Raw genomic sequence first — 41,391 nt, 5'->3', positions numbered from 1 at the left:
CGACAATTCATCGCGGTAATACGGCCTTAATTTTTCAGCACGCGAAATTATACGAGACATTTTGTACTTGTTCATCAAAGTTTTTGGCAGCTTTATCGTTCTGTAACACGATCTCATTAACGGAAATAAACAATCAGGACAATTTGCCTTAACAATATTATATATAAATCCCATTAATAACAGACCTCCATATTTGAATGTGAAAATTTATTTATCAGCAATAAGGCAGCAATATATTCACAGCAAAAAATTACTCCTCCGCAAACTACACGAAGAAGCAAAAAAATTTTTCCTGCTAGAAATTTATTTAATCTTGTGCGTAAATTATTCTTGTGATATGCTAAAAGGATAGACTCTTGGCCGTGATGCCGTGAAGCCGTGAAGCCGTGAAGCCGTGAAGCCGTGAAGCCGTGAAGCCGTGAAGCCGATTATGTCAGAAAATTTAATCACTGTCAATGCTCCTATTACTGAATTTTGTAAATTATAGCACATAAATTAAATACTTCTCCATAACTGCGCTAAGAAATCCATAAAACTTTTCACAGTGAAGAATCTCATAAAGAACGCAACCAACGATATTATAACCGTAATCAAGACAAAATTTATTTCTCCGCGACTCATTTGGCCGATCTTCTTCGACATATGAAATACATGAATCCCGACCGAACGTTTCCAAGGCAGCAAAAACGGCACTGTCCCGCACCAAGCGTCTTCTAAAACATGCAGCAAACATCCCATAAACCAAAATCCCGCGCACGACCATACATCAAAATGCGCCTGCCTCCCGTCAACTAATGCAGAGAGCCTCGGCACAATCCACCCCGCACGCAGAAAACACGTGTAACTAAGCAAGAGCCATATCACAAACCAATGTGTATAACGTCTGTGATAACGATTCCTCCTGCGCCCAAAAATAATATATTCTGACGAGTCCGGAAATGTACTCCCAAATAAACTTATAACTGCCGCTAATGGCGAACCCGTCGCACCCAGCACAAATGAAAATGTAGAAATTCTATGTCCCTTGCCAGTCATTTTTTTACGCACGCTTTCACGAGAATTAATATAATTGTGTTCGTCAATATTACACCGGCACCCGCAGGAAGATTCATTACAAACGAGAGAATTAATCCCGCTATAAATGCCGTAAATGAAATTATTGCAGAAATTATAACTAAACTTTTGAAGCCTGACGCTAAACTCTTTGCACTCACTGCCGGCAAAATTATTACTCCCGAAATTAAAAGCGTTCCCATTATACGCATACCGGTAACAACTATTAACGCCGTCAAAATCGAGATTAAAGCCTGATAGAACGTGATATTTATTCCAAGTGAGCGCGCGTAATCTTCATTATATGTAATCAGGAATAAGCGGTTATAAAATATTATGAACGAAAAAATTACTATCACAGCAAGAATTACAGCGAAAATTAAATCACTCTCACTCAAAGCTAACACGCTCCCAAATAAATATGATGACATGTTAGACGCTGACCCGGACAACGACGAAATTATTACCCCCATCGCAAGAGCAGCAGACGAGGCTACAGCAATCGCAATATCTCCGGCAGTCTTAAATTTTTCGCTCACAAACATAATAACGAACGCAGCAATTATCACAGACGGTGCAGTTATGTAAATCGCAGAAATTTCCAGTGCAGCAGCAATCGACAATGACGCAAAACCAATTTCCGACAATCCGTGCCCAATGAGTGAATAATGCTTCAAAACTAGAATAACTCCCAGAACAGACGCACAGACAGAAATTAACGAGCCCGCAATTAATGCACGCTGTACAAATGAGTAATGCAATAAATTAATTATTTCGCTCATTTATATAATTCTCCCGTGTGAAAGTTTTATGACTCTTGCGTTAGTAATACCGGCCAAATCTGAGTCATCATGAGTTACCATTAAAATTGTACAGCCTTCAGAAATTTTTTTGCGCAGGAGTGAAAATAAAATCTCGTGTGAGTCAGCATCCAAGCCCGCGCAAGGTTCATCAAGCAGCAAAATATCAGGTTCACCGCACAAAGCACGCGCAAGAAATACCCGCCTCAACTGCCCGCCCGAAAGAGTCTTTATTTCACGTTCGGCCAAGTCAGAAATAAATAATTCCTGCATAGAAATTTTTGCAAGCTCCCTATCTCTGCGCGAATAAAAAATTTTTCCCGGTCTTTGTGTGCCGGTTATGACTATTTCTTTCACGCACGCGGGGAAATCTCTATCAGCTTCTTCTATTTGCGGGACGTATGAAATTTTGCCGAGAGTCTCAATTTTTCCGGAATCTAATTTTATCAATCCTGCAATAGCGCGAGTCAGTGTACTTTTTCCCGAACCGTTTGCGCCCGTGATAAATATAAATTCGCCTGAGTCAGCCTTCAACGAGATATTATTTATCGCTGTATTGTCGCCGTATTTGATTATTACGTTGTCGAGCTTGATTCTTTCAGTCATTTAATGCGAGCCGGAGTGATTCAAGATTTTGTCTCATTATCGCTATGAACGAGTCATTTTCTGATGAAGCATGAGCCGTGCTGAATGTCAAAATTTGCGTGCCGGTCTCGTTTGCTATTGAGCGCGTTATTTGTGAGCCTCCGAAATCGTCAGCAAGAATATATTTTGTCCCGTTCTCACGAATGAAATCAATTATTTCTGTAATGCGCTTGATTCCTGGTTCGTTCTCGCCGTCGTAAGCTGAGATATATTTAAATCCGTAACGGGCGATAAAATAATTTGCTGCAAATTCTCCCGCAAAAACGAGCGTTTTATTTCGTGGAAGGCTCATAAAATCTCCGTCAAGTTCTGCAAGTTCGTGCAAAAATTTTTGTGCGTTGTCCATATAAGACTCTGAATTTTGCGAGTCAGCCATTATCAAACCGGTTAAAATATTTGCGGCCATGTGAGAAGCCATTTGCATGTCCATCCAAATATGAGGGTCATTATTGACGAGTTCTATATTTTCAGAAGCGTTTATTATGCGTGTATTCTCTAGTGAGTGAGAAATTTTTTCTGCCCAGTGTTCAAGCTCCGGCCCTGTATAAATGAAAACGTCGGAGTCATTAAGAGTTACAATGTCCATAGGGGAAGGCTCAAATTCGTGAGGTTCCATTCCGGGACGCAATAATAATTTTATTTCTGCATCATTTCCGGCGATATTTCTTGCAAAGTCAAACACTGGGAAAGAGCTGCAAGTGATTACAATTTTTGCATAAGCTGTCGATGTGATTAGCAGCAAAAAACTTGTGATTAATAATAAACGCTTGAATCTCATATAATAAATACTCCTGAATAAATAATTTTACGCTATTATATCAGAGAAATATTTATAAGCTGTTCCCGTTGACAAAAAGTTTGATATAATGTGTGCATACTAAAATTTTTCACTTCACAAAATTATATTGCATACGAGAAATATTTTACTAATACTTTTACCAATACAAAAATATTAATTTTCTGCTTTAATGGCAAAGACTCACAGAGAAAAAATAATTTATTGACACAAAATTTTTAATCAATGCGATTAATTATGTAAAACACTTTCGGAAAATAAATTTTTATGCATGACATTGTAAAATATATAATCCACATATCAAAGAAAATGTAATTATAAAATTTTGCTGTTTACTCGCTCTATGACAAATCTTAAGCGGGAGACTTCTGATTATCAGTGAGCGGAATTTTTCGGGTTTGTCCAAAATTTTGTGTAATTAGAAATTTGAAGCCTTATAATCTGGCATTGGCTCATAATTGTAACGCCGTTGATTTTATTGATTCAGCTTCGTTATAATATAGCAAATAAACTTGAATCTCTATAAAAATTTTTGTCTGTTCGCGCTGCTGGTGAGTAAATGATTAGTAGTGCACATAGCTGAAATTAATAAATTAAATGCGTTAACTCAATAAATTATCAAGTTCGGAGGATTAAAATTTTTCATGACGCGCAAAAAAGTTATCATAATCGGAGCAGGCCCGGCAGGTCTTACAGCAGGCTATGAAATTTTACGCAAGGCCGGAGACTCTTACGATGTAACAATACTTGAAGAAAGCTCTTACATGGGCGGCATCTCAAAAACTGTCAATCACAACGGGAATTTAATGGACACTGGCCCGCATAGATTTTTCTCGAAGGTTCCGGAGGTTAATTCATGGTGGGAACACGTAATGCCAAATCAAGGCGCACTCCCATTTGATTATAAAACTTTAGGCCAGACATCAAGACTCACCCCCGGCGGCCCTGACCCTGAAAAAGTCGATAGAGTCATGTTAAGGCGCAACAGACTCACGCGAATATTCTTCAAGCGCAAATTTTTTGATTACCCTATATCGCTAAAGTTCAGCACAATAAAAAATATGGGATTCTTCACGACAATAGCAGCCGGTTTAAGTTATATGAAGAGTGCAATTTTCAAGCGCAGGGAAAAATCACTTGAAGACTTCTATATAAACCGTTTCGGCAAAAAATTATATTCGATGTTCTTCGAGTACTACACCGAAAATTTATGGGGCCGTCATCCGTCAAATATTTCACCTGACTGGGGCGCACAACGAGTCAAAGGTCTGTCAATAATTGCAATTTTACGCGACATTTTCGGGAAAATCTTTCACAGCAAAAATCGCAAAGTAGAGACATCATTAATTGAAGAGTTCTCATATCCAAAGCTCGGAGCCGGTCAAATCTGGGAAATCACAGCAGACGAAATTATGAAAATGGGCGGAAAAATTATTACAGGTGCGCGCGCAAAAGGTTTCAATAAATCCGGAAATCTAATCGAGTCAGTTATTTACGAGAAAGATAATCAAGAACTCACAGAGTCATGCGATATAGTAATTTCTTCAATGCCGATAAAAGATTTAGTTGCGGGCTTAAATGATGTCCCGGAACGAATTAATTTCATCGCGTCAGGACTCCCCTACAGAGATTATAAGATTGCCGGAATGCTTGTAAAAAATTTCGAGCTTCACAACGACACAAACGCAAAAACTTTCGGAAATATTATCCCTGACGAATGGATTTATATTCAAGATAGAGAGGTCAAAGTCGGACGAATCGTAATATTTAACAACTGGTCGCCGTACATGGTCAAAGATTTAAATAATACTGTGTGGCTTGGGCTTGAATATTTCTGCTCAGAAGGTGACTCTTACTGGACAATGAATGACGAAGATTTTACGAGACTCGCTGCTGACGAAATTATCAAAATCGGCATGATTAAATCTCGTTCTGACGTAATCGACTCGCACGTTGAACGCATAAAGAAGGCCTATCCCGCATATTTTGACACGTATGAGCATATTGACGAGCTGAGAAAATATTTAGACTCGATTCAAAATCTTTACTGTATCGGGCGCAACGGCCAGCACAGATATAATAATATAGATCACTCAATGTGTACGGCGTTCGAGGCGGTGAGAAATATTTTATCCGGCAATAATGACAAGTCCAACATTTGGAACGTCAACACAGAGAAAGAATATCACGAGAGCAAATAAAAAATTTTTCCCCTCCTGACTCACTCAATCGGGAGGGTTTATTTATCACAAGAAGAAATAACGAATTACAAGCAGCAGGCCAATTAACGCAACACCCAGAATCCCGAAGAAAAATATATCTTCAAGCATATGAGTCGCCCGTTCCTGACTGACATTTTGCCGGGGATCTTCTTTTGTCTTCATGCGAATATCTTTAGTTATGTTGATGAATCCGCGAATCTCGTCATTGATACGCACATAAATTAAAGATTTGCCCTCTGTGCGCTTGACTTCCTCGACCGGAAATAAAGGTTTCATGTCGTTTTCTTCAAGAAATTTGCGAACGAGTCCGCTTGCTCCGTCGCCTTCAATTACTACTTCTATAATATCTCCCGGCACTATTTCAGATGAAGGCTTGCCCTTGACCGGATCTACTACTGCCGAACATTTTATTAGCGTTCCTTCAAATTCGCCGTCTTTCTTAGTAGATTTATTTGCTTCGTCGTAGGCTTCCTGAGCTTTATTTTCTTCTTCCCGTTTCTGTCTTGCTATTTCGTCAGGACTCGGCCCTAAAGGCTTTAACACTTTTGCGCGTTCGAGATCTGCTCTTGTTATGGGTTCTGCATCAATTGAGGCACTGAATACACATTGTGAGGCGGTCTCGAAGCTCCTTCGCAAAATACTTTCAACTTGACGCAATTTAACTTTTGTATAATTCTCGAATAATTTGCGTTTTTCTGCTGCTGGTAGTAACTCTTTGAGCTGTTCCTGTAATTTTGCGCCCCAGTCCTTGTCGAGCGGCCCTAACTGCGTGAATTTCTTGACAAAGCTGCGCCAATCTTTTGCGGGTTCGATTAAAACATTGCTTGCGTAGGGTCTTGCGAGCCAGAAGACTTGAAAAACTGTTTTCCCTGTCTGACCGTCAAAAATAGTGCAGAAAGCTCCGCCCATATCCCCGCGGCTGGGTGCAAACGTGAATTTTAGCGCGAGATAGCCCGGAACATTTTTCGCGGCTTGTTCGGACTGTGAGTTATCGGCAAAAGGCGTTGCGGTCTCTTCTGCGAGTCCCTGAAAATCTGTGAGTAAATTATTATCTGCAGGCATGATATTTTAGCGGGCTGAATAACTTTTTGCGCTCCAGGATTTGCCGCGCTGTATTTCTCCTGAAACAAGCTCAAGATAACGGCTCATACATTCTGGGCAGCGTCTGCTGGTTGATGATGAGTCAAGTTCAAATTCTTTCTTGCATTCGAGGCACTTAAATTTTGCCATAATATTTATGCGTCCTCCGTTAAACAAATTTTTTCATAAGCTGATTAAGATTTTAGCAGATTCGTAATAATATATTCACGTGATATTTACATAATTTTATTAGCTGCTTGAATGGGCGTGAAAGAAATTTTTGCTGACACGATAACTGCCAAGTCTGACTCACACAAAAAATTTTTGCGAGATTTACTGTATAATTTTTGCGGACTTCATTATAATATATTCATCAAATCACAAGATTATCTACAATATTCAAATTATGGAATCCCGCGCATTAAATTGCGTTGGAAATAAAAATTTTTATCAGGAGGCTTTTATCGTGAAAAAAGTTGTAATTTTAGCAGCACTTTGTCTCGCAGTTTTTGCAGTATCAGCATATGCAGCCACAGACGCACTTGTCGGAGCTTGTATCTACAAATTTGATGATACTTTCATGACCGGCGTAAGAAATGCAATGCGCGCAGAAATGGATCGTCAGGGCGGAGAGCTCGAAATCGTTGACTCACAGAACAGGCAGCCCACACAAAATGACCAGGTCGACGCGTATATTTCCAAAGGCGCAAATGCTTTAATCGTCAATCCCGTTGACAGAACAGCAGCTCAGCCCCTCATGGAGAAAGCAAAAGCAGAAGGACTACCGATCGTATTCGTAAACCGCGAACCTTACGAAGAAGTTATGAAGGCTTATGATAAAATTTGGTACGTCGGCGCAAAAGCAGAAGAGTCCGGCACTCAGTCAGGTCAAATCATCGTAGACTACTTCAAAGCACATCCCGAAGCAGACAAGAACAAAGACGGCAAAATCCAGTACATTATGATTCGCGGCGAACAGGGACATCAGGACGCTACACTCCGCACAGAATATTCGCTCAAAGCAATTAAAGACGGCGGATTTGCAGTTGTAGAGCTCGGCAATGACACAGCAAACTGGGATAAAGTTCAGGCAACAGACAAAATGAAGGGCTTTATTTCAGCAGTCGGCGTTGAAAATATCGAGGCAGTTCTCGCAAATAATGATGATATGGCACTCGGCGCAATTGAAGCTCTCAAAGCTGAAGGCTACAACACGGGCGACCCCGCAAAATATGTTCCTGTAGTAGGCGTTGACGCAACAGCACCCGCACTCGAAGCAATGAGCAAAGGCGAGCTTCTCGGCACAGTTCTTAATGACGCAGATAATCAGGGCTTCGCAGCAGTAAGAGTCGCAGTTGTCGCAGCAGATGACAAACCCGTAACTGAAGAGTCAATCGGCTACAAGATCACCGACGGAAAATATATTTGGATTCCTTATCGTCCTGTAACTGTTGACAATTACAAAGAGTTCATGAAATAAAATGTGAAATTTTCAGCCCCCGTTGAATTAGCGCGGGGGTTATTTTCTTTATTAGTGAAAGAGGTGATTTTCCTTGCGTAAAAGTTTTGTATTAGCATTTATCTTGATTCTTGCAGTAGTCTCATGTTCTCACGCACAAGAAATAAAAATAGGCGCGTGCATTTACAGATTTAATGATGCCTTCATGCTTAGATTCCGTAACGCAATGGCCGAACAATCACAGAAAGAAGGCGCAATAATTAATTTCTCCGACGGCCAAGACGACCAGAACACGCAAAATGCCCAGATTGATGAATTTATTGCAAACGGCGTAAATGTCTTGATAGTTAATCCCGTCGATAGAATGACATCACAAACAATCGTCGATAAAGCTAAAGCCGCAAATATTCCGGTAGTGTTTATTAATCGCGAGCCTGAATTATCCGTGTTAAATTCCTACGATAAAGCATATTATATCGGCGCAAAAGCAGAAGAGTCCGGCACTCAGTCAGGACAGTTAATCGCAGAATACTTTAAATCACACCCCGACGCAGACAAGAACAAAGACGGGAAATTACAATTTATTTTATTGCGCGGTCAGAACGGCCATCAAGATATGATCTTGCGTTCAAAATATTCAATCGAGGCAATAAAAGCAGCTGGAATCGAACCTGTAGAACTCGCTAACGCCATAGCAAACTGGGACAAATTACAGGCCATGACCATAGCAAACGCTTTCATAATGTCAATCGGCGCAGAAAATATCGAGGCAATTATCGCAAACAATGACGAAATGGCATTAGGCGCAGTCGAAGCCCTCAAAGCAAATAATTACAACAAAGGCGACCCGGCGTTATATATTCCTGTAGTAGGAGTTGACGCGAACGCCTCAGCACTTGAAGCAATGAACAAAGGCGAACTGCTCGGAACTGTCTTAAACGATGCCGATAATCAGGGATTCGCAGCTGCTAAATTAGCTGTTGCCCTTGCGTCAAATAAAGATTTAAGCTCGATAGGCTACCCAATTACTGATAATAAATATATTTGGATCCCATATCAGAAAGTTACTAGAGGTGATGACAAGTGAGTGAGTTTTTGCTCGAAATGAAGAATATCACGAAAGTTTTTCCCGGCGTTAAAGCTCTCGACAACGTTCAATTAAACGTAAGGGCGGGGACTGTTCACGCTCTCATGGGTGAAAACGGCGCAGGAAAATCAACCCTGATGAAATGTCTATTCGGAATTTACGAACCTAACGGCGGAGAAATTTATTTAGACGGTCAGAAAGCGGACATTCATTCAGCACGTCAGGCAATGGACAAAGGAATCGCAATGGTACATCAGGAATTACACCCGATTAGATTCAGGTCAGTAATGGAAAATGTTTATCTCGGCAGATTCCCCGGTCATATGGGCGTAGTTGATCATAAAGCAATGTACGACAAGACTAAGGCACTATTTGAAGATTTAGAGCTTGACGTTGACCCCTTAGCACTTGCAGGAGATCAAAGCGCAGCAATACTTCAAATGATGGAAATAGCCAGGGCCGTCGACATGAAAGCAAAAATTATAATCCTTGACGAGCCTACAAGCTCATTATCTGACAGAGAAGTTGATCACCTCTTCAAGATTATTAATCGCTTAAGGGCGCAGGGAGTCGCGTTTATTTATATCTCGCACAAAATGAAGGAAATATTAGAGATTTCTGACGAGGTTACTATTATGCGCGATGGTCAGTATGTCGGAACTTGGCCGGTTGTGAATAAGGAAACTGGCGAGAAATTAACGAACGATTTTATCATTAAGCAGATGGTCGGACGCGAAATGACGAATCAATTCCCGCCTCGTGAAGGCAAGCCAAGTGATGAAGTTGTGCTTAAAGTTGAACACGTCTGCTCGCCCCTGAAAAAGTCATTCCAAGATGTCAGCTTTGAGTTGCACAAACAGGAAATTTTAGGGATTGGCGGTCTTGTAGGTGCTCAGAGAACAGAATTTGTTGAGGCTTTATTTGGACTCAGGAGCATTGCATCGGGTGAAATTTTCCTAAACGGTGCAAAATATACGTCAAAGAATCCCGGTTTTGCAAAGTCGCGCGGTCTTGCATTACTCACAGAAGAAAGGCGCGCAACCGGTATATTTGGAATCCTGCCCATACTTGAGAATACTGTTATAGCGAATCAGAGAAAATACGCGAATTTAGGCATTCTTAACGATCACAAACGCAGAGTCGAAGCTGATAGAGAGTGCAAAAAATTGAATGTCAAGACTCCTTCACTTGAGACTCTCATACAAAATTTAAGCGGAGGAAATCAGCAGAAAGTTTTAATTGCACGCTGGCTGTTGACAAATTCTGATATATTGATTCTCGATGAACCTACACGCGGAATCGATGTCGGTGCAAAATATGAAATTTATAATATTATGCTCGAACAAATTGCGCAGGGACGTTCTATTATAATGATCTCGTCTGAAATGCCGGAATTAATGGGAATGTCTGACAGAATTATGGTAATGTGCGAGGGAAGAGTTACAGGTTTCCTCAACAAGGGCGAATACAGCCAAGAAAAAATTATGGCACTCGCTACACAGTTTGCAGGCCGTAAAGAAAATACAGCTGCATAAATCTTTATAGAAGGAGAAATTTTTATCATGGCAGAAAATCGTTCAAAGCGTCTAATCACTACAGCCGGGATTGTTTTTCTTGCGCTGGGAGTAATACTTTATTTCGCAAAAGCACCGCTCGGACTTAACCGCAAAATTTATGACCTGCCTATATTCTTGATTATAATCGGAGTCTGTTTTGCGTTGAAGGGCTTTCTCTCAAGAAATCAGGAAGTCAACGAGCTTAATAAACAAACTTTCGGGGAATTTCTGACAAACAATGCGATTTTACTTGCAATGTTAGTGCTTGTTATAGTAATTTGCATATTACAGCCGAGATTTATGCAGATAAGAGTCGCACTTGATATTTTGACTCAGTCGTCTACAAAATTAATTATGGCACTGGGAATCTGTTTCACGCTTTTAATAGCAGGTACGGACTTAAGCGCGGGGCGTATGGTTGGTCTTGCTGCTGTAATTTCGGCTTCAATGCTTCAGACTGCTACATATGCAAATAGATTTTTCCCGGACTTACCGCAGGTTCAATTATGGATGCCGATATTAATTGCAATAGTCGCGTGTATGATATTCGGTGCGTTAAATGGATTCTTAGTTGCGAAATATGACATGCACCCGTTTATAGCTACGTTGGCCGTGCAAGTTATTATTTACGGTACCTGCTCGCTTTATTTCGACATGCCTCCGAACAACTCGCAGCCCATCGGAGGGATCAGACCTGATTTCGCGCAGATAGGTCAAATGCGTTTATTCTCAATGGGACGAGATTTCCCGGGAATTTCGATATTAATTCCTATCGCAGTAGTAATTTGCTTAATTATATGGTTTGTCCTGAATAAGACAGTTTTCGGCAAAAATGTTTATGCGATCGGCGGAAATCGTGAAGCGGCAGTTGTTGCAGGTATTAACGTTTTCCGTAATATAATGGGAATATTTATTTTAGCGTCGTGCTTGTACGGAATCGCAGGAGTCCTAGAGGCAGCAAGAACGGCAGGAGCTACGAACAATTACGGCAACGGTTATGAACTTGATGCAATAGCAGCGTGCGTTGTCGGCGGTGTTTCACTTAATGGAGGCATAGGCAGAGTCGGCGGGATAATAATGGGCGTGTTGATATTCACGATAATTCAATACGGTTTGCAGTTCATAAATGTTTCGCCGATGTGGCAGCAGGTTATCAAGGGTGTAATTATTGCTGTTGCAGTTGCTATTGACTTGACGAAATACCGCAGGAAATAAATTTTTTGCGTGAGATTATATTTTTTCCTCTGTCTGATATTAGGGCGGAGGAAATTTTTTTGCGTGATATAGTGAAACATGCATTTATAATTATGGGTGGGGAAAAAGAGCGCGAGAAAAAAAACGGGTCGCACACATACAACAAATTTTTTGTAAATATTCAATAAAATATTTTGCCATAGTTTTCCGAAAATGTTTTATAAAGGCAAAACCTTTTTTGGCGTACACTTTTGAAATAATTTACTATGCGAATATTTCTGCTGTATAATATTTACATTCCATAAGTTAATTCAGAAATTTATAATTTTGCAACTACATTTACAACTACAAAAAGTTAATTTCATTCACGCCATGACAAAGACTCACGGAGAAAAAAATTTTATTAACACTATTATTTGCGCGCAAAAAAAATATATCTCACATGAATAAAAAATTTTATTGTTTACTATGGGGAGAGCTATTAAAACCTGTTCTCCCCGTCCGTAATGTTATTAGAGATTCGCTTTGATTTTCTCTATCATGTCAGAGTATTCCTGCGCAGATAAAAATTTTTTCTTAGGGTTCATCTCGAAGACTCCGCCCCACTCGTAAGCGTCTTTATATTTAGGGACTAAATGAACGTGCAAATGACAGCCTGTGTCGCCGTATGCGCCGTAATTTAATTTGTCGGGGTGAAATGCCGCGTGAATCGCCTTTGCTGCCCTGTTCACGTCTGCAAAAAACGCGTTTCTCTCATCGTCAGAGATATTTACAATTTCGCTGACATGATCTTTATACGCGACAATACATCGTCCCGGGTGGCTTTGTTCCTTGAAGAGAATCAGAGAGCTTACACTCAAATCGCAAATATAAATTCCGAACTGTTCGAGAAGTTCGCCCCTCATACAATAACCGCAATTATTATCTTTCATGAATTAATGCACCTCTTGTGATAATATTTTTGTTGAGATTAAGAGATTAAATTATTCGCAATTAATTTATACATAGTAATTTTACGTAATTTCTTGCGTGTATAATCACTTAATCGTATAATAAATCACATAAAATATTTGACAGGGGAGTACGGGGAGTCATGCTAAAAAAATTTTCGGCAATATTTATAATTATTATATTAATTCTTGCAGGAAGTGATATTTTGCTTGCTGCACGGAGAAAGCCCGAAAAAATTTCTGACTCATCGCTCACAAAATGCGCGGTCTATCAGCTCGGCACAGATGAATTTGTAGTGAAGTTCATCGGAAATAAACTCCCTGATCCCTTAGTGCAATTTAATAACGACATGGCTTATATCACGTTTTATAATTGCAATATACCCAAGCCGGATGAAATTAATAAAGAAGTTCAAGACGATCTCGAAATAGTCCCAATGATAGTAGATTTCAACGCAGAAAATTTATCTGATGACTTAGTAAATAAAGCTATGATAACAATCAGGGGCGCAAAATCTCTAAAGCTGCACAAAATTTCTGTAATCCGTGAAGGTTTCACAATAAGGCTTTCTGCGATTCAGGAGACAAATTTTAACAGCGTTCTAATCCCGCAAAAACGTGCAATAGCTCCGAGTCAGACTCTCCCGTTCAAGGTCAACACAAAAATTACCGTTGAGCTTCGAGAAGTTGATTTAATGGACGTTATAAGAATGTTCATGAATCAACTCGGCCGAAATGTAATAATAGATACGTCTTTCCCGAAAAATGTTTTAATCACTATGTCTCTTAATGACTTGAGAATCGACGATGTATTAAATTATTTGCTGCGTACTTATAATATCGCCTGCTACACTGCCGGAGCAAACACTACAGTTTTCGGGACTCGCGAAGGTTTATATAAACTTTCCGGCGATGATGAGACTAAAACATTTGATATTTCTTACTCGACTCCATCAGCAGTAAAAACAATGCTGGCAGCTCTTACGGGAGTCCCTGACGCAAATATAGTCGTCGATGAAAGATTAAACGCTGTTCATGTCCGCACAAATCCCGCAAAAATGCAGGAAGTAACAGAAACAGTCAAGAAAATAGATTTACCCGGCAAACAAGTAATGATTCGCGCAAATATTTTCGAGTTTGCTGACACTGCAACACGTGAAGTAGCTAATGCACTTGATATTGTCTATAATGAATACACTTTGCAATGGGCAGCAGGCGGAGGCACATTCACTTACGACAACGGCGCGGGAATGCAGCATGTAATCACAAACAGTTTTACGAATCTTGAGCGCAGGGGAAGCGGCAAAGTTATAGCAAATCCTTCTGTAATTGCTCTTGACGGCCACGAAGCCCAAATAAGTTTGACAGAAGATTATCCCTACATATCAGCAAGAGATCAAGCCGGAAATGTAACTTGGTCAACAGAAGAAGTCGGCCCCAAACTCACATTTACTCCCAGAATCGGCAGAGACGGATTTATAAATCTCAAGCTCGACATACAAACCGGAGAAGTTCTCGACACAATAACAAGCAGCACCGGTGAAGAAATGCCCCGTACATCAAGCCGCAGTGTCAAGACAGAAATTAGAGTCCGCGAAGGTATGCCCTTTGTTGTCGGCGGATTATTCCGTGAAAATATGAACCGTCAAGTATTGAAGATGCCGATATTAGGCGATATTCCGTTTTTGGGAGAATTATTCAAGACACGCACAAGAACGCGCAACAAGACTCAAGTTGTTATGGTTGTAACACCTTATATTCTTGACAGCAAATAGACGCAATATAATATAATAATCGCGAAAATTTTATTTGCACTTAGGGAGGAATATTTATAAATGGCACAAGTAGCAGATACTACTACTTTTTATGTCGGCTTAAAATTACGCTGGCAGGACGCTATTTGGGAAATCGTAGAATATGATCATCACAAAATGGGCCGAGGCGGTGCAGTTGTACGCACTAAATTACGCAATGTAGAGACAGGCTCAATCGTTGAGAATTCATTTAAACCTGGCGAAAAATTTGAGCGCATAATTTACGAGGATAAACCCGCGCAATATTCTTACAGAGACGGCGAAGATTATGTTTTCATGGATCTTGCTACATATGAAGAAATGAGATTATCGCCTCAAGTTCTCGGAGACGCAGCAAAATATTTAGTTGATGATTTAGAGATCCAGATCGAATTTTTTGAGGGCAAAGTCATGGGCATAGAATTGCCTAAAAGTGTAACAATGAAAGTTATCGAGACTCCCCCCAGCTTTAAAGGCGATACAGTAACGGGCGGCGGTAAACCTGCGACTCTTCAGACAGGACTCGTCGTAACTGTTCCCGTTTTCATTGAACCTGGCGAAGATATAGTCGTCGATACACGCACAGGACTTTATCTTGAACGCGCAAAGAAAAATTAATCACATTATGTCAGCTAGAGACGGAAAAAATAAAGCTGCTAACGGCGGATTAATCCATATTTCCGAAGACGTTATAATCGAGCTTGCAAGAAAAACGATTCAAGGCATACAAAATATAAAAGTTGCGTCGAAATTTGCAAGTAAATTCGGTCTTGGCCGCAAAAATACAGGTATTCGCGTTTCAGTGGATCACTCACAGGGAAATATAAACGTTGATGCATATGTTCTCGTGAAGTTCGGCCAGAGAATCCCGGATTTAGCGTGGGACATTCAGGAAAAAATAAAAGATAATCTCGAACGCTACACAGGTTATAACGTCAAAGCCGTGAATGTAAGTGTTCAGGGAATTTACGCAGGGCCGGGCGATAATTATCAAGTCAATATCGAACTACCCCCGCAGGATGAAGAGGCCGAATAAATGTATTTCTTATGGAAGAATACAGAACACGGGACTATCAGAATTTCAAGCGGCGGATTATATGAATTTGTCGAGAGCACTATAAAATCACGTCTCAGACTGTACAGCATAACACTATCACCTTCGGGCAGCGATAATAATGCAGATTTAAGCGTTGTTCTGTCCGAAGATGATTTAATCCCGGAAATCAAGCAAAAAGTTGAGTCGCATTTAAATTCTATATTCAAACCTATGGGCATTATCTCGTCGGTTGTGTGGGCTGCTCCTGAAAGCTGGCTTGCTTCACTTGTGCGCAGTTCATGGACGTGGGCTGGTGCTGCTTCGTGTTTAGCTGTGATAGTTACTGCAGGTTTTGAAGGATTTTTCTGGACTCTTTTCTGGGGTTCGGCGGCGTGGTTCATTGTGCGCGGCCTTTCACTTATTACACGCAGATTTTGGAGCGCATGACATGGCAAACAAAAAATTTATCGGCAAAAAATTTCAGGCAATTCACAGAGCTAGAGAGCTTGCAATACAATTTTTATTCTCACTTGAAGTAAATCAATACGAGGATTTGAACACTGCAATAGAATTATTTATGAACAACGAGGAATTAACAAGCGGCGACACTCCGGAAGTAAAAATGCATTCACGCGAGCTTATCGGCCAAGTTATTACGCGTAAAAATGAGATTGACTCGTTTTTGCTGAGAATCGTAACAGGCTGGAGACCCGAAAGAATGGTAATTGTAGACAGAATTATTTTGCGCTTAATGGTGCTTGAAGGCTTTATGTTGAAGTCTCTTCCCGTGAAATCCGCAATCAGTGAAGCAAACAAGCTCGCAAACTCATTCGGGACTAGGGACTCATCGCGTTTTATTAATGGAGTCATGGTCAAGGCAGCAAAATTTTTCGCACAGAGGGAAATTTTTAATTAATCATGGCCGATAAAATAATTATTTCAGCTCGTCAATAATTGAGTCGCATATAAATTTTAGATTACAGCGTTCAAGTGTTGCTTTGCGGCCTTCGAGTGCTGATTTTTCTGTCTCGTTTTCATGTGTGCAGGCGTATAGAAGATTTTTCGCGAGTCCGTCAATGTCGTCTACTTTGCTGGAGAGTGCGAATTTAAAATTTTCTGTTAGATTCCTGCTTGACTGAATATCGCTGACAACTGCAAAACAACCTTGCGACATTGCTTCAGTTAGTGCTATTCCGAAACTCTCGAATCTTGACGGGAATGCAAAAATTTTCGCGTCCCTGTAGAAATTTATTAATTGTTCGCGGTCTCTGATCTCGCCCGTGAAAATAACTCGTTCCCGTAAATCCGGATATTTTGCGTAAAAATCGTCTGCGATGTTCAAATTTTCTGCGATATAACCTGCAAGTTTTAGAGTCCAGTTTGGAATTTGCGCGCTGATTCTTGCGAATGACTCAAGCAAAATTTCTGTAGCTTTCTGATATGTGCCGAGCCTCCCGACGGTTAATATAATATTTTGACGTTGTGAAAAATTTTTAAAGTCTTGAATCTCATTCGGGTTAACGGGATTAGCAACGGGAATAATTTTTTTCTTCCATGAACGCGATAATATTTCTGTATTTTCTCGAAATTCTGTACTGACACAATCGCATAATTTTATTTCGAGCTGCATTAATTTGCGCATAAAGAACGACATTTCACGAGGAAGGGGCCAGCCGTCCAGCTTGAGATAAATTTTTCCGCGCGGATTAAATATTTTATAGATTAATGCTTGAGACAAAGTAACCCGCCTAAGGTGATAAATAAATAACACGTCGATTCTTTTCGCATTTTTCCGCAGCCATGAACACGAATCTTTTAACCAGTTGCCGGACTTTTTCGGGATAAATTCCATTTTTACGCCGGGAAGATATTTCAAATTTGGGTAATCGTCATTCTTGTACGTCGCAAAAAATGAGTTGTAATTATAATATTCGTGCATTCCCCATGTTAATAAACCGTGATCCTTTATGATGTGTTCATTTTTTATGTCAAATAATGCACAAAATATCTGGTGTTTGCTTTGTTCTGACATTAATTAATCACTCCTGTATAAAATAAATCCCCTAGTCTTAACATTATAAGCCTTAAACAATGATTGCGGTAAAATAAATTTAATTCACCGGCAGAGTGATTCTAAAGCAGCTCCCCTTATCTTTATGACTCGTAACTGTAATTTTTCCGCCGTGAGCCTCGACAGACGCTTTGACGATTGCAAGTCCGACACCGCTTCCGCCTGTTATTCTTGCGCGTGACTCATCAGTCCTGTAAAAACGCTCGAAAATGTTGGGCAAATCTTTATCTGATATTCCGATTCCTGTGTCGCTGACTTCGATAACTGCATTATTATTTTCGCGTGAAAGCCTGCATGTAACTTGGCCGCCTTTATTAGTATATCTATGAGCATTTGATAATAAATTGTCTATAACGTGCCTGAAGCTGTCTGTATCGATCTCGCAGAAAATTTTATTTGCAAGCTCACTCATTAAAATTATCCCGGACTTCTCGAAAAGCGGCGCAAAACTTTCTATGACGGGTTCAAGAAATTTTTTCATGTCAGTTAATTCCGTGTGAATCGCAAGAGTCTCGCCTTCAAGACGCGTTAAAGTCTCAACATTTCCGATCAAGCCGCTTAATCTCTGCATCTCGTTGACACAAAGATTTAATCTTTCGGGAGTAGGCTCTAATATTCCGTCGGAAATTGCTTCTATCTGAGTCATCACTACAGTTAAAGGCGTTTTCAGCTCGTGAGCTACATCGACCATTAATCGGCGGCGTAATTTTTCCTGACCTTCAAGAGACCGCGCTAAATCTCTGACTCCTTTTGTGAGTGCGTCAAGTTCCCTGATTCCTGAAGATTTTAAATTATCGTCTGAGTCATATTCTCCGCGTGAAATTTGTCTTGCACGTTCAATAGCTTTAATGACCGGCCTGCTTAACTTTCCCGCGACAAAATAACCAAGCCCGCAAGCAGCAATTATCATGATAAAAGCTCCTGCCAACGTATAACGCGTCAAATAATTTATAAACGGGTTGTCGTGATAGCTCCATTGAGGGACTCTGCGTTCGATTTCAAGAAGTCCGATAATTTTTCCGTTATTGTCGTCGAGATTTATATTAAAGTTTTCAATTTCCATATTTTGAGGCTCTCTGTGATTTCTGGGTCTTGGCCGTCTTGGCTGGAGTGTAAAAATTTCGTTTCCTTCTGAATCTTTTAACGCGATTGTCATTCCTCCCCATTGAGGTGCAGGCCGCAAAATGTCCATTACTCTGCGTCGTTCCCATTTTCCGCCTTCTTCGTGATAGAGTTCAACAAGGGACTCGCTTAAATTTTCAAGATCTGCTTGACGGCGGTTAATTAAATAATTTCTGAACGCATTGACGCTTAATCTAACTCCCAGTGAAGGCACAACGATACCGCTTAACACAGCAAGCAGCACATAAAGCAGCAATAAATGAAATCTCAGAGATCTATTTTTCATCGTCGAGCCTATATCCGAATCCGTAAATAGTTTTTATCCAGCCGTTTTCGTGGCCTGGTTCAGCTAATTTTTTGCGCAAATTTTTTATGTACGTGTCAATAGTCCTGTCAAAGCCGTCATAGTCATCACCGAGAGCAGATCTTATTATTTCTTCGCGCGACCATGTGCGAATCGGTTTTGACGCAAGAGTCGAGAAAATAAGAAATTCACTTTTTGTAACGGGAATAACAACGCCGTCTTTGCGAATTTCTACGCGTTCGGGGTCAATTTCGATTCTTCCGTCTGCGCATGAACCTGACGCTAAATTATCGCGGGTTAAACTCTCTCTCGGCCGTAACTGTGCGCGGATTCTTGCCATTAAGACTCGCGGGCTGAAGGGTTTAGCTACATAATCATTTGCGCCCAAGTCAAGACCTGACACAACGTCGGACTCGCTGCTTTTTGCTGTGAGCATGATAATAGGAACGTTAGATTTTTCGCGGATTCGTCTGCAAACTTCTTCACCGTTTAATTTCGGGAGCATTAAATCAAGCACGACCAAATCAGGACTCTCTGACTCGAATAAATTTAATGCTTCCAGGCCGTCAAACGCGCAAATTGTCTCGAGTCCCTCACGTTTTGCATATGCGCTGACGACTTCAGAAATAGAGATTTCGTCTTCAACTATCAATATTTTCATGTAAGTATTACTCCTTCACAAAATTTTCATTTATAATTCATATGACGCACATATTTTATTGTTATTCTATCAGCGTTGAAAGATTGAGAGAAATAAAGGAGGTTTAACAAAGATGAAGAAACGTACTCTAGCAATAGCCCTTACAGTGATTGCAGCAGGAAGTATTTTATTTACGGCTGAATCTGCAAAGGCTAAGGAACTTGACACGCTCGCGGTAAGATCAGACAACGGAAAAACGAATACAGCTAATCCGCCTCTGATAAACAGACATACTCCGCTTCCCGGACCTCGCCCGCATATGCCTCCGCCGCCCGGCCCAAGATTTGCACCGAGACCCGGCCCAGGACCTCGACCAATGCCGCCGAGACCGAGATTTAGACCCGGACCGCATGTACCGTCGCCTCCGCCATATTTTGATGATTATGATTATGGCCCGAGATATAGACGTTATGGCCCGACTCCTCCGCCGCCTGGCCCGCGCTTCAGACCTCGACCAGTGCCGCCGCCTCCTCCCGGACCGAGATTTGGCCCAAGACCAGGACCTGGCCCAAGATTTGCACCGAGACCCGGCCCAGGACCTCGACCAATGCCGCCGAGACCATTACCGCCAAGACCCGGCCCACGCCCAGGCCCAAGACCAGGACCCGGACCGCGACCGCCGAGAAGATAATTAGCGACAATAACGGGAAGGAGATTTTAAAGCATGAAGAAATTTGCGGCAGTATTATTAATCGTAATGCTATTTTCGGGGACAGCTTTAGCATTTCACGGCAGCAGACATCACGACTCAATGTTTGCGCCCGATATGCCTAAGGAAATCCGCGAGAAAGTTACGGAAATTGCAAAATTAAATATAGATCTCGACGAGGCTTTAACGAGTCATCCGCTCAATAAAGCAGAGGCCCGCGAGGTTTATGGGAAAATTATTAAGCTGCAACAGGAGTTAGACGTTTGGGAGTTCGAGAAATATTTAAACGATGTCGAGGACTTCAACAGACACCCAGAATCACCAGACGCAGAGGCAGAATAACGAAAATTTTTATCCCGGTCATACAAAAACGGCCGGGAATTTTTTTATCGCGTTATAGTGAATGCTTTGATACAGGCGTTAGAATTAAATTTTATTCCGTCAGTCCATTTTTGCCCGTCTCGTGAAAAATAGCTCTCCTTCGCGTGAATAACTGCATTCTCTGAAAAGTTTTTGACTCGAGTCTCTACAGGCATTAACTTATTTGAAAGTTTCAGCACTACAGAAAAATATTCCTCATGAGTCAAATTTATTCTTTCGGGCAAATTTACAGTGTGATAGCCTGCATACTTGATTTCGCCTGAAAAATTAGCAATTAACTTGCCTGATACAGGAGAGTCAGGAAATTTTTTATCGTGCAAATAAATAAATATTTCATAGCCCGCATTATTATGAGTCGTGTAGAATCCTGTTTCAATGAGAGACTCTTTGCGCCTCCGGACTCTAAAAATGTTTGCTGCCCACGAATATTTTAACGCGCTGCAACAGCCTAAATCATCATAACCGTAATGACTCAAGCGGGGATTATTTTTTTCTGCGATAAAAGCCGTCCCGCCTCTAGTAAATTGCTCGTACGACATCCAGAAATAACCCGTACTTGTCCCGAAAGAATTTTTTACCAGCCAAGCACCGTTTTTAGCAGGCTTAGGAGTGAAATTATTGCGCGAAAAATTATCGTCCCAACCGATTAATAATGCGTCATGATTAGTTTTCCGGCCGTTGTTGTTGAAATATGTATTGCCGTGAAATTTGTCGAGTTTGTGCCAGAAAGTTATAACTATTGCGCCGTAATTTATGATTAATTCTTTCTTGATAGTGTCTGAAGGATTCTCATAGCGCGACATAAAAAATGCGTCTCTTAACCTCATTGGCCGTCTGAAATCTTCGGGATTCTTGCGGGAAGCAAATTTTTTTACGTCATCAAGTTCTGTAGTTGAGTATCTAAGATCTTTCTCGTTTGCAGGCCCAGATAAACGCGACAAGAAAGCTGCTGCATTGAAAATATTGCCTTCAAGCCTTAGAGTCCCGTCTTTGAGTCTTGATGTGAAATTTCTTGCAGGATTAGAGTCTTTGTAGACGTAATAAGCTAAATGAATTTCTGATAAATCGGGGTTGCCGCCTAAATTTTGAGTCAGCCAGCTTGACTCCATTGCTCCCAGTGCCGCAAATGCCCAGCAAGGTCCGGGGATTCCCTGATGTTTTACGCTAGTGACTCTGTTAAAGCCGCGAAGGTCATAACGGCTCGGCAGCGCGTAAGATTCTCCCGCAATTAGTAACGCAAATATAATAATAAAAATTTTTCTCATTCTCGAATCACCGTAAATATTTTTATGCACGCGTTAGAGTTTAAATTTTTACCGTCAGTCCATTTTTGGCCGTCTAGTGAAAAATAGCTCTCGTTCGCGTTTATTACTGCATTGTCAGAATAATTTATAATCTGAGTCTCTACCGGCATTATTTTAGCTCCCAGCTTTAATATAACTGATAAATAAGTCCCCTGCCATAATGAAAATTTTTCGGGAATCTCTACAGTGTGATAGCCTGCTAAATCAAATTTTCCGGAAATATGACTCTTCAGAATGCCTGACACGGGTGAATCTGGAAAATTTTTCCCGCACTCATAAATATAAATGTCCCAGCTCATATTATTTCTGGGCGTGTAGAATGCTGCTTCATTGAGATATTCTAAATCTTCGCGGACTCTGAAAATATTTGCTGCCCACGAAAATTTTATAGAGCTGCAATAACCTAAATCATCATGCAAATAAATTCTCGCGTCAGGATTAAATTTTTCGGTGATAAATGCTGCTCCGCCTTTAATATTCTGCTCATAAGGAATCCAGTAATAACCGTTTTCGCTGTTTTCCGGTTTCCATGAGTCTTTAACGAGCCACGCGCCATTTTTTGACGGTCTCGGATTGAAGTAGAACAACGGAAAATTATCATCCCAGCCGGTAATCAAAATATCGTGATTTATTCTGCGTTCCTGCGAGTTGTTGAAGTAAGTTACAATTTTTCCGCGCCTCTCAAATAGTCTGTGATCTACAAAGATTCCCGCGTAAATTGCACCGTTAGCGAGAATTAAATTTTTTCTCGTCTCATCGCTGATAAAATCTTTGTCGAACGGCATATGACGCGACATAAAATATACGTCCCTGAGCCTAAGTCCGCAAAATTCCGGAAGTCTTGACAATATCGCCGCTGCTGTGAACTCGTCGCCAAGTTCTAATGCTGGAAATGTAAATAACTCTTCAGCGTAAGAAATTAAGAAATCCCCCGGCAAATTAATATTTGAGTCAGGATTATGAGTCATAAAATTTGCTTCACATGCTCCCATTGCTGCAAATGAATAACAGGTCTCCAAAACTTTTTGCGATTTCACAGGCAGAACGCGCGAGTCATGCTTTACCGGCAGGGCTTGAGCTTTTATCGCCGTAATTAATAATATCATTACAATAAACTTTTTCACGTAATAATTCACCTCGTATCGAAATATTATATAATTTGCAAATGAGAGAAATTTACGAGATTAATAATTTATGCGCTGATTACGGCAAAAATAGAGTCCTGAAAGATTTAAATTTTCGTGTTCCTTCAGGTGCGTTAATTTCGTTGATAGGCTCTAACGGCAGCGGAAAAAGTACACTCCTGCGAGTCTTGGCCGGGCTGAAAAATTATCTCGGCAGCGTTAAATTAAATTCTCGTGAAGTCCGCGATATTGCAAGAAAAAAATTTGCGCGTTCAGTAAGTTTTGTGATGAGTGATAAAAATTTTAAGCCGTCATATTGCTTTAGTGCTCGTGAAATTATTGCGCTAGGACGATTGCCCTATATGAATCTATTTTCGAGGCTGACAAGTTTTGACGAGGCTTTAATCACAAAAGCTGCTGAAACTTTGCGAATCACTCATTTATTAGAACGCGACATAACTTCATTATCAGACGGTGAGAGGCAATTAACTTTTTTAGCGGCGGCACTTGCTCAGGACACAGAAATTTTTTTGCTTGATGAACCTACGAGCGCATTAGATCCGGGAAGGTCAGCGGGAGTCTTCGAGATTTTGCGGGCTTTAACGCGTGAAGGCCGGACAATTATAACAGCAGTTCACGACATAAATTTATCGTTAGCTTACTCTGATTATTATTTAGGACTCAGAGACGGCGAATTAATTTCGTTCAATAAATGCGAGAGTCTGGACTCAAAAATTTTGAGTGATTTATATGATTCTGATTTTGTCGAGTCAAAAATGTGGCGTGCTTTACCGGGATAATTATTAAAAAATTTTATTTGTTCGCAAATTATCACGTTAAGAAAAAATTTTTATTCGCGAATAATTATCATTGCACAAACGAGTCAACATTTTTGTAGTTGTAAATGTAGTTGTAAAAAAATTGCAGCCCCCATAATCGAGAACTGCACAAAAATATTTTATCACAACTTAAATTTAACGCGAAAGAATCCCCCATAATTCTTCGTGAGTGCTGAAATTATTTTTTTCGCGCGGATCAAATTCACCGATTATGCTCGAATCTATGCCGGACGATTTTAATTTTTCCTGAGCTTCACAAACTTTTTCAGGAGCAATCACAGCTAATAACATGCCTGACGAGATTAAATTTAACGGGTTAAAATTTAATTTTTCCGCCGCACGTTTTGTAAAATCTGAAATCGGAATAGAGTCAGCAAAAAATTTTATTCCCATTTTACAGCCTTCTGAAGTCTCATATAATGCGCCATTGAGTCCGCCTTCTGTAGGGTCGTGCATGTAACGGGCAAACTCACGCAAAATTTTAGCAGGTCTCATAATTGATAATTCGCTGCTCCATGACTGAATAATATTTATCTCGCTGCGTGAAAAAATTTCCGAAAATAAATCTTCCCGATCCTGCGCAATAATGCTCATGCCCTCGAGTCCTGCGTGGCCGGTCAATAAAATTTTATCGCCTTCACGAATATTTTTCGCGCTCAAATTATATTTTGTCATTCCCAACATTGTAGCTGAAATAACCGGCTGTGAATATTTGTTCGTTAATTCCGTGTGTCCTCCTGCGATTGAAATATTTAATTCTTTGCAAGCCTCGTGAATTTCCTGCATGATTGAGCTTATAAATTTTACGCCCATTGAGTCCGGAACTATAAGCGTTACTATAAGCCACGAAGGGTCAGCACCTTTGCAGGCTAAATCATTTGCGTTTACGTGAACGAGCAATTTTCCGGCGTTTTTTTCTGCACCTGTTACGGGATCTGACGCAGCGACAAGAATCCCATCATTAACGCGGATTAATGCAGCGTCTTCACCAAGTCCGCCGCCGACTAATAAATCATTTCGTTTCGCTCCCGTAAAATCTAAGACATTTTTGCGCAAAATATCAGGATTTAATTTTCCCGGCAAAATTTATTTCCCCCTAAAAATTTTTATGAGAATCTCTCCGCCCTTTTCGAGTCCAAGCAAAGAAGGACGGCTTAAATATTTTTCCGGCACCTCGTAAACTTTCACGTGTTTAAGAGCTTTTGCCCAGTGCCTTGCGTTAAAATCTTGAAGTGTTGTGCTGTTCATTGCTCCGGTTTGAATTATATAGACATCAAGATTTTCGAGAGATTTTATCACACGTTCTAGGCCAAATGGAGCTATGACACTCCCGGCGCGCAGAGATTTTGCAGAATCAGCGATATTTATTCCCCCTGCAAGAGCTATTAAATTTGCTGCCCACGAGTCCGGCGCACATGTGTGAATTTCTCTTGACGTGGCTTCAACAAAGACTCTAGGCTTAAATTTTATATTTTGTGCTTGAGATATTATATTTTCGCGGATATTATTTAATTTCGTGATTGCTGAGTCAGGGTTTAAATTTAATTCTCGCGCAAGAGTCTTTAAATATTCCGGGAAATTTTCCCAGCTTGGAGGATCGAGACTCAAGACTTTAACGCCTGATAAGCGCAAAATTTCATATAAGTTCGGGTTGAGTCTTTCCGCAAAACTTCTTGTAACGACAATATCAGGACTCAGCGATAAAATTTTTTCAGCGTTCGACCTCATAGAGACTCTTGGCAAATCCGGCAATAAGTCCGAGTCATCGTTTTCTGAGAGTGCGATTAAAAGTTTTTCCCCTCCCAGCGCAAAAATATTATCAGAATGTCCCGGATATAATGAAATAATGCGCAAATTTTCAGCTTTAACGGGCGTGATAATGAATAACAGCAGAATTGCAGCGAAATATAAACGTCTAATAATAGATTCCTCCTATAAAATTTATTTACTCGACAATTATAAAACTTTTGGAATAAAAAATTTTTGACGCACACTTTTGCTAATAGTTTGCACTTTGTAAACATATCTGTGTTAAAATATTCGCACGCTTGAAAATTTATGTGAGCGGTAAGGGGTGAAATGAATTGTATTATAGGCTGAAGGATAATTTTATTCTGCGGGGTTACGAGAAATTACCATATGCAGTAATGAATCTCAAAACGGGCGGAGCAAATTTTATCGACGAAAAAATGATGAATGCTCTAGAATATTGTAACGGGAAAATTGATTTGTCGTTGCCGGTTATTAGTGATGACGTTCGTAAATATATCAACATCGCCGAGAATGCCGGAGTAATCGAACAATGCGAACCCGGACACGGCCTTAATGCAATTCAGGAGTATAAATTATATCCTGCACGTTATATCAGGCAGGCTCACTGGTCAATCACGGGAAAATGTAATTATCGCTGCAAACATTGTTACATGTCAGCACCTGACGCGAAATTAGGCGAATTAAATCACGACACAATCATGAATATAATTAATCAATTAGGCGACTGCGGAATAATGAACGTGAGTCTAACCGGCGGAGAACCTTTAATACGTGATGACTTTCTCGAAATTGTTGATTCACTCCTCGAACGCAATATAATTATCAAGCAGATTTACTCTAACGGCGCTCTTGTGAATGAAAAATTATTACGCGAACTCGATAAACGCAACATTCACCCGGAATTTAATATGAGCTATGACGGTGCGGGCTGGCATGACTGGCTTAGAGGCATTAACGGCGCAGAAAAAATTGTTGACCGTGCATTTGCTTTGTGTCGTGATATGGGATTTCCGACCGGTGCAGAAATGTGCTTACATCAACACAATAAACACACTCTGCGTGAAAGCATAAAACATTTGGGCGGTTTAGGCGTAAAGAGTCTCAAGACTAATCCTGTTGCTAATGTCGGTGAATGGAAGAAAAATAATTTTGGCGAGTCTATGTCAATCAAAGAACTTTTCGCGCTTTATCTCGATTATATTCCGCAATATTACTATGACAATATGCCGTTAGCTTTAATGCTCGGAGGTTTCTTCACTGCTAGGCCAAGTGAACCGGATAAATTTGATATTCCGTCGTTTATGCCCGATATTGACCCTAAAACTTTTTGTATCTGCGGTCATGCAAGAGTCATTATGTATATTTCTCCTGAAGGCCGGACTCTTCCGTGTATGTCCCTGTCAGGAATGAGCATTCAAAACGAGTTCCCGCTCATAACAGAAAAAAGTTTATCTCAGTGCATAACTGACTCGCGCTACATGAAATTAATCGAGACCAAAGCAAGCGAATATCTTGCACTCAATGAAATTTGCGAAAAATGCAAGTACGGTCATAACTGTTTTGGAGGGTGCCGGGCCGATGCTCTTAGCGCTGACGAAAATAATATAATGGGTAAGTCTCCGAGTTCATGCGAATTATTCAGGGGCGGCTGGGTAGAGAAAATTATTAGAACCGTGAAAAAAGTTAGGCCGAACGCTGACTCTATAGTTTTCGAGAGTCCGTTGTGGCAGGCTTTGAAATAAATTTTTAAGGAGGAATTATTAATCGTGAAGGAAGAAGCAAAAAAAATTCTTGCAACATCTTCAGAAGAAGAATTAACGGACAAAGAGCTTAAATCAGTTGCAGGCGGAATCGGAATTGGACTTAACGGCGAGTCTGCTGCTAAGCCTGAAATCATAAGTAAAGTTAACCCTGCCGAAGACAAGAAAACTGATGAGAGCGGTATCGTATATGCTGACAGCAAAGCAATCATTTAAGGAGGTATTATCATGAAGGAAAACGCAAGAAAATTTCTCGAATTAGCGTCAAAGGATGAGGCACTCAAGCAGGAATTAGCAAAGGCTTGCACAGAGGCCGCAAAAGGTAAAGACAGCAAAGAGGCAGCAACAGAAGCAGCACTTGAGGCCAGCGCAAAAATTGCAGCAGCTCACGGACATAATATCCCAGTTGAAGACTTCAAGACTCAAAAAATGTATCTGCTTTCAGAAGACGAGCTTAAATCAGTTGCAGGCGGTGTAAATTTCCAGCCTAACAAAGTTACGAGCTCATGTTACTGCAACAGAACAGGCGACGGAATCGGCTATCGTCCCAGCGACGGCGCATTAGAGTTAGACTGCTACTGCTCAGGACAAGGCGACGGCTATAACCCTACTAACGGCGGTTCTCGCTGCTCATGCAATAACGGCGGTATCGGTTTAGCGTAAAATTTTTTGCTCATTTGAGGTCTCTTTATGGTATTATTACAACAAATTACACTATATCAGGAGGCTTCAAATGAGTTTTTTATTGGTCGATAACAATTTATCGGATTTAAATAATTTATCAAATATTATTCACAAAGTCGTCCCCGGTATGGAGATTATCGCAAAACAATCTGCCGAAAGCGTTTTAACACTGCCCTCACTTGATTTTGACGCGGCATTTATTGAAATCGAGCTTGACCCCGGATATATGAGCGGTCTTGAACTCGCAGCAAAATTGAAATCTATCCGCAAAGATGTTCATATTATATTTGTAACTAACAGCACAGATTATTATCCAGAAGCATTTGCAGTACACGCAGACTCTTATTTGCTGAAAAAAGTTACTGAACGGGACATCAAACGCGAAATTAATTATATCTCGAACAATTATCCCGCACCCATAAAGACTAAGGGAAAAATTTACGTCCAGACATTCGGAGGATTTAACATTTTTCTTGACGGAAATATAATCGAATTTAAGCGTACAAAAGCTAAAGAACTTCTTGCACTTTTGGTCGACAGGCGCGGGGCAGGCGTTACAGCTCGTGAGTCATGTGCAGCACTTTTCGGCGACAGACCCTATGACGATATTGTAAACGGCTATTATCATGTATTAGTTCATTCGTTAGTTCATACGCTCATGGATGCAGGAATAAGAAATATTTTAATCAGGCGCAAAAGTTTTCTCGCGATAAAACCTGATACTTTCGAGTGCGACGCTTATAATTTCCTCAAGGGCGATCCTTCCGCACATCGTCAATACAGGGGCGATTATATGATTTGCTACGATTGGGCGCAGTATAATGCATTAGGTAATTAGTTATGCCGGAAAATAATAATCGAATCACTTCGCCGGAACAGTTAAATAATTATATCCGCATAAGCAACCCCGGAGTCTGGATAATTTTAGGCGCGATTATTGCATTTCTTGCGGGATTATTCGTCTGGATATTCATGGGACAAATAGAAATATCGTTTAGAGCACCTATTTTCATGCAGGGACACGAGGCGAGAGCTTTTCTCGCTTACGGCCAAGTTTCCCAGCTTCAAAACGGTATGACAGTCAGAATCGACAACACAGCGATAACCGGCACAATCACAAATATTTCACACGACGTAATGAGGTATGACGAAATAATTAAATCAATCGGGCGCAGAACTTCAGCAGCAATGCACATAAACGAGTTTGACAGGTTATTTGCTGTCTCGATGAAATTCGATAACGCGCCTCAAAACGTATCAGAGGCAAATTTTATAACCGGCATAGTTAAGCCCGTACACTTTTTATTACGATGAAAAAATTTGCAAAAGTTCCCATTATAATGCAGCTTGAAGCTCTCGAATGCGGGGCAGCTTGTCTTGATATGATACTTGCTTATTACGGACTCTGGATCCCGTTAGAACAAATGCGCCGGGACTGCGGAGTCTCCCGCGATGGTTCTAATTTGCGCAACATCTACAGGGCAGCACAGAAATATAATTTACACACTAAAGCATTTAGTTGTGATGCACAGGCTTTGAGAGAAAATGCAAGTTTCCCCGTTATAGTTTTCTGGGAAAATAATCATTTTGTTGTCGTCAACGGTTTTCACAAGAATAAAGTTTCAATCAACGACCCTGCACGAGGCCATGTAATAATAACTTTTGAGGAGTTCAAGCGATCATATTCTGAAATTTGCTTAGTGCTTGAGCCTGACGAAAATTTTAAACCGGGCGGCCGTCCTGCGTCTATTCTCGGTTTTGCGCGTCAAAAATTGCGTGGTGCGTTCCAAATGTTTCTGATTACTGCTTTAACGACTCTGATTACTTCATTGATAGGGATGTTACTGCCGGCATTTAATAGATTCTTCGTCGATAATTTATTAACGGCCAGACATTTGCAGTGGTCAGAAGGATTCTTTATATTGCTTGGACTCGTAATAATTTCGCAGATTCTAGCACTCGGAATAAAAGCTATATTTTTTCTCAGGCTTCAGGGCAAAATGACGGCGATGTCAAATACTTCATTTATGTGGCATATATTGAGACTCCCGTTAGAATTTTTCGAGCAGCGTATGGCCGGAGATATTGCAGATCGTTACGTGTCGAATCAGGGAATATCAAGCATTCTGATAAACACTTTTACGCCGTTAATTCTTGATTCTGTCGTGATGATATTTAATTTAGTTATCATGCTCAATTACAGTATGACTCTTGCGTTTATCGGGATTCTTGCTGTAATCATAAATTTATTTCTCGCTAAGATAATTTCAGAGCACAGAATAAATATAACTCGTGTACAAATGCGCGATCAGGCAAATTTAAGCAGCACAACTCTAATGGGAATTGACATGATAGAAACTATTAAATCATCAGGCGCAGAAAACGGATTCTTTACGCGATGGGCAGGCTTTCAAGCTAATTCACTTGCTCAACTGGTAAAATTTGAGAGATTGAATCAGACTTTAGGGCAGCTTCCGGCGTTGTTGTCATTATTGTCATCAAATATAATTTTATTCTTGGGCATAAGATTAATAATGACAGGTGAATGGACAATCGGTTTAATTTCTGCGTTCAACGGATATTTAGCGGCGTTCTCGAGTCCAGCTCAAATGTTAATAAGTGCAGGCCAGCAGCTTCAAGAAATGCGAACAAGAATGGAACGTGTGCAGGACGTTTTTAAATATCCTGTTGACGTTGAATATGATAATGACTTGCCCGACGAGGAAATAAATAAATTGAGCGGCCTTGTTGAAGTGAATAATATTACATTCGGTTATAACAAGTTAAGCGAGCCGATTCTAAAAAATTTCTCAATGAGAGTCGAACCGGGAAAAAGTGTCGCTATTGTCGGGCCTTCAGGGTGCGGAAAATCTACCGTCGCAAAATTAATCACCGGTCTTTATAATGTCTGGGAGGGCGAAATTTTATTTGACGGCAAAAAGTTATCGCAAATTAATAGAAACGTTTTCACCGGCTCTGTAGCGTGTGTCAGTCAGGAAGCTATTTTATTCGAGGACTCAATTTCTAATAATATCCGCATGTGGGATAAATCAATTGAAGACTTTGAAATTATCTTGGCCGCGCGTGATGCAATGATTCATGATGAAATATTACAGCGGGACGGGGATTACTCGTCAGACGTTCAAGAGGGCGGGAAAAATTTTTCAGGCGGTCAGAAACAGCGAATCGAAATAGCTTCAGCACTTGCCCAAGACCCTACTATAATAATTCTTGATGAGGCAACAAGCGCACTGGACACTAAGACAGAATATAAATTGATAAATGCAATCTCAGCACGGGGAATAACGCGAATAATAATATCTCACAGACTCTCTATAATAAGGGACTGCGACGAAATTATCGTGATGAAAAACGGCGAAATTTTAGACAGAGGCACTCACCAGGAATTAATGAATAAATGCGGGTATTATGCGTCTCTGATTACAAATGAATAGAGGCAGGAGGAAAATTTTTTATGTCAAACTGGTTTGATGAACAAATACACACGAGAATGCAATCAGATTTAGACTCTTTCTCTAACGCCTTTAGCAGCATATCAGAGGCAATAATGGGCAGAAAAATTTTCGATGTTGAGGACGACTCAAGCAGTGCACTTGAAGAAATTGCGAGATTCTATAATATTTATGACAGCATAAGAGATATAGAAGACGACGAAATTAATATCAAGCTCGACAAAATTTTTGCCTCAAATGGGATTATGCGCCGTGAAGTAATTTTAACTGAAGGCTGGTACAAAGACTCGGCGGGGATTTATTTAGCGTCGACTAAAGAAGGCCGTTATATTGCGTTGATTCCTGATTACAGGGGCTACACTTATAAAGACTACGAGACCGGCAGGAAAATTAGAATCAATTCCAAGACTCAGAAAAATTTACATCATGAAGCACTTTGCTTTTATCGTCCATTACCGGCAAGAAAGCTCACTATTACGGATTTAATAAATCACGCTCTGAAAAGTTTAAATTTGTCGGACATAATTTCTATATTGCTAATAACTCTTTGTGTAACGTTTGTATCAATGGTAACGCCTTATTTGACGCAGATTATTTATTCACAGACGATTTACAGTAAAAATATAAGTGCGGCGGCTGCGGTATTTATATTTATTATAGCGTCGGGGATTTCAGTAACGTTATTTAATGTCGCGAAAAATCTTGCACTATCACGAATCAATATCAAGACAAATGCAAATGTTGAATCGGCTGTAATGATGAGAGTAATAGAACTTCCGGCGGACTTCTTCAAGCAGTATTCTTCGGGAGAACTTGCCCAGCGTGCAGAATCAGCAAGCAATTTATGTACAACTATGGCGAACGTAATTTTTTCATTGGGATTAACTGCGATAATGAGTTTATTTTATCTCCGGCAAATTTTTATATTTACTCCTGCGCTTGTTCGTCCGGCTGTATTAATAGTTTCTGCGTTATTTATTTCGTCGGTGCTGTTGACGTATGGGCATTCAGTAATAATGACCCGCACAACGAAATTACTTGCGAAAGAATACGGGTTAATTTACGCATTTGTAACGGGAATCCAGAAAATTAAATTATCGGGTTCAGAACGCCGGGCCTTTGCGAAATGGGCAGATCAATACAGGCAAATTGCAAAACTTAATTATGACCCGCCTATATTGTTGAAGCTGACTCAAGTTTTCCAGCCTGCAATAACTTTAGCGGGAACGTTTATATTATATTCGTCTGCTGTGAGTGCAGGAGTCTCGCCTGATGATTATATGGCTTTTACTGCTTCATACGGGTTATTGTCGGGGGCGTTTGTTGCTTTGAGCGGTGCAGCGTTGTCTATTGCGTCAATAAATCCTCTGCTTGACATGGTGAGACCGATTTTAGAGTCAGTTCCGGAAATATCGCACGGAAAAAGTAAGCCCATTCACGGCACTATAGAATTAAATAATGTCAGCTTCAGATATTCGCCAAAAACGCCGTTAATTCTCGACAAATTTTCAGTGAAGATCAACAAAGGCGAATACGTTGCAATAGTCGGAAAAAGCGGTGCGGGAAAAAGTACGTTAATGCGCTTATTATTAGGCTTTGAACGTCCGGAGAAGGGAGTAATTTATTATGACGGCCACGACTTAAAGACTCTTGACGTTAAAGAATTTCGCAAAAATATCGGCTGTGTCATGCAAAATAGCAAATTATTTCCCGGAAGCATTTACTCGAATATAATAATTTCTGCGCCTAACTTGACGGAAAATGACGCGTGGGAAGCTGCAAAAATGGCCGGAATCTATGACGACATTAACGCAATGCCCATGAAGATGCAGACGTTCATAAGCGAAGGAGCCGGGACACTTTCGGGCGGTCAGATACAAAGAATAATAATCGCGCGTGCAATAGCGTCAAGGCCTAAAATTTTATTGTTCGACGAGGCAACAAGCGCACTAGATAATATCACTCAGAAAATAATTGCTGACTCACTCGAACAGCTTAAATGCACGAGAATTATAATAGCTCACAGACTTTCGACCGTGAGAAACTGCGATAAAATTCTAGTTCTTGACAACGGGAAAATCGCGGAGTCGGGAACTTATGACGAATTAATGAATAAACACGGCTTATTTGCTGAACTTGTAGAACGTCAGATATAGCGATATTCACTCTTTCATCGCGGGGAATACACTTTAAACGGGTGGGCGGGTGGGAACTACTCGGCCCGTGCGTGGAATACCCTTAACTGTAGACGTGCAAAAAGGTTTTAGCTTTTGACTTTGCTTGTATAGATTTTAAAGTGTTTTCGCTATATTATGTTGCTTATAAATTGATTAGATTATAGGAGCGTGAAAAGTTTTATGCTTAAGGACTCAAAAATTTATGTAGCAGGCCATAGAGGCATGGTAGGTTCTGCAATTTTGCGCGAACTCACAAAGCAGGGCTATACAAATATTATTACGCGCACACATTCGGAATTAGATTTAACGCGTCAATCAGAAGTAGAAAAATTTTTTGCTGACGAGAAGCCTGAATATGTTTTCTTAGCTGCTGCCAAAGTAGGCGGAATAGGTGCAAATTCGGCGGCACTCGCTGACTTCATGTATATAAATATGATTCTTGAGATGAACGTTATTAATTCCGCGTGGAAAAATGGCTGCAAAAAACTTGAATTTCTTGGATCTTCCTGCATTTATCCGAGACTCGCGCCTCAGCCCATCAAGGAAGAATATTTATTAACCGGCTCACTTGAGAAGACTAACGAAGCATATGCACTCGCAAAAATTTCCGGGCTAAAATATTGTGAATTTCTCAACAAACAATATCACACCGATTATATTTCCGTAATGCCCTGCAACTTGTACGGAATAAACGATAATTATCACCCTGAACACAGTCATGTTTTGCCGGCTTTGATTCGCAGATTCCATGAAGCAAAAATTAATAATCTCCCTGAAGTTACATGCTGGGGCGACGGCAGCCCGTTAAGAGAATTTCTATTTGTTGATGACTTGGCCGAATTGTGCGTGTTTCTCATGAATAATTATTCAGGCGATGAGACAGTAAACGCAGGAAGCGGCAAAGAAATTTCTATCAAGGATTTAACGCACTTAACAGCAGAAATTATCGGCTACAACGGCAAAATTTTATGGGACACTTCAAAGCCGAACGGGACTCCGCGCAAATTAATGGATGTCAGCAAAGCTCATTCTATGGGATGGCACGATAAAACGAGTCTCCGCGAAGGAATTAAATTATCATATGAGGATTTCAAGCGCAAATATAGAGAGTAAAAGCCGGGTTTAATGCCCGGTTTCTTCGTCTTCGTCTATGATTGAACCACCGAAAAGTTTATTTATCGCTTCAACTTTCAAATTTTCACCGATTACGACAATATCAGAATTATTATTTATAGCTGACTCTGTTACTTCATAGATTCTATTAACGACGCTGAAATTTAACACGCCATTTTTACACGCCGCAAAGCCTTTCGACCTCACAATATCGCCGTAACTGCCTGATAATAAATTTTCAAGTTTGTATATAAGCTCGTCGGGTGATGAAACTTTTATATTTGCCAGTGCTAGACTCGATAATCTTTCTTCGGGATTAACGGATGATTTTATTGCTTTATTGCCGTCTTTGAGAGTCAATAATTCAAACCATTTTTCGCGCGGCCACTTTGAGTAATGCTCTAACGGGAAATTTACGCCGTCTTTGATTGCAAGCTCGTTATAAATTTCGTTGAAGCCGTCTTGTGATAAACTTTCAGATTTCGATAATACAACATTTCCGGCAGAGTCTAACTGATCATTAAAGTATTCGGGATAAAAATTTTTCTCTTCCCTGAAATTTTGCGAGTCAACTATCACAACAGGAGCAAGCACGCCGATATTCTCATATGAAATTTTGCGCAGACTCTCCAGAATCCTTGAAGGCATTGCAACTCCGCTCGGTTCGACAATTATATAATCAGGATTCAAAGTGTTTGCTATAGTCATGACAGACAGCGAGAAATCCATATTCATCGAGCAGCAAATACAGCCTTCTGTAAGCTCATAAATTTTCATTGCGTCCTGATTCAATAATTTGCTGTCAACGTTTGAATTTCCAAATTCGTTTTCCACCACGACAAATTGACGGCCCGTCGCGCGTGTCATGGCCTTGATGAAACTTGTTTTACCTGCTCCGAGAAAGCCACTTATAATTAGTACCTGCATGATAAATAAATAAACGCCCTGCAATTTTCTACAGAGCGTCTCACAAAATTTTTAAATATTAAAGCACGACAACCGGTTTAATGAGATCTGCCGGCTTATTCTTCATGAGCATTAAAGCATCTTCGACGTGCTCAAAGCCTTTGAACGGGTGAGTAATTAATTTCTTGACGTTCAATTTTCCGCAAGCAACGAGACTGCTTAACTTTTCGAGTCTCAATCTTCCGCCGGGCATGAGTCCGCCTGCAATAACTTTATTTGACATTCCGCAGCCCCATTCAGCTCTCGGGATTGTTACATATGTTCCGCTGCCGAGATAGTTTACATTTCCGATTCTTCCGCCCGGTTTAAGGCATTTAATAGCGGGTTCGAATGTCTCAACGCCGCCGCCTGCAATGACAACTTTGTCAACGCCCTTGCCGTCAGTGAGCTTTAAAACTTGTTCGTCAATGCTGCCGTCCTTGTAGCCGATAAAATCTGTTGCACCGTAGAAAGCTGCTGCATCTCTGCAAACTTTGCGCGTTCCTACACAAATAATTCTGCTTGCTCCGTGAAGGTTTGCGCCCGCGACTGCCATTAATCCGACCGGCCCTATTCCGATTACTAAAACTGTGTCGCCAAATTCTACCTGTGCAAGTTCTACGCCGTGAAATCCTGTAGGCACCATATCAGATAACATACATGCTTCTTCAGGAGAAATTGAGTCGGGGAGGTGTGCTAAGTTCGAGTCTGCCTCGTTGACATGGAAATATTCGCCGAAAACACCGTCTTTAAAGTTTGAAAATTTCCAGCCCGCTAACATTCCGCCGGAGTGCTGGCCGTATCCTGCCTGCGCTTCAAGTGATCCCCAGTCAGGTGTAATTGCAGCGACCATGACTCTATCGCCCTTCTTGAAATCTTTGACGAGTGCGCCGACTTCATCAACGACTCCGCAGCCTTCATGACCGAGAATCATATTATGACGGTCTCCGATTGCGCCTTCCCAGACTGTGTGTACATCGCTTGTGCAGGGTGATAATGCAAGGGGCTTCACGATTGCATCAAGAGGGCCGCACGCAGGACGATCTTTCTCGATCCATCCGGCTTCACCGATTTTTAACATTGCGTAACCTTTCACGCTAAAATCTCCCTTCGTTGATTCTATAATTTGCTGTAATTGATGATTGTTTATTGTATAAAACTTTTTGAATTATAGCATAATATCATGACTCTATAAATGCAAAACCTTTTTATCGCTATTAATGGCGCGTCTTCCTGGGCGGGGAGGGGGTAAGGGGGACGGGCGTTAGGGGGTCCCCCTTGCATGAATCACAAAATTTTTTTATCGTCATTAATGGCGTACAAGCAGCGTCAAAGGCGAAAACCTTTTATCGCGTTTACTCCTTAACAAATCTAAAATTTTCATGGCCCAATGCTTTGCAATTTTCGCTTAATATATGCTGTATATTCCCTGATATTTCATCGGAAGCAACAAAATCTATATTTACAGAAATTTCAAGACTACCGCCAGTCATTAAATGCGGTATTATCTCATCTTTTATTTTGTCAAAATCGCGCGCAAATCTCGAAGGATCCAATTTCGCTGTCAAATAAAATTCTCTCGTCTTGTGTTCAGGTTCAGGAGTCGTAATTTTTTCTTGTTCGGGCTTGGTCGAGTCTTGCGGCTTTGATTCTTCAGGCTTCGGGATAAATTCAGGCTTCACAAGATATGACTCTTTATTCACTGACTCACACGAAAAATTATATCTAAAGTTTATATATTTACCGTCAGAATCTTTCGAGTCAGCAAGCGCAAAATATTTATCAGACTCTAAACCCCTTTTTATCGCAGTCTCAAGCACGCTGTATTTCGCGAGTTTCGGCAAGTAACAATATTGAGTCAAACAGTCCCATAAAGTTTTTACGCAAATATCATTCTTTCCGTCCCATAATAATTTATCAAGTTCGAATCTGAGATTTTCAGGTGCCCAGCTCGTATAAATTAAATCATAGTCTTTTATCGCTGACTCTGTGCGCTCGATTAAATTGCTGCCGTCATTGCTGATCCTGTACCGCTCAAAATTTAAATTCTTCAGATCTTGGCCATTTTCAAGACTTGGCACTAACAGCCATATCCAAACCGAGCATAATTTATTCATAATTTCATCGTCATAACGCTTTATATTCGCCTGAGTCTCCCGTATTTGACGCGAATCAAGATTCAAAATTTCCCTGTCATCACTTATCGAACGCCACGCAATGTAAAATCTCGCAATCTTCCTCAAGCCCTCTAAGTTTTCAGAGTCAGGAGCAAGAAAAACTAACATATTTTTGTGCATTCTCGGCGATCTCCCGCAGTCATTCATTATCTCTAGACAAAACTTTTTAGCAATATCATCATCACGGCCGTTATAAGATTTTGAAGGCGGCAATATAACGAGTCTCGCTCTCTGTTCATCTGTTACATCAAATGCACTGTCCGGGCAGACGTGAACACCTGAAAAAATTTGACCGCGATTCATTTTTCCCAAACGTTTAATTATTTCAGAGTCAATCTTCAAATCATCAACTTGTGAGGCTCTCTCGTCTACAGTTTTGCGGAGGGTCGGCCTCGTGTCGTACCAGAAATTATTTCCGTCAGAGTCAGAATATAAGTATGCAAGTGAATCCCTTAACGTGTTTAATGCGTCATTATAGACAGAAATATTTTCGCCGGGCTGAATCACTCCGAGTCTTATGCTCGCCGAGTCTATCCCTCTTTTTGTTTTCTGCTGTGATGGGCTTGAAGGCGCACTCCCTAACATGATTGCACGAGCTATCTTTATTGACGCGTGATCTTTGCCGTAACGTGTAATTTCTCTATCGTTTTTGCGGGGAATCGAGTCAAGGCCGTCAACTTCATTATCTATTATTGCGCTCCAAGTGTCCTGTGATGACAAAGATTTTATTAGATTCGTCCTGATATTCTGCTCGCTGAAATCTATCGAACCGGGCATTATTAAAGCGTTAGAGTCGCTCTTGTCCCATAAATTATATATCACACTCGCCATAAAACGCAGAACGCCTCGAGTCCTCTGAAAATTTTCAAGCGTCGACCACTCTTTATATAACCTGTCAAAAATTTCAGGGTGAATCGGATAGCATGATATTATTCTGTCCTTATATGATAATTCGCTGGCCTCAAAGGGAAAATCTTTCTTGTTGTAACGGTAAAATTTGCTGAATGAGTCCGCCGTTATGTCTCTTGCTTCCGGATTCGCACACTCCTTGAATAATCGCCGTCTCACAACCTCAAAACCTTCGCGGGGTTCTACAGGATTATAAATCGTCTCAATTCTGCCAAAAAATTTTTCTATCGTCCTGCAAATTTCTTTTCCCTGAGAGTCGGCAACTTCCATATCTGACTCAGGTATTGACGCAGCTATTAAACTATTTTTGCTCGTTCTGGCCGCTTCTGTTAATTCCTGAATGAACGTTATAAAATTTCCGAACGTACCAGCAGATAATTTTCTGTCATTCAATTTACGCCCATACGCTACTATCTCATCCATCAAGATTAAACACGGCCCGCAAGAGTCAAATATTTCACGCAAAACTTGTGATCCCGGCGATGTACCATCTTCATCATTTTTTCTGACGCGCTCAAAAATTGTCTTATCACCGGAAGACTCCGCAAGCTGTGCCGCCATTTCTCCCCAGAAAGTATTTATCTTTATGTCAGGGAAAACTTTTGAGACTCTCGCCTCAGACACATTTAATGCAGTACCAACAAGAACAGCAATATTTACACGAGGCAATGCAGAAATTTTCGCCTCATCAAGAATCTCACGCACAGACTTTATATTATTTCCTGAACGCATAAAATGATACAATGCAAGCATACTGTGAGTCTTTCCTCCGCCGAACGCCGTTTTTATCTGCATTACTGGGTCGCCGTCCTGATTTGTTACCCGCTTTGCTGCCTGAAGTAATAAACCCTTCATACCTGACGTTAAATATGTGCGCGAAAAAAATTCGTTCGGGTTTGAATACTCGTCCCGGCCTTCTCCGCTCGTTGACTGTGCAAGATCTATCGCAAAATCTGAATTCTTGTAGACTCCCTTCATTACATCATCATGAGGCGTTATTATTTCTCTCCAGCTCGTTAAGTTATTCATTTACTTGTTCGCCCTCCTGAAAATTAATTTCTTTCTGCACAAATGGCGATTTCTCGTTAAGTTTTGCAGCTTTCTTCACTATCTCCGGCCACGACGAAACAAGAGCATTATACGCGTATGACTCCTGATTCCATTTTCTGTGTTCGGCGATATTATAGAGTCTGTACGCTAAATCTTTCGCACGTTCTGCACTGCCCAAATTTTTTATAATGTTCGCGCATTCTTCATTTCCGCCCGTAGACATCGCATGAGTCAATTTCTGAGTCAATGCCCAAGTGATATTTAAATCTGCGTTTGACGGCAATTTTTCGCGATCCGTTAAATGTACTTTACCTCCGCTGGCAAACAAAACGCCCTTTTTCACAAGCGAGTCAACTGTTACATTTTTTGCGCGCGACAAAGTATCTGCCTCACCGTATGAAATCGTGTCAAAGCCCTTCATAGTGTAAAGCTCTATGCAGAATTTCGACTCTGCGTCCAAATTTATATTATCGGGATGTAAAATTTTATCGCGTTCATCATTGATTATTTGCAGGGCTTCCCGAATCGTTATTGCTTTGCCGTCTGACTCTAACACACTCGAATATCGCGAATATACAGCCATTCCCGGCCCTATCGCTGATTGAGTCATGTCTACTGGTGCTATGCTGCTTGCTTGAAGAGTCTTTAACGCCGACTCTAACTCTTTGTGCAACTCTCTCATAAATTCACGGCGGCTGATTGAATGCGCGTTTTCTGGACGTTTGCGGCACACTAACACTATCGACGATGCTAGAGAGCTTGTTTTTTTCTTCAACGCTGATACTAATTCCGTTCTCATCGGCCAAGTTCCAGTTATGACAAATCCGGCGTTAATTATTGCTGATAACATCGTCTCCCATGCTGAAGACGGCGAGTCAGAATCTTTCTGCTTATAAGCGTAATAAATCGTAACAGGGTAATCATCGCTTGCATAGAGATAAATTTTTTTGCAGGCCTCAAGCATTCCAGACTCGAAAAAATTTTTTGCCTCGTCCTTATTATCATGTCTGTAGGGAGTCGCAATTAATTCTTCATTCTTGGGAGTCGTCATAACTGCAAATAAATCGGGGTAAACTTTACGCAGATTCTTTCGCAGCCATATATAAAAATAGTCCGATAGATCAGCATAGCCGATATTGTCATAATAGGGAGGGTCGGTCGAGAT

Annotated in this window: 40 protein-coding genes; 21 read left to right on the top strand and 19 right to left on the bottom strand. The window is 40.7% G+C overall.

Annotation, left to right across the window (positions count from 1 at the left end; all coding sequences use genetic code 11):
- Nucleotides 1-324 precede the first annotated feature (324 nt).
- The 5 genes from IJT21_02495 to IJT21_02475 are packed head-to-tail and all read right to left on the bottom strand — an operon-like array spanning nucleotide 325 to nucleotide 3,276.
- A complete protein-coding gene (locus IJT21_02495) occupies nucleotides 325-492 on the bottom strand; it encodes a hypothetical protein (GenBank protein MBQ7577116.1) in 168 nt (55 codons plus the stop codon).
- A gap of 3 nt (nucleotides 493-495) precedes the next feature.
- Nucleotides 496-1,035, bottom strand: coding sequence for a metal-dependent hydrolase (locus tag IJT21_02490; GenBank protein ID MBQ7577115.1), 540 nt, complete (start codon nucleotides 1,033-1,035; stop codon nucleotides 496-498).
- Nucleotides 1,032-1,835, bottom strand: coding sequence for a metal ABC transporter permease (locus IJT21_02485; protein ID MBQ7577114.1), 804 nt, complete (start codon nucleotides 1,833-1,835; stop codon nucleotides 1,032-1,034). Before IJT21_02485 ends, IJT21_02490 begins: the two co-directional genes overlap by 4 nt.
- The gene (locus tag IJT21_02480) at nucleotides 1,836-2,459 is read right to left on the bottom strand and encodes an ATP-binding cassette domain-containing protein (protein MBQ7577113.1); all 624 of its coding nucleotides are present in this window, start codon (nucleotides 2,457-2,459) and stop codon (nucleotides 1,836-1,838) included.
- Nucleotides 2,452-3,276 carry a zinc ABC transporter substrate-binding protein gene (locus IJT21_02475; protein MBQ7577112.1) on the bottom strand — a complete coding sequence of 275 codons (825 nt, stop codon included), beginning with the start codon at nucleotides 3,274-3,276 and terminating at the stop codon, nucleotides 2,452-2,454. The genes IJT21_02480 and IJT21_02475 overlap by 8 nt, the downstream gene beginning before the upstream one ends.
- A gap of 662 nt (nucleotides 3,277-3,938) precedes the next feature.
- On the opposite strand from IJT21_02475, the gene IJT21_02470 reads away from it, so the two are divergent.
- On the top strand, nucleotides 3,939-5,495 hold the full coding sequence (locus tag IJT21_02470) for an NAD(P)/FAD-dependent oxidoreductase (protein ID MBQ7577111.1): 1,557 nt from the start codon (nucleotides 3,939-3,941) through the stop codon (nucleotides 5,493-5,495).
- Between the two features lie 45 nt (nucleotides 5,496-5,540).
- Here the strand turns inward: IJT21_02470 and IJT21_02465 are convergent, their stop codons facing one another.
- Both IJT21_02465 and IJT21_02460 read right to left on the bottom strand, forming a co-directional pair.
- Entirely contained in the window at nucleotides 5,541-6,578 is a 1,038-nt protein-coding gene (locus tag IJT21_02465; protein ID MBQ7577110.1) for a hypothetical protein, read from the bottom strand.
- Nucleotides 6,579-6,584: 6 nt separating this feature from the next.
- Nucleotides 6,585-6,746, bottom strand: a complete 162-nt coding sequence (locus IJT21_02460) for a hydrogenase expression protein HypA/HybF (protein MBQ7577109.1) — start codon at nucleotides 6,744-6,746, stop codon at nucleotides 6,585-6,587.
- Between the two features lie 256 nt (nucleotides 6,747-7,002).
- On the opposite strand from IJT21_02460, the gene IJT21_02455 reads away from it, so the two are divergent.
- The 4 genes from IJT21_02455 to mglC all read left to right on the top strand — a co-directional run bounded on the left by IJT21_02455 (nucleotide 7,003) and on the right by mglC (nucleotide 11,913).
- Complete coding sequence (locus IJT21_02455) at nucleotides 7,003-8,076, top strand: galactose ABC transporter substrate-binding protein (GenBank protein ID MBQ7577108.1); 1,074 nt, start codon at nucleotides 7,003-7,005, stop codon at nucleotides 8,074-8,076.
- A 73-nt stretch (nucleotides 8,077-8,149) separates the two neighbouring features.
- The gene (locus IJT21_02450; protein ID MBQ7577107.1) at nucleotides 8,150-9,142 is read left to right on the top strand and encodes a galactose ABC transporter substrate-binding protein; all 993 of its coding nucleotides are present in this window, start codon (nucleotides 8,150-8,152) and stop codon (nucleotides 9,140-9,142) included.
- Entirely contained in the window at nucleotides 9,139-10,677 is a 1,539-nt protein-coding gene (locus IJT21_02445; protein MBQ7577106.1) for a sugar ABC transporter ATP-binding protein, read from the top strand. The genes IJT21_02450 and IJT21_02445 overlap by 4 nt, the downstream gene beginning before the upstream one ends.
- 27 nt (nucleotides 10,678-10,704) lie before the next feature.
- Nucleotides 10,705-11,913: a galactose/methyl galactoside ABC transporter permease MglC gene (gene mglC / locus IJT21_02440; GenBank protein ID MBQ7577105.1), complete on the top strand. Its 1,209-nt coding sequence runs from the start codon at nucleotides 10,705-10,707 to the stop codon at nucleotides 11,911-11,913.
- Nucleotides 11,914-12,404: 491 nt separating this feature from the next.
- On the opposite strand, the gene IJT21_02435 is transcribed toward mglC, so the two are convergent.
- The gene (locus IJT21_02435; protein ID MBQ7577104.1) at nucleotides 12,405-12,824 is read right to left on the bottom strand and encodes an HIT family protein; all 420 of its coding nucleotides are present in this window, start codon (nucleotides 12,822-12,824) and stop codon (nucleotides 12,405-12,407) included.
- A gap of 161 nt (nucleotides 12,825-12,985) precedes the next feature.
- On the opposite strand from IJT21_02435, the gene IJT21_02430 reads away from it, so the two are divergent.
- From IJT21_02430 to nusB, 5 genes are read left to right on the top strand one after another with little or no spacing between them, the layout of a single operon-like run.
- A complete protein-coding gene (locus tag IJT21_02430) occupies nucleotides 12,986-14,617 on the top strand; it encodes a hypothetical protein (GenBank protein ID MBQ7577103.1) in 1,632 nt (543 codons plus the stop codon).
- Between the two features lie 60 nt (nucleotides 14,618-14,677).
- Entirely contained in the window at nucleotides 14,678-15,253 is a 576-nt protein-coding gene (gene efp, locus IJT21_02425; GenBank protein MBQ7577102.1) for an elongation factor P, read from the top strand.
- Entirely contained in the window at nucleotides 15,231-15,671 is a 441-nt protein-coding gene (locus IJT21_02420; protein ID MBQ7577101.1) for an Asp23/Gls24 family envelope stress response protein, read from the top strand. Before efp ends, IJT21_02420 begins: the two co-directional genes overlap by 23 nt.
- On the top strand, nucleotides 15,672-16,118 hold the full coding sequence (locus tag IJT21_02415; GenBank protein MBQ7577100.1) for a hypothetical protein: 447 nt from the start codon (nucleotides 15,672-15,674) through the stop codon (nucleotides 16,116-16,118).
- Nucleotide 16,119: 1 nt separating this feature from the next.
- Nucleotides 16,120-16,587: a transcription antitermination factor NusB gene (gene nusB, locus IJT21_02410; protein ID MBQ7577099.1), complete on the top strand. Its 468-nt coding sequence runs from the start codon at nucleotides 16,120-16,122 to the stop codon at nucleotides 16,585-16,587.
- Between the two features lie 18 nt (nucleotides 16,588-16,605).
- On the opposite strand, the gene IJT21_02405 is transcribed toward nusB, so the two are convergent.
- From IJT21_02405 to IJT21_02395, 3 genes are all read right to left on the bottom strand, one after another.
- The gene (locus IJT21_02405; protein ID MBQ7577098.1) at nucleotides 16,606-17,703 is read right to left on the bottom strand and encodes a glycosyltransferase family 4 protein; all 1,098 of its coding nucleotides are present in this window, start codon (nucleotides 17,701-17,703) and stop codon (nucleotides 16,606-16,608) included.
- A 79-nt stretch (nucleotides 17,704-17,782) separates the two neighbouring features.
- On the bottom strand, nucleotides 17,783-19,150 hold the full coding sequence (locus IJT21_02400) for a HAMP domain-containing histidine kinase (protein MBQ7577097.1): 1,368 nt from the start codon (nucleotides 19,148-19,150) through the stop codon (nucleotides 17,783-17,785).
- The gene (locus IJT21_02395) at nucleotides 19,140-19,829 is read right to left on the bottom strand and encodes a response regulator transcription factor (GenBank protein MBQ7577096.1); all 690 of its coding nucleotides are present in this window, start codon (nucleotides 19,827-19,829) and stop codon (nucleotides 19,140-19,142) included. Before IJT21_02395 ends, IJT21_02400 begins: the two co-directional genes overlap by 11 nt.
- A 112-nt stretch (nucleotides 19,830-19,941) precedes the next feature.
- Between IJT21_02395 and IJT21_02390 the strand changes: the two genes are divergently transcribed.
- Together IJT21_02390 and IJT21_02385 are read left to right on the top strand one after the other, a co-directional pair.
- Nucleotides 19,942-20,499, top strand: a complete 558-nt coding sequence (locus IJT21_02390; GenBank protein MBQ7577095.1) for a hypothetical protein — start codon at nucleotides 19,942-19,944, stop codon at nucleotides 20,497-20,499.
- 33 nt (nucleotides 20,500-20,532) lie between these two features.
- Nucleotides 20,533-20,859: a hypothetical protein gene (locus IJT21_02385; GenBank protein ID MBQ7577094.1), complete on the top strand. Its 327-nt coding sequence runs from the start codon at nucleotides 20,533-20,535 to the stop codon at nucleotides 20,857-20,859.
- A gap of 44 nt (nucleotides 20,860-20,903) precedes the next feature.
- On the opposite strand, the gene IJT21_02380 is transcribed toward IJT21_02385, so the two are convergent.
- Both IJT21_02380 and IJT21_02375 read right to left on the bottom strand, forming a co-directional pair.
- Nucleotides 20,904-22,163, bottom strand: coding sequence for a hypothetical protein (locus IJT21_02380; protein MBQ7577093.1), 1,260 nt, complete (start codon nucleotides 22,161-22,163; stop codon nucleotides 20,904-20,906).
- Entirely contained in the window at nucleotides 22,160-23,326 is a 1,167-nt protein-coding gene (locus tag IJT21_02375; GenBank protein ID MBQ7577092.1) for a hypothetical protein, read from the bottom strand. Before IJT21_02375 ends, IJT21_02380 begins: the two co-directional genes overlap by 4 nt.
- A 35-nt stretch (nucleotides 23,327-23,361) precedes the next feature.
- Here IJT21_02375 and IJT21_02370 point away from each other — a divergent pair, with 35 nt between their 5' ends.
- The gene (locus tag IJT21_02370) at nucleotides 23,362-24,126 is read left to right on the top strand and encodes an ABC transporter ATP-binding protein (GenBank protein MBQ7577091.1); all 765 of its coding nucleotides are present in this window, start codon (nucleotides 23,362-23,364) and stop codon (nucleotides 24,124-24,126) included.
- Between the two features lie 174 nt (nucleotides 24,127-24,300).
- Here IJT21_02370 and IJT21_02365 read toward each other — a convergent pair whose 3' ends face one another.
- On the bottom strand, nucleotides 24,301-25,251 hold the full coding sequence (locus IJT21_02365; protein MBQ7577090.1) for an AIR synthase family protein: 951 nt from the start codon (nucleotides 25,249-25,251) through the stop codon (nucleotides 24,301-24,303).
- Nucleotides 25,252-26,019 (bottom strand): ABC transporter substrate-binding protein, encoded by a 768-nt coding sequence (locus IJT21_02360; protein ID MBQ7577089.1) that lies wholly within the window; start codon nucleotides 26,017-26,019, stop codon nucleotides 25,252-25,254.
- Between the two features lie 230 nt (nucleotides 26,020-26,249).
- On the opposite strand from IJT21_02360, the gene IJT21_02355 reads away from it, so the two are divergent.
- The 8 genes from IJT21_02355 to IJT21_02320 all read left to right on the top strand — a co-directional run bounded on the left by IJT21_02355 (nucleotide 26,250) and on the right by IJT21_02320 (nucleotide 35,145).
- Nucleotides 26,250-27,680 carry a radical SAM protein gene (locus IJT21_02355; GenBank protein MBQ7577088.1) on the top strand — a complete coding sequence of 477 codons (1,431 nt, stop codon included), beginning with the start codon at nucleotides 26,250-26,252 and terminating at the stop codon, nucleotides 27,678-27,680.
- Between the two features lie 24 nt (nucleotides 27,681-27,704).
- Nucleotides 27,705-27,914, top strand: coding sequence for a bacteriocin (locus IJT21_02350; protein MBQ7577087.1), 210 nt, complete (start codon nucleotides 27,705-27,707; stop codon nucleotides 27,912-27,914).
- Nucleotides 27,915-27,926: 12 nt separating this feature from the next.
- The gene (locus IJT21_02345; GenBank protein ID MBQ7577086.1) at nucleotides 27,927-28,361 is read left to right on the top strand and encodes a hypothetical protein; all 435 of its coding nucleotides are present in this window, start codon (nucleotides 27,927-27,929) and stop codon (nucleotides 28,359-28,361) included.
- Between the two features lie 70 nt (nucleotides 28,362-28,431).
- A complete protein-coding gene (locus tag IJT21_02340) occupies nucleotides 28,432-29,220 on the top strand; it encodes a response regulator (protein ID MBQ7577085.1) in 789 nt (262 codons plus the stop codon).
- A 2-nt stretch (nucleotides 29,221-29,222) separates the two neighbouring features.
- Nucleotides 29,223-29,696, top strand: a complete 474-nt coding sequence (locus IJT21_02335) for a hypothetical protein (GenBank protein ID MBQ7577084.1) — start codon at nucleotides 29,223-29,225, stop codon at nucleotides 29,694-29,696.
- Nucleotides 29,693-31,837, top strand: coding sequence for an ATP-binding cassette domain-containing protein (locus IJT21_02330; protein MBQ7577083.1), 2,145 nt, complete (start codon nucleotides 29,693-29,695; stop codon nucleotides 31,835-31,837). The genes IJT21_02335 and IJT21_02330 overlap by 4 nt, the downstream gene beginning before the upstream one ends.
- 20 nt (nucleotides 31,838-31,857) lie before the next feature.
- Nucleotides 31,858-34,011, top strand: a complete 2,154-nt coding sequence (locus IJT21_02325; protein ID MBQ7577082.1) for an ATP-binding cassette domain-containing protein — start codon at nucleotides 31,858-31,860, stop codon at nucleotides 34,009-34,011.
- Nucleotides 34,012-34,212: 201 nt separating this feature from the next.
- The gene (locus IJT21_02320) at nucleotides 34,213-35,145 is read left to right on the top strand and encodes a GDP-L-fucose synthase (GenBank protein ID MBQ7577081.1); all 933 of its coding nucleotides are present in this window, start codon (nucleotides 34,213-34,215) and stop codon (nucleotides 35,143-35,145) included.
- A gap of 9 nt (nucleotides 35,146-35,154) precedes the next feature.
- Here IJT21_02320 and IJT21_02315 read toward each other — a convergent pair whose 3' ends face one another.
- The 4 genes from IJT21_02315 to IJT21_02300 all read right to left on the bottom strand — a co-directional run.
- Entirely contained in the window at nucleotides 35,155-36,072 is a 918-nt protein-coding gene (locus IJT21_02315) for a GTP-binding protein (GenBank protein MBQ7577080.1), read from the bottom strand.
- Between the two features lie 58 nt (nucleotides 36,073-36,130).
- Nucleotides 36,131-37,186, bottom strand: a complete 1,056-nt coding sequence (locus tag IJT21_02310) for an NAD(P)-dependent alcohol dehydrogenase (GenBank protein ID MBQ7577079.1) — start codon at nucleotides 37,184-37,186, stop codon at nucleotides 36,131-36,133.
- A 259-nt stretch (nucleotides 37,187-37,445) separates the two neighbouring features.
- Nucleotides 37,446-40,205 (bottom strand): ATP-binding protein, encoded by a 2,760-nt coding sequence (locus IJT21_02305; GenBank protein MBQ7577078.1) that lies wholly within the window; start codon nucleotides 40,203-40,205, stop codon nucleotides 37,446-37,448.
- The coding region (locus IJT21_02300; protein ID MBQ7577077.1) for a DUF1156 domain-containing protein at nucleotides 40,198-41,391 on the bottom strand (1,194 nt) is incomplete at its 5' end. The genes IJT21_02305 and IJT21_02300, both read right to left, overlap by 8 nt.

Source organism: Synergistaceae bacterium (assembly GCA_017443945.1).
Lineage (GTDB): Bacteria > Synergistota > Synergistia > Synergistales > Aminobacteriaceae > JAFUXM01.
The sequence above is the reverse complement of the archived record's forward strand: the minus strand, read 5'-3'. Positions and strand labels throughout refer to the sequence as shown.

Coding starts and splice junctions, on each gene's coding strand:
- IJT21_02495 (MBQ7577116.1), bottom strand. CDS start 492: ATGTGCTATAATTTACAAAATTCAGTAATAGGAGCATTGACAGTGATT.
- IJT21_02490 (MBQ7577115.1), bottom strand. CDS start 1,035: ATGACTGGCAAGGGACATAGAATTTCTACATTTTCATTTGTGCTGGGT.
- IJT21_02485 (MBQ7577114.1), bottom strand. CDS start 1,835: ATGAGCGAAATAATTAATTTATTGCATTACTCATTTGTACAGCGTGCA.
- IJT21_02480 (MBQ7577113.1), bottom strand. CDS start 2,459: ATGACTGAAAGAATCAAGCTCGACAACGTAATAATCAAATACGGCGAC.
- IJT21_02475 (MBQ7577112.1), bottom strand. CDS start 3,276: ATGAGATTCAAGCGTTTATTATTAATCACAAGTTTTTTGCTGCTAATC.
- IJT21_02470 (MBQ7577111.1), top strand. CDS start 3,939: ATGACGCGCAAAAAAGTTATCATAATCGGAGCAGGCCCGGCAGGTCTT.
- IJT21_02465 (MBQ7577110.1), bottom strand. CDS start 6,578: ATGCCTGCAGATAATAATTTACTCACAGATTTTCAGGGACTCGCAGAA.
- IJT21_02460 (MBQ7577109.1), bottom strand. CDS start 6,746: ATGGCAAAATTTAAGTGCCTCGAATGCAAGAAAGAATTTGAACTTGAC.
- IJT21_02455 (MBQ7577108.1), top strand. CDS start 7,003: ATGGAATCCCGCGCATTAAATTGCGTTGGAAATAAAAATTTTTATCAG.
- mglC (MBQ7577105.1), top strand. CDS start 10,705: ATGGCAGAAAATCGTTCAAAGCGTCTAATCACTACAGCCGGGATTGTT.
- IJT21_02435 (MBQ7577104.1), bottom strand. CDS start 12,824: ATGAAAGATAATAATTGCGGTTATTGTATGAGGGGCGAACTTCTCGAA.
- IJT21_02430 (MBQ7577103.1), top strand. CDS start 12,986: ATGCTAAAAAAATTTTCGGCAATATTTATAATTATTATATTAATTCTT.
- efp (MBQ7577102.1), top strand. CDS start 14,678: ATGGCACAAGTAGCAGATACTACTACTTTTTATGTCGGCTTAAAATTA.
- IJT21_02415 (MBQ7577100.1), top strand. CDS start 15,672: ATGTATTTCTTATGGAAGAATACAGAACACGGGACTATCAGAATTTCA.
- nusB (MBQ7577099.1), top strand. CDS start 16,120: ATGGCAAACAAAAAATTTATCGGCAAAAAATTTCAGGCAATTCACAGA.
- IJT21_02405 (MBQ7577098.1), bottom strand. CDS start 17,703: ATGTCAGAACAAAGCAAACACCAGATATTTTGTGCATTATTTGACATA.
- IJT21_02400 (MBQ7577097.1), bottom strand. CDS start 19,150: ATGAAAAATAGATCTCTGAGATTTCATTTATTGCTGCTTTATGTGCTG.
- IJT21_02395 (MBQ7577096.1), bottom strand. CDS start 19,829: ATGAAAATATTGATAGTTGAAGACGAAATCTCTATTTCTGAAGTCGTC.
- IJT21_02390 (MBQ7577095.1), top strand. CDS start 19,942: ATGAAGAAACGTACTCTAGCAATAGCCCTTACAGTGATTGCAGCAGGA.
- IJT21_02385 (MBQ7577094.1), top strand. CDS start 20,533: ATGAAGAAATTTGCGGCAGTATTATTAATCGTAATGCTATTTTCGGGG.
- IJT21_02380 (MBQ7577093.1), bottom strand. CDS start 22,163: ATGAGAAAAATTTTTATTATTATATTTGCGTTACTAATTGCGGGAGAA.
- IJT21_02345 (MBQ7577086.1), top strand. CDS start 27,927: ATGAAGGAAAACGCAAGAAAATTTCTCGAATTAGCGTCAAAGGATGAG.
- IJT21_02340 (MBQ7577085.1), top strand. CDS start 28,432: ATGAGTTTTTTATTGGTCGATAACAATTTATCGGATTTAAATAATTTA.
- IJT21_02335 (MBQ7577084.1), top strand. CDS start 29,223: ATGCCGGAAAATAATAATCGAATCACTTCGCCGGAACAGTTAAATAAT.
- IJT21_02330 (MBQ7577083.1), top strand. CDS start 29,693: ATGAAAAAATTTGCAAAAGTTCCCATTATAATGCAGCTTGAAGCTCTC.
- IJT21_02325 (MBQ7577082.1), top strand. CDS start 31,858: ATGTCAAACTGGTTTGATGAACAAATACACACGAGAATGCAATCAGAT.
- IJT21_02320 (MBQ7577081.1), top strand. CDS start 34,213: ATGCTTAAGGACTCAAAAATTTATGTAGCAGGCCATAGAGGCATGGTA.
- IJT21_02315 (MBQ7577080.1), bottom strand. CDS start 36,072: ATGCAGGTACTAATTATAAGTGGCTTTCTCGGAGCAGGTAAAACAAGT.
- IJT21_02305 (MBQ7577078.1), bottom strand. CDS start 40,205: ATGAATAACTTAACGAGCTGGAGAGAAATAATAACGCCTCATGATGAT.